Source organism: Roseivivax halotolerans, assembly GCF_900115815.1.
Classification (GTDB): Bacteria; Pseudomonadota; Alphaproteobacteria; order Rhodobacterales; family Rhodobacteraceae; genus Roseivivax; species Roseivivax halotolerans.
The window spans coordinates 54928-110399 of record NZ_FOXV01000001.1 but is presented as its reverse complement, the minus strand read 5'-3'; the positions used below and the strand labels follow the sequence as shown (position 1 = coordinate 110399).

57 protein-coding genes and 1 tRNA gene (2 of these 58 only partly in view) are annotated in these 55472 nt (G+C 64.5%); 23 read left to right on the top strand and 35 right to left on the bottom strand.

The window, feature by feature from the left end; all coding sequences use genetic code 11:
* Both BM171_RS00570 and BM171_RS00565 read right to left on the bottom strand, forming a co-directional pair.
* Positions 1–513 carry the 5' end (the start) of an aminotransferase family protein gene (locus BM171_RS00570; RefSeq protein ID WP_093008855.1) on the bottom strand. It extends 882 nt beyond the left edge of the window, so 513 of the gene's 1395 nt are visible here — the first part of the coding sequence; the start codon lies at positions 511–513; its stop codon lies beyond the left edge, outside the window.
* 75 nt (positions 514–588) lie between these two features.
* Complete coding sequence (locus tag BM171_RS00565; protein WP_093008854.1) at positions 589–1959, bottom strand: multicopper oxidase family protein; 1371 nt, start codon at positions 1957–1959, stop codon at positions 589–591.
* 108 nt (positions 1960–2067) lie between these two features.
* Between BM171_RS00565 and crcB the strand changes: the two genes are divergently transcribed.
* The 8 genes from crcB to BM171_RS00525 all read left to right on the top strand — a co-directional run bounded on the left by crcB (position 2068) and on the right by BM171_RS00525 (position 9528).
* Positions 2068–2445: a fluoride efflux transporter CrcB gene (crcB, locus tag BM171_RS00560; RefSeq protein WP_093008853.1), complete on the top strand. Its 378-nt coding sequence runs from the start codon at positions 2068–2070 to the stop codon at positions 2443–2445.
* The gene (locus BM171_RS00555; protein ID WP_093008852.1) at positions 2442–3485 is read left to right on the top strand and encodes an RluA family pseudouridine synthase; all 1044 of its coding nucleotides are present in this window, start codon (positions 2442–2444) and stop codon (positions 3483–3485) included. The genes crcB and BM171_RS00555 overlap by 4 nt, the downstream gene beginning before the upstream one ends.
* Positions 3482–4159, top strand: a complete 678-nt coding sequence (locus tag BM171_RS00550; RefSeq protein ID WP_093008851.1) for an HAD-IA family hydrolase — start codon at positions 3482–3484, stop codon at positions 4157–4159. Before BM171_RS00555 ends, BM171_RS00550 begins: the two co-directional genes overlap by 4 nt.
* Positions 4156–4875, top strand: coding sequence for an ATP12 family chaperone protein (locus tag BM171_RS00545; RefSeq protein ID WP_093009251.1), 720 nt, complete (start codon positions 4156–4158; stop codon positions 4873–4875). Before BM171_RS00550 ends, BM171_RS00545 begins: the two co-directional genes overlap by 4 nt.
* Before the next feature lie 190 nt (positions 4876–5065).
* Positions 5066–6079: an amino acid ABC transporter substrate-binding protein gene (locus BM171_RS00540; protein ID WP_093008850.1), complete on the top strand. Its 1014-nt coding sequence runs from the start codon at positions 5066–5068 to the stop codon at positions 6077–6079.
* Between the two features lie 133 nt (positions 6080–6212).
* Entirely contained in the window at positions 6213–7427 is a 1215-nt protein-coding gene (locus tag BM171_RS00535; protein WP_093008849.1) for an amino acid ABC transporter permease, read from the top strand.
* Position 7428: 1 nt separating this feature from the next.
* A complete protein-coding gene (locus BM171_RS00530; protein WP_093008848.1) occupies positions 7429–8721 on the top strand; it encodes an amino acid ABC transporter permease in 1293 nt (430 codons plus the stop codon).
* Positions 8722–8733: 12 nt separating this feature from the next.
* Positions 8734–9528, top strand: coding sequence for an amino acid ABC transporter ATP-binding protein (locus BM171_RS00525; RefSeq protein WP_093008847.1), 795 nt, complete (start codon positions 8734–8736; stop codon positions 9526–9528).
* A gap of 48 nt (positions 9529–9576) precedes the next feature.
* Here BM171_RS00525 and BM171_RS00520 read toward each other — a convergent pair whose 3' ends face one another.
* From BM171_RS00520 to ttcA, 7 genes are all read right to left on the bottom strand, one after another.
* The gene (locus tag BM171_RS00520; RefSeq protein ID WP_093008846.1) at positions 9577–10071 is read right to left on the bottom strand and encodes a SixA phosphatase family protein; all 495 of its coding nucleotides are present in this window, start codon (positions 10069–10071) and stop codon (positions 9577–9579) included.
* Positions 10072–10075: 4 nt separating this feature from the next.
* Positions 10076–10966, bottom strand: coding sequence for an acetylglutamate kinase (argB, locus tag BM171_RS00515; RefSeq protein ID WP_093008845.1), 891 nt, complete (start codon positions 10964–10966; stop codon positions 10076–10078).
* A 69-nt stretch (positions 10967–11035) separates the two neighbouring features.
* Positions 11036–11686, bottom strand: coding sequence for a ribosome biogenesis GTP-binding protein YihA/YsxC (yihA, locus tag BM171_RS00510; protein ID WP_093008844.1), 651 nt, complete (start codon positions 11684–11686; stop codon positions 11036–11038).
* Positions 11683–12429 carry an MOSC domain-containing protein gene (locus tag BM171_RS00505; protein ID WP_093008843.1) on the bottom strand — a complete coding sequence of 249 codons (747 nt, stop codon included), beginning with the start codon at positions 12427–12429 and terminating at the stop codon, positions 11683–11685. Before BM171_RS00505 ends, yihA begins: the two co-directional genes overlap by 4 nt.
* Positions 12426–14249 carry a membrane protein insertase YidC gene (gene yidC, locus BM171_RS00500; RefSeq protein WP_093008842.1) on the bottom strand — a complete coding sequence of 608 codons (1824 nt, stop codon included), beginning with the start codon at positions 14247–14249 and terminating at the stop codon, positions 12426–12428. Before yidC ends, BM171_RS00505 begins: the two co-directional genes overlap by 4 nt.
* A gap of 244 nt (positions 14250–14493) precedes the next feature.
* Positions 14494–15894, bottom strand: coding sequence for a GGDEF domain-containing phosphodiesterase (locus BM171_RS00495; RefSeq protein WP_093008841.1), 1401 nt, complete (start codon positions 15892–15894; stop codon positions 14494–14496).
* A gap of 68 nt (positions 15895–15962) precedes the next feature.
* A complete protein-coding gene (gene ttcA / locus BM171_RS00490; RefSeq protein ID WP_093008840.1) occupies positions 15963–16841 on the bottom strand; it encodes a tRNA 2-thiocytidine(32) synthetase TtcA in 879 nt (292 codons plus the stop codon).
* A gap of 110 nt (positions 16842–16951) precedes the next feature.
* On the opposite strand from ttcA, the gene BM171_RS00485 reads away from it, so the two are divergent.
* Positions 16952–17482, top strand: a complete 531-nt coding sequence (locus BM171_RS00485) for a superoxide dismutase family protein (RefSeq protein WP_245760143.1) — start codon at positions 16952–16954, stop codon at positions 17480–17482.
* Positions 17483–17542: 60 nt separating this feature from the next.
* Here the strand turns inward: BM171_RS00485 and BM171_RS00480 are convergent, their stop codons facing one another.
* The 4 genes from BM171_RS00480 to rpmH form a co-directional block, all read right to left on the bottom strand.
* On the bottom strand, positions 17543–17803 hold the full coding sequence (locus BM171_RS00480) for a hypothetical protein (protein ID WP_093008838.1): 261 nt from the start codon (positions 17801–17803) through the stop codon (positions 17543–17545).
* Between the two features lie 312 nt (positions 17804–18115).
* A complete protein-coding gene (yidD, locus tag BM171_RS00475) occupies positions 18116–18349 on the bottom strand; it encodes a membrane protein insertion efficiency factor YidD (protein WP_093008837.1) in 234 nt (77 codons plus the stop codon).
* On the bottom strand, positions 18346–18762 hold the full coding sequence (gene rnpA, locus BM171_RS00470) for a ribonuclease P protein component (protein ID WP_093009250.1): 417 nt from the start codon (positions 18760–18762) through the stop codon (positions 18346–18348). Before rnpA ends, yidD begins: the two co-directional genes overlap by 4 nt.
* Positions 18763–18787: 25 nt before the next feature.
* Positions 18788–18925 (bottom strand): 50S ribosomal protein L34, encoded by a 138-nt coding sequence (gene rpmH, locus BM171_RS00465; protein ID WP_093009249.1) that lies wholly within the window; start codon positions 18923–18925, stop codon positions 18788–18790.
* 326 nt (positions 18926–19251) lie between these two features.
* Here rpmH and BM171_RS00460 point away from each other — a divergent pair, with 326 nt between their 5' ends.
* From BM171_RS00460 to BM171_RS00445, 4 genes are all read left to right on the top strand, one after another.
* Positions 19252–19980: a TVP38/TMEM64 family protein gene (locus BM171_RS00460; RefSeq protein ID WP_093009248.1), complete on the top strand. Its 729-nt coding sequence runs from the start codon at positions 19252–19254 to the stop codon at positions 19978–19980.
* 1 nt (position 19981) lies between these two features.
* Entirely contained in the window at positions 19982–21400 is a 1419-nt protein-coding gene (locus tag BM171_RS00455) for a dihydrolipoyl dehydrogenase family protein (protein ID WP_093008836.1), read from the top strand.
* A gap of 24 nt (positions 21401–21424) precedes the next feature.
* Positions 21425–22804, top strand: a complete 1380-nt coding sequence (locus BM171_RS00450; RefSeq protein WP_093008835.1) for a sensor histidine kinase — start codon at positions 21425–21427, stop codon at positions 22802–22804.
* A 69-nt stretch (positions 22805–22873) separates the two neighbouring features.
* Positions 22874–22950, top strand: a tRNA-Arg gene (locus BM171_RS00445).
* Between the two features lie 229 nt (positions 22951–23179).
* Here BM171_RS00445 and BM171_RS00440 read toward each other — a convergent pair.
* Entirely contained in the window at positions 23180–24310 is a 1131-nt protein-coding gene (locus BM171_RS00440) for a hypothetical protein (protein WP_175497463.1), read from the bottom strand.
* 120 nt (positions 24311–24430) lie between these two features.
* Here BM171_RS00440 and BM171_RS18815 point away from each other — a divergent pair, with 120 nt between their 5' ends.
* On the top strand, positions 24431–24682 hold the full coding sequence (locus tag BM171_RS18815) for a hypothetical protein (protein ID WP_175497462.1): 252 nt from the start codon (positions 24431–24433) through the stop codon (positions 24680–24682).
* A 128-nt stretch (positions 24683–24810) separates the two neighbouring features.
* Here the strand turns inward: BM171_RS18815 and BM171_RS00435 are convergent, their stop codons facing one another.
* The 8 genes from BM171_RS00435 to BM171_RS00400 are packed head-to-tail and all read right to left on the bottom strand — an operon-like array spanning position 24811 to position 31980.
* The gene (locus tag BM171_RS00435; RefSeq protein ID WP_093008833.1) at positions 24811–25923 is read right to left on the bottom strand and encodes a protein-glutamate methylesterase/protein-glutamine glutaminase; all 1113 of its coding nucleotides are present in this window, start codon (positions 25921–25923) and stop codon (positions 24811–24813) included.
* Complete coding sequence (locus BM171_RS00430) at positions 25923–26789, bottom strand: CheR family methyltransferase (RefSeq protein ID WP_093008832.1); 867 nt, start codon at positions 26787–26789, stop codon at positions 25923–25925. Before BM171_RS00430 ends, BM171_RS00435 begins: the two co-directional genes overlap by 1 nt.
* On the bottom strand, positions 26786–27274 hold the full coding sequence (locus BM171_RS00425) for a chemotaxis protein CheW (RefSeq protein ID WP_093009247.1): 489 nt from the start codon (positions 27272–27274) through the stop codon (positions 26786–26788). The genes BM171_RS00430 and BM171_RS00425 overlap by 4 nt, the downstream gene beginning before the upstream one ends.
* A gap of 21 nt (positions 27275–27295) precedes the next feature.
* Complete coding sequence (locus BM171_RS00420; protein ID WP_093008831.1) at positions 27296–28927, bottom strand: methyl-accepting chemotaxis protein; 1632 nt, start codon at positions 28925–28927, stop codon at positions 27296–27298.
* Positions 28927–29463, bottom strand: a complete 537-nt coding sequence (locus BM171_RS00415) for a chemotaxis protein CheW (RefSeq protein WP_093008830.1) — start codon at positions 29461–29463, stop codon at positions 28927–28929. The genes BM171_RS00420 and BM171_RS00415 overlap by 1 nt, the downstream gene beginning before the upstream one ends.
* A complete protein-coding gene (locus BM171_RS00410) occupies positions 29460–31358 on the bottom strand; it encodes a chemotaxis protein CheA (protein ID WP_093008829.1) in 1899 nt (632 codons plus the stop codon). Before BM171_RS00410 ends, BM171_RS00415 begins: the two co-directional genes overlap by 4 nt.
* Complete coding sequence (locus BM171_RS00405; protein ID WP_093008828.1) at positions 31355–31723, bottom strand: response regulator; 369 nt, start codon at positions 31721–31723, stop codon at positions 31355–31357. Before BM171_RS00405 ends, BM171_RS00410 begins: the two co-directional genes overlap by 4 nt.
* Positions 31720–31980: a hypothetical protein gene (locus tag BM171_RS00400; protein ID WP_139218650.1), complete on the bottom strand. Its 261-nt coding sequence runs from the start codon at positions 31978–31980 to the stop codon at positions 31720–31722. Before BM171_RS00400 ends, BM171_RS00405 begins: the two co-directional genes overlap by 4 nt.
* Positions 31981–32274: 294 nt before the next feature.
* On the opposite strand from BM171_RS00400, the gene BM171_RS00395 reads away from it, so the two are divergent.
* The 7 genes from BM171_RS00395 (at position 32275) to BM171_RS00365 (ending at position 42523) form a co-directional block, all read left to right on the top strand.
* Positions 32275–32901 (top strand): hypothetical protein, encoded by a 627-nt coding sequence (locus tag BM171_RS00395; RefSeq protein ID WP_093008826.1) that lies wholly within the window; start codon positions 32275–32277, stop codon positions 32899–32901.
* A gap of 45 nt (positions 32902–32946) precedes the next feature.
* Positions 32947–33405: an NUDIX hydrolase gene (locus BM171_RS00390; protein ID WP_093008825.1), complete on the top strand. Its 459-nt coding sequence runs from the start codon at positions 32947–32949 to the stop codon at positions 33403–33405.
* 314 nt (positions 33406–33719) lie between these two features.
* Positions 33720–34445, top strand: a complete 726-nt coding sequence (locus BM171_RS00385) for a Crp/Fnr family transcriptional regulator (protein WP_093008824.1) — start codon at positions 33720–33722, stop codon at positions 34443–34445.
* 192 nt (positions 34446–34637) lie between these two features.
* Positions 34638–37832, top strand: a complete 3195-nt coding sequence (locus BM171_RS00380) for an Ig-like domain-containing protein (RefSeq protein ID WP_093008823.1) — start codon at positions 34638–34640, stop codon at positions 37830–37832.
* 31 nt (positions 37833–37863) lie between these two features.
* Positions 37864–39150, top strand: coding sequence for a TolC family protein (locus tag BM171_RS00375; RefSeq protein WP_093008822.1), 1287 nt, complete (start codon positions 37864–37866; stop codon positions 39148–39150).
* Positions 39147–41342 (top strand): ATP-binding cassette domain-containing protein, encoded by a 2196-nt coding sequence (locus BM171_RS00370; protein WP_245760142.1) that lies wholly within the window; start codon positions 39147–39149, stop codon positions 41340–41342. Before BM171_RS00375 ends, BM171_RS00370 begins: the two co-directional genes overlap by 4 nt.
* Positions 41342–42523 carry a beta-barrel domain-containing protein gene (locus BM171_RS00365; RefSeq protein ID WP_093008821.1) on the top strand — a complete coding sequence of 394 codons (1182 nt, stop codon included), beginning with the start codon at positions 41342–41344 and terminating at the stop codon, positions 42521–42523. The genes BM171_RS00370 and BM171_RS00365 overlap by 1 nt, the downstream gene beginning before the upstream one ends.
* A gap of 256 nt (positions 42524–42779) precedes the next feature.
* Here BM171_RS00365 and dtd read toward each other — a convergent pair whose 3' ends face one another.
* The 10 genes from dtd to BM171_RS00315 all read right to left on the bottom strand — a co-directional run bounded on the left by dtd (position 42780) and on the right by BM171_RS00315 (position 51690).
* Positions 42780–43235, bottom strand: a complete 456-nt coding sequence (dtd, locus tag BM171_RS00360) for a D-aminoacyl-tRNA deacylase (RefSeq protein ID WP_093008820.1) — start codon at positions 43233–43235, stop codon at positions 42780–42782.
* Positions 43232–44134: a carbohydrate kinase family protein gene (locus BM171_RS00355; protein ID WP_093008819.1), complete on the bottom strand. Its 903-nt coding sequence runs from the start codon at positions 44132–44134 to the stop codon at positions 43232–43234. Before BM171_RS00355 ends, dtd begins: the two co-directional genes overlap by 4 nt.
* A gap of 20 nt (positions 44135–44154) precedes the next feature.
* A complete protein-coding gene (locus tag BM171_RS00350) occupies positions 44155–45243 on the bottom strand; it encodes a TFIIB-type zinc finger domain-containing protein (protein ID WP_245760141.1) in 1089 nt (362 codons plus the stop codon).
* Between the two features lie 84 nt (positions 45244–45327).
* Positions 45328–46449, bottom strand: coding sequence for an SPFH domain-containing protein (locus BM171_RS00345; protein WP_093008817.1), 1122 nt, complete (start codon positions 46447–46449; stop codon positions 45328–45330).
* 26 nt (positions 46450–46475) lie between these two features.
* Positions 46476–47465, bottom strand: coding sequence for a DUF2927 domain-containing protein (locus BM171_RS00340; RefSeq protein WP_245760140.1), 990 nt, complete (start codon positions 47463–47465; stop codon positions 46476–46478).
* A 4-nt stretch (positions 47466–47469) separates the two neighbouring features.
* Positions 47470–48669 (bottom strand): toxic anion resistance protein, encoded by a 1200-nt coding sequence (locus BM171_RS00335; RefSeq protein ID WP_093008816.1) that lies wholly within the window; start codon positions 48667–48669, stop codon positions 47470–47472.
* Positions 48670–48691: 22 nt separating this feature from the next.
* Positions 48692–49588 (bottom strand): 5-bromo-4-chloroindolyl phosphate hydrolysis family protein, encoded by an 897-nt coding sequence (locus tag BM171_RS00330; RefSeq protein ID WP_093008815.1) that lies wholly within the window; start codon positions 49586–49588, stop codon positions 48692–48694.
* Between the two features lie 174 nt (positions 49589–49762).
* On the bottom strand, positions 49763–50593 hold the full coding sequence (locus tag BM171_RS00325; protein ID WP_093008814.1) for a hypothetical protein: 831 nt from the start codon (positions 50591–50593) through the stop codon (positions 49763–49765).
* Positions 50590–50796 carry a hypothetical protein gene (locus tag BM171_RS00320; RefSeq protein WP_093008813.1) on the bottom strand — a complete coding sequence of 69 codons (207 nt, stop codon included), beginning with the start codon at positions 50794–50796 and terminating at the stop codon, positions 50590–50592. Before BM171_RS00320 ends, BM171_RS00325 begins: the two co-directional genes overlap by 4 nt.
* A gap of 75 nt (positions 50797–50871) precedes the next feature.
* On the bottom strand, positions 50872–51690 hold the full coding sequence (locus tag BM171_RS00315; protein WP_093008812.1) for a pseudouridine synthase: 819 nt from the start codon (positions 51688–51690) through the stop codon (positions 50872–50874).
* A gap of 64 nt (positions 51691–51754) precedes the next feature.
* Here BM171_RS00315 and BM171_RS00310 point away from each other — a divergent pair, with 64 nt between their 5' ends.
* Together BM171_RS00310 and BM171_RS00305 are read left to right on the top strand one after the other, a co-directional pair.
* A complete protein-coding gene (locus BM171_RS00310) occupies positions 51755–52213 on the top strand; it encodes a nucleoside deaminase (protein WP_093008811.1) in 459 nt (152 codons plus the stop codon).
* Positions 52210–52797, top strand: a complete 588-nt coding sequence (locus tag BM171_RS00305; RefSeq protein ID WP_093008810.1) for a pseudouridine synthase — start codon at positions 52210–52212, stop codon at positions 52795–52797. Before BM171_RS00310 ends, BM171_RS00305 begins: the two co-directional genes overlap by 4 nt.
* Before the next feature lie 85 nt (positions 52798–52882).
* On the opposite strand, the gene hemF is transcribed toward BM171_RS00305, so the two are convergent.
* The 3 genes from hemF to BM171_RS00290 form a co-directional block, all read right to left on the bottom strand.
* Positions 52883–53776 (bottom strand): oxygen-dependent coproporphyrinogen oxidase, encoded by an 894-nt coding sequence (hemF, locus tag BM171_RS00300; protein WP_093008809.1) that lies wholly within the window; start codon positions 53774–53776, stop codon positions 52883–52885.
* Between the two features lie 67 nt (positions 53777–53843).
* A complete protein-coding gene (locus BM171_RS00295) occupies positions 53844–54644 on the bottom strand; it encodes an SDR family NAD(P)-dependent oxidoreductase (protein WP_093008808.1) in 801 nt (266 codons plus the stop codon).
* A gap of 43 nt (positions 54645–54687) precedes the next feature.
* Positions 54688–55472, bottom strand: partial view of a class I SAM-dependent methyltransferase gene (locus BM171_RS00290; protein ID WP_093008807.1) — the 3' portion only. It continues 205 nt past the right edge of the window; 785 of the gene's 990 nt are visible here — the last part of the coding sequence; its start codon lies beyond the right edge, outside the window; its stop codon occupies positions 54688–54690.

The window sequence follows — 55472 nt, the reverse complement described above, 5'->3', positions numbered from 1 at the left end:
GTTGCGCTCGTCCTGCCCGCCGGCCGAAAGACAGCCGATCGTGGTGCCGTGGTAGTCGCGGTCGCGGAAAAGGATCTTGTGCTTCTTGCCGCCATAGCGCTTGTGCGCGATCTGGCGGACCATCTTGAAGGCCTTCTCGTTCGCCTCGCTGCCTGAGTTGCAGTAATAGACCCGGCTCATGCCCGGCATCTTTTCGATGAGCTTCTCGGCGAACAATGCGCCCGGCACAGTGCCCGCCGCGCCTGCGAAGTAGTTCATCTTGCAGAGCTGATCGTAGACAGCGCGCGCGATTTCCTCGCGTCCATAGCCCACGTTCACTGTCCAGACCGCGCCAGAGACGGCGTCGAGATGTTCCTTGCCGTTCTGGTTCCAGACCCGCATCCCCTTGCCCTCGATGAGGATATTGGGGTCCGATGTCTCCCACGGCTTGTGCTGGCTCAGGTGATGCCAGACATGCGCCTTGTCGGCGGTGACGATGTGCGACAGGTCGTTCGCGCTCAGAGTGCCGTCCATGGGGAGCCTCCCGGCTGGCAGAATTTGATCAATTGATAAAACGTGGCCGAAGCCGCCGAGTCTTGCAAGACCTGCTCAGCCGGTCACGCGGATGAAGGTGCCCATCCCTGCCGCGTGATGCCCAAGCATGTGACAATGAAAGAGCCAGTCGCCGGGATTGTGCGCGGCGAAGGCAAGTTCCTTGGTCTCGCCTTGCGCCAAGAGGATGGTGTCGCGCAGCGGCCCAAGTGTGCTGTCCGGCAAAACTTCGGCGAAATGCATGCCATGAAGGTGCATCGCGTGCGGAAAGGCGGTGTCGTTGACGATGCCGAGCCGCACGCTTTGACCGCGCGGAACTTCGAGAAGGGGCAGCATGTCCCGGCCCACCTGACCGTTCAACGCCCAGAACAGACCCTTTTCGGCCAGTTGGCGCCCCGTGAGCACTTCACCAAGATGCATCGCCTCGGAGAGACCGCGCATCGCGCCGCCTTCCATCAGAACGCGCTGCGGAACCGCATTCGCAAGGTCGATGGGGAAGTCAGGGTTGGGCGGCAGCGCCGCGGGTGGCTCTCTGCGTGCGCGGGTGCCCGAGCCGATGCGGAAGCTCGCCTGCGCGTAGCCGCCCGTCCGGTCGAAGTGCAGAAGGAAGGCTTCGTCCTCGCCCGTGACATCGACGATGAGATCCATGCGCTGCGCCGGGGCGAGCGTGAGCGTGTCGAGAGCCGCCTCGGGTTCGGCGAGGGGCATCCCGTCGAGCGCCACGATCCAGCCTGCGAGCCCGTAAAGTCCGAGCTCGAAAATTCGCGCGTTCGAGGCGTTGATGAGGCGCAGGCGCAGCCGATCGTGCTGACGGACTTGGTACTCTGCCTGAGGCCGACCGTTTGTCAGGATGACGTTGCCGATCCGCCCGGCATGAGAGCGATCGTGCATATTGTCGAAATCGGGGATGATCTGGGCATCGTCCCCGAGCCGGATGTCGTCGATCACGAGCGTGATGTCCGCGTCGACCTCTGGGGGATCGGTCTCTTCGACGACGAGAGCGCCATACAGGCCGCGCTCGACCTGCTCCACGCTCTGCGCGTGCGAATGATACCAGTATGTCCCGGCATCCGGCAGCACGAAGTCGTAATCGAACCCCGTGCCCGGCAGGATCGGATCTTGGGTGACGCCGGGCACGCCATCCATCGCGTTGTCGATGCGGATGCCGTGCCAATGCACCGCGGTTGGCGTCTCGAGGCGGTTCTCCACGCGCCAGGCGAAGCGCTCGCCCTGTGCAAAGCGTAGCTCGGGGCCGGGAAAGCTGCCGTTGAAGGTCCAGAGAGCTGTATCGGAATACCCCTCGGGCGCGATCTGCACGCGGCTCGCACCCGCTTCGAGCACGGGCAGTGCGGCACGCACTCCTCGTGGCAGGGCGGGAATCGTCCCGGCTGCGCCGAGGGCCTGAAGGAAGAAGCGACGTGACAGCATGAGGGTAACTCCGATTGCCGCGTCAGCATACAGCCGGCCGGGGGCGGATGAAACGCGGCGCAGCCCTCGCGCCTTGACAAGTCCGAGAGAAGCGGCGAAGCGCGATCCATGACAGGCACGCTCATCCAGGTGGCACTCGGCGGCGCTCTGGGCGCGACGGCCCGGTACCTGACCGGGCTGGCTGCGGTCCGCGCGCTCGGTCCTGGCCTGCCCTGGGGCACGCTGATCGTGAATATCGCGGGCTCGTTCCTGATGGGCATCCTCGTCGTGATGCTGGCGCAATTCGGCAGCAACCGCTTCGCGCCCTTCCTGATGACCGGGCTTCTGGGCGGGTTCACCACGTTTTCGGCCTTCTCGCTCGACGCGGTATCACTCTATGAGCGGGGCGCGGTGGGCGCGGCGGCCTTGTATGTCTCGGCTTCGGTCGTGCTGTCCCTCGCGGCGATCGCCGCGGGCCTGATCCTGGCTAGGAGCATTGTGCAATGAGCGGCGTACAGACCATTGCGGTCGGACCTGGCGACGGCGACCAGAGGCTCGATCGCTGGCTCAAGCGGCTCTTCCCGCACCTCGCGCAGGGGCTGATCGAGAAGATGTGCCGCAAGGGCGAGCTGCGCGTCGACGGCGGCCGGGTGAAGGCCAACCATCGCCTCGAAGTCGGGGCGGAAGTCCGCATCCCGCCGATCCCGGAGCCCGGCGAGGTCAAGTCGCGCCCGAAGCCCACCGTTTCGGATGCCGACGCGGAGATGATCCGGGCCTGCGTGCTGTTCCGCGACGAGCATATCATCGCGCTCGACAAGCCGCCGGGGCTTCCGACACAGGGCGGCTCGAAGCAGACAAAGCACGTGGACGGTCTCGCCGAGGCACTGCGCTTCGGGCTCGATGAGAAGCCGCGCCTTGTCCACCGGCTCGACAAGGACACGTCGGGCGTTCTCCTGCTGGCGCGGACGCGGGAGGTCGCGAAGGATCTGACCGCCGCCTTCCGGTCGCGCGAGACGCGCAAGATCTACTGGGCCGCCGTCGCAGGCGTGCCGGCCCCGCGCATGGGCACGATCCAGATGGGCCTCGTGAAAGCCCCAGGCCACGGCAAGGGCGGCGAAGGCGAGAAGATGCTGCCCGTCCATCCCGACGAGGTGAAGACCACCGAAGGCGCGAAGAACGCGACGACCGATTACGCGGTCCTGTCCGAGCTTGGCAAACGCGCCGCCTGGGTGGCGCTTGTGCCGGTGACGGGACGCACGCATCAGTTGCGCGCGCATATGGCGGCGCTGGGCCATCCCATCGTCGGAGACGGCAAATACGGCGGCTCGGGGCAGGAAAACCTTGGCGATGGCTGGGGCGCGCAGCTTGGCGGAGAGATCAGCCGAAAGCTGCACCTTCACGCGCGGGCGCTGAGTATCACGCATCCGGTGACCGGTATCCGCCTGAACATCACGGCGCCCTTGCCCGAGCACATGGAAAAAACCTGGGATTACGTCGCCTGGGACGCGCGCGACGTGCCGACCGATCCTTTCGCGGAGGATGGATGAGCAGCGATCTGCGGCTCGTCGTCTTCGATGTCGATGGCACGCTCGTCGACAGCCAGGCCGATATCGTTGGCGCGATGGGCGATGCCTTCGCCGCCGTGGGCCGTTCCGCCCCGGCGCGCGCGGAGATCCTTGGCATTGTCGGTCTGTCCTTGCCCGAGGCCATCGCGCGTCTTTCGGGCGCGGATGGTGACAAGCTCGCCGCGATGGTGGCGGCCTACAAGGACAGCTACGCCGCGCGCCGCGCTGCGGCCGGATCGGCGGCGAGTTCGCCTCTCTATCCGGGTGTGTCCGAGGTGCTGGACGATATACACGCGGTCCCGCACTGGCTGATGGGGGTCGCCACCGGCAAGTCGCGCCGGGGTCTCGACGCACTCCTGACGAGCATGGGGCTCTCGGGGCGTTTCGTGACCGAGCAGGTCGCCGACGATCACCCGTCCAAGCCACATCCCGCGATGCTTTATGCGGCGCTGGCGGAGACGGGCCTCGACCCGGAGGACGCGGTCATGGTGGGCGATACCGAATACGATATGGAAATGGCCCGCGCCGCCGGGCTGGTTTTCATCGGCGTCACCTGGGGGTATCACCCGCGCGAACGCCTCGCGGGCGCTGACTATCTGATCGATGAGATCGGCACGCTGCACAGGCTATTGAACGAGATATGGAGCGAGCGATGAGCAGCGGATGGGCGATGCGGCGCTTCTGGAGCGCAGCCGAAGCCGAGGAGGTGGCGGGCGGCTACCGCGTGACCCTCGACGGCAAGCCGGTTCGCACGCCAGCAAAGGCGCAGCTTCTCTTGCCGACACGCGACTACGCCGCGGCGATTGCCGAGGAATGGCAGGCGCAGGATGAGACGATCGACCCGACTTCCATGCCGATGACGCGCAGCGCGAATGCCGCCATCGACAAGCTGTCGGTGCAGCATGCCGAGGTTGCGGACATGCTTGCCGATTACGGGGACAGCGACCTTCTGTGCTACCGCGCGGACGGCCCCGAAGAGCTGGTCTTGCGCCAGGCGGAAACCTGGGATCCCTATCTCGACTGGGCCGCGTCTCGCTATGACGCACGGCTCGAGCCGCGCACGGGGCTGATGCACAGGCCGCAAGACCCCGAGGCGCTGGAGCGGCTGAGGTCGGAGGTTCATGCGATGGACATTTTCGGTCTCGCCGCCTTTCACGATCTTGTCTCGCTGACTGGCTCGCTCGTTCTCGGGCTTGCGGCGACCGACAAGCCGGATGCCGAGGCGATCTGGTCAGCCTCGCGACTCGACGAGGATTGGCAGGCGGAGCTTTGGGGCGCGGATGAGGAGGCGACGGAGCTTGCAGAGCTCAAAAGACAGAGCTTTCTCGATGCGATCCGGGCCTGGCGTCTGTCCCGCCTGGGGCGCGCGTAAGGCCTGCACGCGCTTTAGGCACACACTTCCCCATGCCTGTTTTCAAGGCAGTTTGGGTTGACCTCACCGGAAGAATCCGACCAAAGTTTCACATGCTGAGCGCAATGCCGTTCAAGCTACCGGAAAAGTTCGGCCGATTCAGGTCGACTCAACCGCTTCAATCAGGGGCGGACAACAGGAAGAGGTAAGTATGAAAAAGACCGTATTTCTTGGCGCGTTGACCGTTGCCGGCCTTGCTGCCGGTGCCGCCAGCGCCCAGACGCTGAATGACGTGCAGGATCGCGGGACGCTGAACTGCGGCGTCACGACCGGCCTTGTCGGCTTCGCGGCACCCGACGCCAACGGCGAGTGGGACGGCTTCGACGTCGCCGTCTGCCGCGCTGTTGCCGCAGCCGTTCTGCAAGACCCGACCGCGGTCGAGTTCGTGCCGACCACCGGCAAGACACGCTTTACGGCGCTGTCCTCCGGCGAGATCGACATGCTCGCACGAAACACGACCTGGACCTTCACCCGCGACAACGACCTCAACTTCGAGTTCGTGGGCATCAACTATTATGACGGTCAGGGCTTCATGGTTCCGAAGGCGCTCGGCGTCTCCTCGGCGACCGAGCTTGCGGGGGCGACCGTCTGCATCCAGACGGGCACCACGACCGAGTTGAACCTCGCGGACTACTTCCGCCGGAACAACATGGAATACACGCCGGTTCCGATCGAGACCAACGCAGAGGCGCAGCAGCAGTACCTTGCCGGTGCCTGCGACGTCTACACCACCGACGCGTCCGGCCTCGCCGCGACCCGCGCTGCGTTCGAGAACCCGGGCGACCACGTCGTTCTGCCGGAAATCATCTCGAAAGAGCCGCTCGGTCCGCTCGTCCGCCACGGCGACAACGAGTGGGGCGATATCGTCCGCTGGACCCTCAACGCACTGATCGCGGCCGAGGAATACGGCATCACGTCGACCAACCTCGACGAGATGGCGCAGAACGGTGGCCCGGAAGTGAAGCGGATCCTCGGCACCGAGGGCAACCTCGGCGAGATGATCGGCCTTGACGCGGAATGGGCACGCCGTGCCATCGGCGCAGGCGGCAACTACGGTGAGCTCTTCGCCCGCCATATCGGCGAGTCGACCCCGATCGGCCTGTCGCGCGGTCTGAACGCGCAGTGGACCGATGGTGGCCTGCTCTACGCACCGCCGTTCCGCTAAGACACTCCAGCAAGGGGCGCGGCACTCCCGCGCCCCTTCGCTTTTCCGTATAGTCGGACCATAAACGATCGAGGCCCGTCAGCCCGGACAAACCGGGCGGCAAGAGGTCCTCGAAAACTCCAGGGATACCCAAATGTCGACACTCAGCGATCCGCCGCGTGAGTCGTTCAAGCCGTCGATGCTGCTGAACGATACGCGGTATCGAGGATATACGTTCCAGTTCATAGCGATCGTTCTGGTTGCCGCGCTCTTCGCCTATCTGGGCCTGAACCTGCAGCGCAACCTGGCGGCGGCGGGGCTCACTATCTCCTTCGATTTCCTGGGCGAGCCGGCGAATTACGACATCAACCAGACACTGATCGAATACAACAACCAGATGGACCATTGGCGGGCCTCGCTGGTCGGCGTTCTCAATACGCTCCTGGTCTCGTTCCTGGCCTGTATCACCGCCACGATCATCGGCGTCGTTGCAGGCGTCTTGCGCCTGTCCAACAACTGGCTCGTGCGGAAGCTGATGTCGGCCTATGTCGAAGCCTTCCGCAACGTCCCGGTCCTGATCTGGATCATCATCATCTTCACGATCATGACCGCCGTCCTGCCAGCGCCGCGCGCGTTCCGGGGCGAGGATGCCACCGCGTCGATGATCTTCGGCTCGGTCGCCTTCACCAATCGCGGCGTCTATATCCCGAAGCCGATCTTCGGGCCGGGCGGCTGGACGGTCATGTTGGTCTTCCTTGCGGGCGTCATCGGCGCGTTCGCCTATCGGCGCTATGCGACGAAGCTTCTTTATGCGACGGGCAAGCTGCTGCCGATGGGATGGCCGGCGCTGCTTATCGCTTTCGTGCCGGCGATCCTCGCTTATTACCTTCTGGGCCAGCCGATAAGCCTCGAATATCCCGAGCTCGGCGGCTTCAACTTCACCGGGGGGATCAACATCCTTGGCTCGCTGATCGCGCTGTGGTTTGCGCTGGCGATCTACACGGGCGCGTTCATCGCGGAAAACGTGCGCGCGGGCATCCTGTCGGTATCCAAGGGGCAGACGGAGGCCGCGGCCTCGCTCGGCCTGCGCCCGCGACGGATCATGAACCTCGTCGTGCTGCCGCAGGCGCTCAGGGTGATCGTGCCACCGCTGATCTCGCACTACCTCAACATCACGAAGAACTCCTCCCTCGCCATTGCCGTCGGCTACATGGATCTGACCGGCACGCTCGGGGGGATCACGCTCAACCAGACGGGCCGCGCGATCGAGTGCATCCTGCTGCTCATGGCGTTCTACCTCGCGATCAGCCTTTCGATCTCGGCGATCATGAACGTCTACAACAATGCAGTTTCGCTGAAGGAGCGCTGAGATGGCCGATATGCACGCCCATTCCGTCCGCTTCGTCCGCGAGACCATGCTGCCGCAGGCGGAACCGCCCACGACCGAGCGCGGCATCGTCAAATGGATGCGGGAGAACCTTTTCTCGACCATCCCCAACGGGATCCTCACGCTGGCTGCGCTTTGGTGCATCTGGTGGCTGATCTCTTCGGTTCTGCCCTGGTTCGCCAACGGCATCTGGGACGCGCCTTCGATCCGCGCGTGCCGGGAGATCCTCGAGGGGCAGGTCGGCGGCTGTTTCGCGGTGCTGACCGAGCGCTGGAACCAGCTTCTCTTCGGCTTCCAATACCCGTCGGAGCTGTATTGGCGCCCCTCGCTGGCCTTCCTGCTGCTGTTCATTGCGATTGCGCCGGTGCTCTTCCGCAAGCGCTTCCCGGCACAGATGCTGGTCTTCACGGCAATCTACCCGTTCCTCGCCTATTGGCTGACCTGGGGTGGCTCGATCCTGGTGCCGGTTTTCGCCGCGCTGGGCTTCGTCGCGGGCTACATGGTCTATTCCCGCCTCGTCGCGCAGAGCTTCGCGATGGGTTTCTTCGGTGGCATCCTCGCGGCTCTCGTCTTCTGGTGGGTGATCGGCATCGTACCGACCGAGGGGATCATCGCGCTCGAGCCGGTTGCGTCGCGGAACCTTGGCGGGTTCATGCTGAACCTCATTCTCGGAACGGTGTGCGTGTCGCTTTCCATTCCGTTCGGCATCGCGCTGGCCCTCGGGCGGCAATCGGACATGCCGGCGATCAAGTGGATCTGCATCATCTTCATCGAGTTCGTCCGGGGTGTGCCGCTCATCACGCTTCTCTTCGTGGCGAACGTGGTCCTGGCTTACTTCCTGCCGCCGGGCACCAATTTCGACCTGATCCTCCGGGTGATCATCATGATTACGATGTTCGCCTCGGCCTATATTGCCGAAGTGATCCGGGGCGGCCTCGCCGCGCTGCCGAAGGGCCAATATGAAGCCGGTGACAGCCTCGGGCTCGACTACGCGCAATCCATGCGGCTGATCATCCTGCCGCAGGCGCTGAAAATCTCGATCCCGGGCATCGTCAACGTCGCGGTGGGCCTCTTCAAGGACACCACCCTCGTCTCGATCATCTCGATGTTCGATCTCGTGGGCATGATCCGCGGGCCGATCCTCGCCTCCACCGAGTGGAACGGCGTCTACTGGGAGCTTCTGGGCTTTGCCGCGCTCCTGTTCTTCGTCGTCTGCTTCGGCATCTCGAAATATTCCCAGTGGCTCGAACAAGAGCTGTCCACGGACCGCCGGTAAGGGAGCATCCAAATGACAAATACAGCCCTAGAGACCCCCTCCGTCACGCCGGGTCAGATGCAGGTCTCTGACGAGGTCGCGATCTCGATCGAGAACATGAACAAGTGGTTCGGCTCGTTCCACGTTTTGCGGGATATCGACCTGACCGTCTATCGCGGCGAGCGGATCGTCATCGCGGGGCCGTCAGGCTCAGGCAAGTCGACGCTCATCCGCTGCATCAACGCGCTGGAAGAGCACCAGAAGGGCCGGATCGAGGTGGACGGCACCGTTCTGTCCTCGGACATCAAGAACATCGACGCGATCCGCTCCGAGGTCGGGATGGTGTTCCAGCACTTCAACCTCTTCCCGCATCTCACGATCCTCGAGAACTGCACGCTGGCCCCGATCTGGGTGCGAAAGACGCCCAAGAGGGAAGCCGAGGAAACCGCGATGCACTTCCTCGAGAAGGTGAAGATCCCCGAGCAGGCGGACAAGTATCCCGGCCAGCTCTCGGGCGGTCAGCAGCAGCGTGTCGCGATCGCCCGGTCGCTCTGCATGAAGCCGCGGATCATGCTTTTCGACGAGCCGACCTCGGCGCTCGATCCCGAGATGATCAAGGAAGTGCTCGACACGATGGTGGAGCTTGCCGAGGAAGGCATGACGATGCTCTGCGTGACGCACGAGATGGGTTTTGCCCGGCAGGTCGCGAACCGGGTGATCTTCATGGACCAGGGCCAGATCGTGGAGCAGAACGAGCCCGAAGAGTTCTTCAACAATCCGCAGAACGAGCGGACGAAGCTGTTCCTGAGCCAGATCCTCGGCCACTGACAAAAACGTCTTGCCAGAGTGACCGGGCGCCCTCGCGGGCGCCCGTTTCTATTCCATGCCTGGCAATTCTCGCGGGATCGCGAAATGCACGACCCGGCCCGTGCCGAGGGTCAGCTCCGACCAGGCATCGATATCGAACTCAGCGACCAGCGTCGCGCCGGTCGGATAATCGGCGAAGCGAGAATGGCTCGGTGCCTCCGCGACAAGATCGCCCGCGGTGATCCCGATACCGGGATTGTGCCCGATCAGCAGAACGGTTTGGGCGGTTTCCTCGCGCAGTTCCGCGACGATTTCGTCCGGCTCGGCAAGATAAAGCGCGCGGGTCGTCCTCACTTCGCAGTCGAGATCGAGCCGCCCGAACGTCTCAACCGTCCGCATCGACGAGGAAAGAAGCGCCGCATCCGGCGTCAGCCCGGTTTCCCGGAGCCAGGCTGCAAGCGCCGTGCAGGAGGCCCGGCCCCGCTTGTTGAGCGGGCGTTCGTAATCCTCGACCCCTTGATGCCAGTCGGACTTGGCGTGGCGCATGAGGATCAGACGACGCATGAGGTCACTCCGCCCCGTGTTTGGGAAGGTTCGCGTGCCGGATGAGCGAGCCCGCACCGTGTTCGGTGAAAAGCTCCAGCAGGCAGGCATTCGGCACCGTGCCGTCAAGGATGACGACGCCGCGCACACCGCGCTCCAGCGCATCGAGGCAGGTCTCGACCTTGGGGATCATGCCGCCTGCTATGGTGCCATCCTCGATCATCGCGCGCACCTCTTCGGGGGTGAGCGCCGTCACGATCTCGCCAGAGGCGCCCTTCACCCCCGGCACGTTGGTCAGAAGCAGAAGCCGGTCGGCCTTCAGCGCACCCGCGACCGCGCCCGCAGCGGTGTCGCCGTTGACGTTATAGGTCTCCGCCGGGTCCATGCCGGTCGCCACAGGCGCGATCACCGGAATGATGCCCGCGCCCATGAGGTCGCGCAGCACCTGAACGTTGGTCTCGATCGGCCGCCCGACCCAGCCGAGTTCGGGATCGTCGGCTTCGCAAACGATGAGATCATCGTCCTTGCCTGAGAGCCCGACCGCGCGGCCGCCTTCATCCATGATCGCCTGCACGATACGCTTGTTCACAAGACCCGTCAGGACCATCTCGACCACGTCAACGGTGGCCTGGTCGGTGACGCGCTTGCCGCGCAGGAATTTCGACTCGATGCCGAGCTTCTCGAGCATTTCGTTGATCATCGGTCCGCCGCCATGCACGACGACCGGGTTGATGCCGACCTGCCGCATCAGAACGATGTCGCGGGCGAATTCGGCCATAGCCGCGGTGTCGCCCATCGCGTTGCCGCCGAACTTCACCACGACCACAGCGCCCGAATAGCGCTGCATGTAGGGAAGCGCCTCTGAAAGGGTGCGGGCCGTGGCGTGCCAGTCTCTGTTCATGTCCTGCGTCTTCATCTGCGGTCCCGGAAAAGGGGTCTGCGTGGGTTATCGGGCCTTGCCTTCCGGCGTGCAAGAGCGCGAGGCTCAGGCGAGGCTTGCGACTATGGCGCGAAGCGTAGGGATGCCGTCGCCCTTTTCGGACGAGGTCAGGACGATCTCGGGATAGGCGGCGGGATGCTTGGCGAGCGCTTCGCGGACCTGCGTAAGGATACGCGCGCGGTCCTTCTCCTTGACCTTGTCGGTCTTGGTCAGCACCATCTGAAAGGTGACGGCGGACTTGTCGAGAAGCGTCAGGATTTCCTGGTCGACGGCCTTCACGCCGTGCCGCGCGTCGATCAGCACGAAGGCGCGGCGCAAGTTCGCGCGGCCCGACAGGTACTGCTTGAGAAGGCGCTGCCATTTCTCGACAACCGGCAGCGGCGCGTTGGCATAGCCGTAGCCCGGAAGATCCACGAGGTAGTGGCTTTCGCCCAGGGTGAAGAAGTTGATCTCTTGGGTGCGGCCCGGCGTGTTCGACGCGCGCGCCAGTCCTTTGCGCCCTGTCAGAGCGTTGATGAGGCTAGATTTGCCGACATTGGACCGCCCGGCGAAGCAGACCTCGGCCCGATCGCTCGGCGGCAGGCCGTCCATCGCGACGACGCCCTTGAGGAAGTCCGTGCCGCCCGCGAAGAGGCGGCGCGCATCTTCGGCGACCTGCGGGTCGGGCTCTTCGGCGGCGGGGAAGGGCAGGCTCATAGGATCACCATTGTATCGCCGGTGGCGATCCGCCCCGGTAGGGTGCAGCTCGCCTGTACCGAAAAGTCCATATGTCCCCAACTGCGGAGCGCGCCGAGCGTGTCGGCATCCCGGCGGCCGGTGTCAGGGTTCGCTTCGGTCGCGCGGCAGCGGCCCGTGCGCTCACCAATCTCGAAACGCGCCTCGCCAATGCGGATCTCGCGGCCGACAAGGTCGAATTCCTCCCAAGGCGCGAGCCCGTCCAACCAGATATTCCCGCGCCAGCGATGGGGCGAAAGTGTGCGTCCGACACGCTGCTCGACCGCGCGGTGCGAGGCGGCGTTGCAGATCGTCACGGCGAAATCTGGATTGTCGGTGAAGCCGCGCTCCGAGGCGCGGACGACCGCCTTCGGGGCTGGCCGGCCGTCAGCGACAAGCGGCGCAACCCACTCGAGAAGCGTCTCGGCATTGCGCGCCGGATCGAGGGTGATTGACCCGGCATCCGGGTGCGACAGGGATAGCTGTCCGTCGTCCTGCAATTCAGCCGTCACCGCCATCAGCGACGGAGAGCTTGCCCCGCGCAGGTAGTTGCGGCACATCGCCCAGTTGCCGCTTAGCGCCGCATCCTCGGCCGCCTCGTGCGCGATGGCCCAGAGTCTGTCGCCGGGCATGGTGCTGCCCGGCTCGAGGAACGTCTCCGTCACCTCTTCGCGGCCGACACCCTTGATCGGATGCCGCCAGAGCGAGGCGACGCGTGCGGTCATGTCTCGTCCGAGCTCTTCTTCTTGAAGCTCGACAGGATGTTGCCCAGGAGATCTGGCTTATACCCTTGGCTGCGCATGATCGCGTATTGCTGGGTAAAGGTGATCGTGTTGTTGGCGATCCAGTAGACCACGAGCCCGCTCGCAAAGCTGCCGAGCATGAACATGAAGACCCACGGCATCCAGGCAAAGATCATCGCCTGCGTCGGGTCGGTCGGGGCCGGGTTCAGCTTCTGCTGCAGCCACATCGACACGCCGAGAAGCAGCGGAAGGATACCGATGAAGATCAGCGCCATGATCGAACCTTCGGGCGGCGCGCCCCAGGGCAGAAGACCGTAGAAGTTGAAGATCGATGTCGGATCAGGGGCCGAAAGGTCTTGGAACGGGCCGAAGAAGGGCGCGTGGCGCAGTTCCAGCGTTACGAAGATCACCTTGTAGAGCGAGAAGAAGATCGGGATCTGGAGAAGGATCGGCAGACAGCCCGAAGCCGGATTCACCTTTTCCTTCTTGTAGAGCGACATCATCTCCTGCTGGAGCTTCTGGCGGTCGTCGCCGGCGCGTTCCTTGATTTTCTCCATCTCCGGCTGAAGCTCTTTCATCTTCGCCATGGAGACGTAGGATTTGTAGGCCAGCGGCAGCAGCAGCGCCTTGATGCCGAGCGTGAGCGCGATGATCGCGACGCCCATGTTTCCGATGATCGCGTTCAGCCAGTGCAACGCGGCGAAGATCGGCTTGGTGAGGAAGAAGAACCAGCCCCAGTCGATCGAGTCGACGAAGCGCTCAATGCCGCCGCTCTGGTATTCGCGGATCGTCTCCCATTCCTTCGCGCCAGCGAAGAGTTGGGTCGTGACCTCGGAGCTTGTACCGGCGGCGACTTCGACCGTCGGCAGCACGGCCTCGGTCTGGTAGATGTCGCGGCCCGCATCATATTTCGCGGCGGCGCGGAACCCGCTACCGGGCTCTGGGATGAGGGTCGCCATCCAATAGTGGTCGGTGAAGCCGATCCAGCCGTTATTGTTCACCTGGAAGCGTTCGGCCTGCGCGCCGCCCTCGGCCGGCAGGTCGGTCATGTCGCCCCAGCCGATCTCGGTCAGCTCGCCATCGGTCATGGCGATGCCGCCCTCATGCAGGATGAAGAAGTTCTTCGCATTCACCGGCTCGCCGTGGCGGGCGAGGATGCCATAAGGCGCGAGGCGCTGGCTGCCCTCGGTCGGGTTCTCGACTGACTGCGTCACGGTGAACATGTAGTCGGAATCGACCGCGATCTCGCGTCTGAAGATAAGGCCAGACGGGCTTTCCCATTCCAGAAGGATCGGGTCGTTCTCGGTCAGCGTCTCGCCTTCGGCGATCTGCCAGTCGGTGTTCGGGCCGGGCACGTCTGCTGCCGAAAGGCCCGAGCCGGGGGCCCAGCCGTACAGCGCGTAATAAGCCTCGCCGCCGCCAACGGGGTTGAAGAGATGCACGATTTCGGAGCCGGGCTCGATCGTCTCGGTGTAATCCTTGAGCTGCAGATCGTCGATCCGGCCCCCCCTGAGGGAGAGCGAGCCTGCGAGGCGCGGCGTGTCGATCGAGATGCGCGGTGCATCGTCGGCGGTCTCGTTCGCGGTTGCCGCATCGGAGGTGGTCGCAGTGCCTTCGCCGGGCGCGGCATCGGGAACGGAGGCCGTATCGGGTACGTCCTGCACCGTATCGGCAGTCTCCTGCGTTGCGGTCGCGTTCGGATCAATCGGCTCTTCCGGAGGTGGGAACAGCAGGAACCAAACGAGAATCACGGCGAAGCTGAGTGCCGTCGCGATGAGGAGGTTCTTGTTCTGATTGTCCATGTCGGACCGGTCCCACACTGTCATGTCAAGTGGTGTCGGGTTCAACAGCCCGGACCGCCGAAGGTCAAGTCGATTCAGGGTGAGCGGCGGGTCTGGCGCCATTGTGAAGACGCGCCGGGTCGGCGCGCCGGAGGTCTTCGCGGCCTCGTGCCATTGGTCTTGTTATCCTTGCCGGCGGTTTGCGTGCGCCGGGCGCCGGGCACGCGGCTCAACCATGGCACCGCGTTTTGCCGGCTTGGCCCGGTCACGCGCGGCGCGGTAGAGGCGGCGCCTTGATGATCTGTGCCTCAAAGGCGGGCAGCCATTCCGCGAACTTCTGCGCGGGCATGGGGCGGGCGATGCAAAAGCCTTGAACGTGATCGCATCCGAGCTGCGCCAGTAGAGCATGTTCCGCCGCGCGCTCCACCCCTTCGGCGACAGTTTCGAGGCCAAGCCGATCAGCGAGTGAGAGAAGGGCCGTGACCATGCGCCGCTGCGCGGGATCACGGTCGACTTGAGCCACGACGCTTCGGTCGAGCTTGATGCGTTGGATCGGAAGCGCACGCAGAGTGGTCAGGGGCGCGGCACCCATCCCGAAATCGTCGAGGTCGATGCCGCAGCCGATCCCGGCGAGTTGCCGAACGGTTCCGGTCACAGCGTTGTCGCGCATATATGCCACGACGGTTTCGAGTATCTCGATCGCGAGCCGGTCGGCAGAAATCCCGTGCCGGTCGAGCTCCCATTTCAAGTAGGTCACGAGCGTGGGGTCGGTCAGCTCTGCCGCGCCGAGATTGATCGAAACGCGGGGTACGATGAGACCAGCGGCATCCCTGGCGGCCAGCGCCTCGAGCGTGCCGGTGATCATGGTCCGCGCGAGGTGCTCGATCCGACCGGAGCGCTGTAGCGTCTCTAGAAACTGCGATGGGGGGAGCACGCCGCGTTCGGGATGCTGCCATCGAGCAAGAGCTTCCGCCCCGCTGACCCGTCCGCTCGAGGTGCAGATCTGCGGCTGGAACCACGGTACGATTTCACCGGCCTCGAGCGCGGTTGCCAACTGGCGCGCCAGATCGCGGCGCGCCTCGATGTCGCGCGCGATGCCGGGGGTCCAGACGGCGACGGCCTGATTGCCGCGGACAAGCGCCCGGTCGAGCGCATCCTCCGCCCGGGCGAGGCAATCGGCAGCGGGTGGCCTGCTGCCGGGTGCCGACGCGATCCCGAGACGTGCGGACAGACGAAACTTTTGCCCGGAGAGTGTCAGCGGCTCATCCAGCGCAGCCTCGACGCGGCGGCCGAACAGCTTTGCCTGATCGGGGGGCAAGGCCAGTGCGATGGCGAAGCGGGCATCCCCGATCAGTGCTACAACGTCGTGCGGACGGAGCATGTCGGTGAGCCGGTCGCGGCAGATCGTCCGCGCATCGCGCAAGACGGATTGGCCAAGTTCGGTCGCGACCTCGGCCAGCCCGCGTATTTCCAGGATGACACAGGTGGGCACGAGACCCGCGCCGCCAGGCCGCGACCAGAGCAGGTCCGCCCGAGAAAGAAACGCGTCCACACCGACGATACGTTTTGCCTCCAGGCCCGTGCCCCCACGCGCGTCTTCAGCGGCCGGCGGGCGAAAGAGCGCGCGCCATGCCACACGTATCCGTCGCGCGATCTGTTCCCACATGAAAGCCGGCCCTTAGATGTTTCCAATTTGTTCCGGGCGACACTAGGCGCGATTCGTTGAAGACCCGATTAACGCAGCTCGGGGATCTCCGGCACCGCCTCCTGCTCCTCGGGCGCGCCGATGCTGAGACCGGCGAAATCAAAGAGCTTGGGATCCAGAAGATGAGACGGGCGCGCGTTCATCAGCGCGCGGAACATGACCTGCCTGCGTCCGGGGCTGTTGCGCTCCCATCCGTCGAGGATCTGCTTCACTTGCTGGCGCTGCAAGCCGTCCTGGCTGCCGCAGAGATCACACGGGATGATCGGATACTTCATCGCGTGGGCGAACTTCTCGCAATCGGCTTCCGCGACATGAGCGAGCGGGCGGAAGAGGAAGAGATCGCCTTCCTCGTTCACGAGCTTCGGCGGCATCGTTGCAAGCCGTCCGCCGTGAAAGAGATTCATGAAAAACGTCTCGAGGATGTCGTCGCGGTGATGGCCGAGAACGACGGCGGTGCAGCCTTCCTCGCGTGCAATGCGGTAAAGGTTGCCGCGGCGCAGGCGCGAGCAGAGCGCGCAATAGGTTCGGCCCGCCGGCACCTTCTCCTTCACGATGGAATAGGTGTCCTGGTATTCGATCCGGTGCGGCACGCCCATGCGTTCAAGAAATTCGGGCAAAACCGTCGCGGGAAATCCGGGCTGTCCCTGGTCGAGATTGCAGGCCAGAAGCTCGACCGGCAGAAGTCCGCGCCATTTCAACTCATGCAGGACCGCGAGCAGCGTGTAACTGTCCTTTCCGCCCGACAGGCAGACGAGCCATTTCTGCTTTTCTGCGGCCGGCTCGACCATGCCGTAGTGTTCCACCGCCTCGCGCACGCCTTGCACGATGCGTTTGCGGAGCTTCTTGAACTCCGTCGATTTCGGCGCGCCCTCGAAGAGCGGATGGATGTCATCGGCATTGTCGAACATGTCGCCTCTCATGCCAAAAGGCGCACGCGAAGGGAAGCGAAGAGCGAAATGGGAACACAGGCTGCGCCACGTTGTTGGGTCCGAGATATCTTAATGAGGAGATGAGATTCATGTTTACCAGATCCCTTATCTGCGCCGCTGCGCTCGCCGCTGGCATGGCGCATGCGCAAAGCGATGCTTCGGGCGAGATGAGCCCGGCTGCGATGGCAACGCTCGTCAATGCCGATGGCGCGGAGGTCGGTGAGGTGCAGATCTTCGAGGCGACCGAAGGTCTTCTGCTCCGCGTCTCCGCCTCGGACATGGAGCCCGGCTATCACGGCTTCCATTTGCACGAGACCGGAGCCTGCGAGGGTGATTTCACCTCTGCTGGCGACCACTACAACCCGGACGGGTCCGAGCACGGGCTGCTCGCCGGCGATTCGGCGCATGCCGGTGATCTGCCGAACATCTTCGCCTCGGATGCAGGCGAGGTGCGCGCGGATATCCATGCGGCGCATCTGACGATGGACGGCGATACTGCACCGATCATGGATGACGACGGCTCTGCCTTCATCATTCACGAGAACGCCGACAGCTATCAGGCCGAGGCCGGTGCAGGCGGCCGCGTGGCGTGCGGCATCGTCGAGATGGCAGGATCCTGAAGCCTGTCTGTCCTGCACGGATCAATGCCCCGGCTGTGCGCCGGGGCGTTTTTTATCGGTCTACCATCTGTGCCAAAGCCTGGTTTGGATATGGTGCCTGACGGCGTCGGGGCGCGGCGCTCCGTCCCCAAGTCCCAGATCGGCGCGCAGGTAGGCGGGCAGGTCGTGTTCAGCGATAGGCCGCGCTTTGCGCCGCTTCAACCCGAACGCCTTGGCCGCGGTCCTCAAGAGAACGCGCCGCAACCCATGCCGAGCGATGATGCGGTCGATTTCAGTCTCCGTCCGGGTATCGGCCGGGGTCAGGTAATGAATGTTGGTCATGGCGCTCCCGCCAAAAGCGGGCTCCCTTGAAACGGCGCGCGGGCAAGACGGATGTCTGAAGTCGAGTCGCGGCGAGATTTATCTGTGATTAAAAATCGAAGCTTGGCGGGCGCGGGTGGCCTGCCAGGCGCGTGGTTTACCCTTGGCGGATGCCGGTAAACGATCGCGCGAAGGACACTCCGGTGCAGGAGAGGTCAAAAGCATAAAACATATGGCCCCTCCTTCGTTGCTGTGGGGTGAACCTCAGCACGACATACACTGCCGCGACAGCTTTACCTAGAGGAAAATTCGGGAACGTGGGCTTGCGGTGCTTTATCGCCTGCGGCGCGGCGGCACGTTATCGATTCCGCTGCCGCCCCAGGGATGGCAGCGCACGATGCGCCGGAGAGCGAGCCAGCCGCCTTTCACCGCGCCATGGGTTTCGAGCGCTTCGAGCGCATAGGTCGAACATGTCGGGTCAAAGCGGCAGGAGCGTCCGAGCCAGGGCGACAGGAAAAGGCGATACCCGTGGACGGGCAGGGCAACGATGCGGGCGAGGGGGCTCATTCGGCCCGCCCGTGCAACTGGTGCAGGGCATAGGCGAGATCGGATTTGAGCGCATCATAGGGTCGCTCGGCGGTGACGTCGCGTTTGCCGATCAGGACATAATCCCATCCCGGACGGCCCAATTCGGCCACGACCTCGCGCGCGGCGGCCCGAAGGCGCCGCTTGGCGCGGTTGCGGGCAACCGCGTTGCCGACTTTCTTGGAGCAGGTGAAGCCAAGGCGGATCACGGGCTCGCCGGGCGCACGGATCCTGCCCTGCACCAGCATGCTCTTGGTGCCTTGCTTGTCAGCCCGAGCGGCACGCAGGAAATCAGCCCGGCGCTTGATCGTGGTGATCGTCGGGGCGTCCGCGCATGACAAAGCCGCCGAAGGCGTTGTCCCGTCCTGAGGGTCGGGGGCCTTCGGCGGCGTCATCATAAGTCTCCGAAGCAGGGTGCGCTTACGCGCTCAGCTGCTTCCGGCCGCGTGCGCGGCGTGCGTTCAGGATCTTGCGGCCGGCCTTGGTTGCCATGCGCGCGCGGAACCCGTGGCGGCGCTTGCGCACCAGGTTCGAGGGTTGAAACGTGCGTTTCGACATGTGTCTGTCTCCGTCGTCTCGGGCCCGGCGGCGCGACGCCTCGGGGCCGATGAATCTCTTGAAGCCCGCGCTATAGGCAAGATGCGCGATCAAGTCAAACGCCGCCTTGACCCGGCGACGCGATTTCTTGCGCGGCTCGTCTTGCATGTCAGACGCGGTTGGCCCGTGCAACAAAACCGCGCCGATTGTTACAGAAACCATCGCGACGGCAGGGGTTTTGCAGCCTTGCGATCAATGCGACGTGAAGGCGCTGTCGCCCGGCACCTCGCGGCCGCATGTACCTTGGCAGGCAACATGCACGAGGGGGCCTCGAAATGGAGACCGACATGACTGAACGCGACAAGGGATCGAGTGCGCTCGTCCGCAAATTGCCATTGATCGCGATCGTTCTGGTCGCGGCGGTCGGGGCCTTCACGCTGCGCGACTACCTGACATTCGACACTCTACGAGAGAATCGCGAGGCGCTCCTGGCGTTTCGCGACGAGAATTATGTCGCGACGGTTTTGGCCTTCATGGCGGCCTATATCCTGATCGTCGCCTTCTCACTGCCCGGTGCGACCATCGCGACGCTGACGGGCGGCTTTCTGTTCGCGACCTTTCCCGGTGCGCTCTTCAACGTGACGGCGGCCACCATCGGCGCGACCGCGATCTTTTCCGCCGCGAAATGGGGCTTCGGCGAGAAGATGGCCGAGAAGATGAACGCCTCGGACGGACTCGTGCGCCGCATCAAGACCGGCATCGACGAGACGCAATGGGAGATGCTCTTCCTGATCCGCCTCGTTCCCGCCGTGCCGTTTTTCGTGGCGAACGTCGTGCCGGCCTTTGTCGGTGTCTCCCTCTGGCGCTTCGCGGTGACGACCTTCCTCGGCATCATTCCGGGCGCGGTGGTCTACACTTCGGTCGGTGCCGGGCTTGGCCAGGTCTTCGAGCGGGGCGAGACGCCGGATCTCGGGATCATTTTCGAGCCGCACATCCTGCTGCCGATCCTCGGGCTCTGCGCGCTGGCCGCGCTGCCCATCGTGCTGAAAGCCGTGCGCGGCAAGAAGGAGCTGTAAGATGAACTCAATCAAGACAGATCTTCTGGTGATCGGCGCAGGCTCCGGCGGTCTTTCCGTCGCGGCGGGTGCGGCGCAAATGGGCGCGGATGTCACGCTGCTGGAGCGGCACAAGATGGGCGGCGATTGCCTGAACTACGGCTGCGTTCCCTCGAAAGCGATCATCAAGGCGGGCAAGATCGCCCACGAGATGCGTCACGCGGCGACCTACGGCATCGGTTCTGCCGAGCCGGAGATCGACTACGCGGCGGTCAAGGACCATGTGCACGGCGTCATCGCGAATATCGCGCCCCATGACAGCCAGGAGCGGTTCGAGGGGTTCGGCGTGCGCGTCATCCGCGAAAACGGCCGTTTTGTCTCCGAGGATACGGTCGAGGCAGGGGACACCCGGATCACCGCGCGGCGGATCGTCATCGCAACCGGCTCGAGCCCTTTCGTGCCGCCCATTCCGGGCCTCGAGGAGGTGCCCTACCTGACGAACGAATCTCTTTGGGATCTGCGTGAGAAGCCCGCGCATCTCATCGTGATCGGCGGCGGACCGATCGGCATGGAGATGGCGCAAGCGCATCGGCGTCTCGGCTCCGAGGTGACGGTGCTTGAGGGCGAGAAAGCGCTCGGCAAGGATGATTCCGAACTCGCCGCCATCGCGCTCGAGCGGCTGCGCGGCGAAGGGCTCGTGATCGAGGAGAACACCAAGGCCGCCAAGGTGCGCGGCGCCGCAGGCGCGATCGAGGTCGAGGCCGAGGATGGCCGCGTCTTCAAGGGCTCGCACCTTCTGGTCGCGGTCGGGCGGCGGGCCAATACGGACGGGCTCGACCTGGAGACAGCCGGGATCAAGACCACCAGGACCGGTGTGAAAGTCGACGACCGGCTCCGCACGACGAACAAGCGGGTCTACGCGATCGGCGATGCCGCCGGCGGGCTGCAATTCACCCATGTCGCGGGTTACCACGCGGGCGTTGTCGTCCAATCCGCGCTTTTCGGCCTGCCGGCAAAGGCGAAGACAGCGCATCTGCCTTGGGTGACCTATATCGAGCCCGAGCTCGCGCAGGTCGGCCTCACCGAAGCTCAGGCGCGCAAACGGCACGGACCGAAGCTCGACGTCGTGCGCTTCGACTACGACGGAAATGATCGCGCGCAGGCCGAACGGCTGACCGACGGGTTCGTCAAGGTGATGGTGTCGGGTGGCAAGCCTGTCGGCGCGTCGATCGTGGGTCACCAGGCGGGCGAGCATATCAATTTCTGGGCCTTTGCCATCGCCAATGGCGTGAAGATGAAAGCGGTCACCAACATGGTTTCGCCGTATCCGACATATGGAGAGCTTAACAAAAGGGTGGCCGGAGCCTACTTTTCCCCCAAGTTGTTCGACTCGTCGGCAGTCAAGCGTGTGGTCCGTCTGGTGCAGCGCTACCTGCCCTGATCTTTCGAGGGCCCGCCAAACTTCATGCTGCGAACGCTATCCGGTCGATTTCTGATACTCACGGTGCTGTTCGTGATGCTGGCGGAAGTGTTTATCTTCTTCCCGTCCATTGCCCGTTTCCGCCAGGATTACCTCTTCGATCGGCTCGAGCGGGCGCAGATCGCCTCGCTCGCGCTTCTGGCCGACGACATGATCGATCGCGATCTCGAGGAAGAGCTGTTGCTGAACGCGGGTGTCTTCAACATCGTCCTGAGGCGCGATGCGGCGCGGCAGCTCGTCCTGTCCTCGCCGATGCCGGGCGAGATCGAGAAGACCTACGATCTGCGCGAAGCTGGCCCGCCGATGCTGATCATGGATGCGGTGAAGCGACTCCTCGACCCCGAGCCCGCGCTCGTGCGTGTCATAGGCAGTCCTTCGCGCGAGGCGGGGCTTCTCATCGAAGTGACGATGGACACGACCGAGCTCCGCGCCGAGATGATAGAATATGGTGTGCGCATCCTGTTTCTGTCGTTGGTGATCTCCGTCATCACGGCGGGCCTGTTGTTCATCGCGGTGCGCCAGCTCTTGGTGAAGACGATCAAATCGGTTGTGCGGAACATGCAGGCCTATGCGGCCTCGCCGGAAGATACCCGCCGGATCATCCAGCCGACATCGCGCGTGACGGAGGTGCGGGAGGCCCAAGAGGCGCTGCAATCGCTTCAAACGCAGCTCACGCAATCCTTGCGGCAGAAAGAGCGTCTGGCACAGCTCGGCGGCGCGGTGGCACGGGTCAGCCACGATTTGCGCAACATCCTGACGTCGGCGCAACTTTTCACGGACCGGATCGAAGCGTCGGAGGACCCGACAGTCAAACGCATGGCACCCAAGCTCGTGAATTCGATCCAGCGCGCGGTGAGCCTTTGCGAGAGCACGCTCGCCTTCGGCCGTGCCGAGGAACCCTCCCCGACGATGACCCGCTTCAACCTCGCCGAACTCGTCGAGGATGTGTTCGAGGCCGAACGGCTTGCCATCGGTGACGACGATGTCTCGCTGTCGGCGGATGTTCCGGCCAGTTTCTCCATTCGGGGCGATCCCGAGCAGGTGCATCGCATGATCTCGAATCTGGTTCGGAACGCCCGGCAGGCCATCGCCGGGAGCGGCCAGCCGGGAGAGATCGCGGTTTCTGCCCGGTCGGGCGAGGCCGACTGGGTCATCGAGGTCTGCGACACCGGCCCGGGTTTGCCGCCCAAGGCGAAGGAATTCCTGTTTCAGGCGTTTCAGGGCAGCGCGCGCAAGGGCGGCGTAGGCTTGGGCCTCGCCATCGTGTCCGAGCTGGTAAAGGGGCATGGCGGCACGCTGGAACTGGTGCGGTCGGACACAGACGGCACACTCTTCCGCATTTGCCTGCCGATGGGCGACTACTGAGCTGCGGTAGAAATTTCCCTCAAGCGGCTCTTGCAATCGCTGGGCACGCCGGATAGATCGCCCGGACACGGACCGATAGCTCAGCTGGATAGAGTACCTGACTACGAATCAGGGGGTCGGGGGTTCGAATCCTCCTCGGTCCGCCACTTTCCCCCTCGATGTCATGTAACGGACCATTTCTGGCGGTCTCGGTCTTGCGGACGAGTTCGCTTCAGACGTGGTTGCCTTGCTTTGCAGGGCGATTTGCCTGGTTTTTGCCGCAGATGCTTCATGACGCGCTCTGATCTGGTTCGCGCGCGCTCCTCCAAAGCTGAAGAAACACGTTTCAGAACGCATATCCGGCCGAGACGCGAAGATGACCGCCAGCGGAAGATCCTACGCGAAGAAGACATCCTCGAGCACAGCATCCTCGGACGGTTTCGTCGAATCTTCGATGAGGCTCAGCGATTGACCGATGACGTGATCATGCAAGTCGCGCTCTGACGCCATGGTATAGAGTGATCTGATCTCGTCGACGGCCCCCAAGTCTTCCGGTGCAATCGCGAATCGCGGTGGGGTCGGCGGAAGGTTTAGACGGATGATTTCATTCGAAACGAAGTCTGTCAGAAGCTTGACCGCCTCGTCGATTTCAGAGGTGCCGCTGGATTGGGCGATCTGCATTGCACGGTGAAGAGCGTCGCTCAAATTGTCTGAGTGACGCGTGATGACGCAAACTGCCTCAACGCTGTCGGCATCGGCCGGTATTTCGCCCGGCGTGTTGAACAGCTCAGCGGCGAGCTGCTGGAGGTGCATTTTTTCTGCGATCATTCGCGTGCGCTGGCCGATCGCGGTCGTGGCATCGCGCAATTGTCGGGCAATCTCCATCATGGCGAAGCCATCTTCTCCCGCGCGCCCGGCGACCAGTGTCGCGTTGACACCCAAAAGATGCATCTGCTCCTGGATTTCCGCCAGCTCTTCCGTCTTTTTGCTTGCTTCCGCATAGCGCGCGGCAACGGCCGCCATACCGCTGCCAAGGTGGGTCCGGTCAGTCTCCAGGCCCTCGAGCCCTGAAACGAAGTCGCGTGCCAAGCCGGATATATCGACGAGAGCTTTCATCTTCTCGGAAGCTGCAAGATCACGCAGTTGCGCGAAACAGGCTGAGCGATAATCCGAGATGTCAGAGAAGGCAGACAGCGTAGATGCTATCTCGCTCCGCACCGTTTCGGCCGCCGAAGCCAGTTGCAGGGCAGCAAGATCGCCAAGGCGGCACTCGAGCTGCTTCTCTGAAGCGTCGGCGATCTCGACAATTGCGGCCACATGCTCGATGCGTTGCCGGAACGTGTCTCCGGCTTGCAACCGCGGGATCGCCGCCTCAAGCGCTCGATCGGTCGCACCGACCGCGCCACGCGTGCCTGCCGCGAGCTCCGCGATGACGCGTTCCTCGGAAACGCGCCGGACCAGCGCGCTCATCCGGTCTGCTTGCTCGGTCAGTGCAAGAGCGCGACGATGCATTTCCTGAAGCTTCAAGCTTGTCGCCTTCAGGACCTCTTCGTTCTTCAGGAGCGTGGTCCGAAGCTCTGCAAATATCGTTTCCGCGTGGGACAACAGATGCCGCGCCGTGTCTGAAAATCGTGAGAGAGTTTCCGCATGGTCGACCACGCTGACGCTCACGACCCGAGATTGGATCGCCAAGATGCTCGCCATGCGAAGGTCTCCGGCCTGATCGGACAACAGCCTTTGGAGGTCCATGGCTTGTTGTCCAAGCTCGCACCCTGTCTGTGCAAGGTAGTCGAACCTGCCGGCGACACGGTTGACGTGCATACGCGCCGTTTCCGTATCCGCCAGAAGACGTTCCTGTCCTGCCGGCCCGGTGGCAGCCTCGATCGTCTCGACCGTTGACGCCACACCGACTATTTCGGCCTGCGCCGCGAAAAGACAGGCCGATGCATCCTCGAACACTGTCTCGATCACGGCGAGAAGGGCCCGCAACCGGGTGGAGGACAGGTATCGTCGCGCATCCTCAAGGCTCATGCCGCGCCTTTCTCGAAACTGAGCCGCCGAAGCTCGACGGCCAAGCGATTAAGCGGCACGATCTGTTCGGCGGCGCCGAGCTTGTGAGCTTCCCCCGGCATGCCCCAGACGACCGAACTCGCTTCATCCTGGATCAAGGTCCGCGCGCCGACGCCGCGCATCTCGGAGAGACCGCGCGCGCCGTCGTCCCCCATGCCGGTCATGAGGCACCCGATCGCCGCGCCGCCCGATGCAGAAGCGACCGACCGGAAAAGGACATCGACTGAGGGCCTGTGGCGTGAGACCTGCGGACCTTCGCGGATCTCGATCCGGTACCCCCGTCCTTGGCGCTGCACCAGAAGGTGCCTGTTCCCCGGCGCGACGAGGACTGTCCCGACTTCGGCGCGGTCGCCGTCCCGCGCCTCGCGCACCTGGACCGAACACAGGCCGTCGAGGCGGGCGGCAAAGGCGGTCGTGAATTTCTCGGGCATATGCTGCACGATCACCACCGGGGGCATATCCGGGGCCAGTCCGGGCAGGAGACGCGCCAGCGCCTCGGTCCCTCCAGTTGACGCGCCGATGGCGATCATCCTCTGCATATTGGCGGGTGCCCTGTGTCCTGGCAGCAGCGGTGGCAGCATCGCGTCCGCCGTCAGCTTGGGGCCGGCCGAAAAAGGCCCGGCCGTCTTGCCACCGCGACCGGCATTCCGCCCCGGGCCCGTCCGGCTGCGGATCTGGGCGGCGGCGCGCACGACGTCGCAGAGCAGGACCTGCGCCTCCTCGCGGGCCGCACGGGTCGACAGGTCCGGTTTCCCGATGACGTCGCAGGCTCCGATCTCCAGCGCTTTCAGTGAGGCACGCGAGCCGGATTCAGTGTGGCTCGAGCAAATGACGACCGGGAGCGGATGCTGTGCCATGATCTTTCGCAGGAAGGTGAGCCCGTCCATACGCGGCAGCTCGAGGTCGAGGAGCAGGACATCGGGCAATTCGGCGCGCATCTTCGATGCGGCGTCGAACGGATCGGTGGCCGTGCCCACGACAACAATGCCGGGATCACCGCCCAGAAGATCCGAGAGCGCGCGCCGGACGGATGCGCTGTCGTCGACGATGAAGACGCGGATCGGCGCCATCAGAGAGCGTCCTCCTTCCTGAAAATTCCAGGTGCGACCTGCACCAGATTCAGATGGCCGACTGTCATGGACTCCGAATGGCCGACGATAAGATAGCCGCCGGTCTTCAAATGGCGGCTGCATTCCGCCGTTACGCGCGCCTGAACCTCCGGCTCGAAATAGATGAGAACGTTGCGCAGCATGACGACGTCGAGATCGTGCTCCACCGGGTAGGGCCGATCCATCAGGTTCATCGTCTCGAACCGGACATGGGCGCGTACTTCCGGTACGATCCGGCCAAGCGTCTCGCCCCGTGGCCCCTTTCCCGACATGAGATAATCGCGTGCGAGTTCCGGTGGAACGGGAGCGAGTTCGGCATCGGTGTAGATCGCCCTCCGGGCTATCGCGATCACCCGGCCGGAAATGTCCGTCCCGTATATTGCCCAGGATAGTCGCGGCTCCTTCCGGGCCGCATCGGCCAAGAGTATGGCGGCGGACCATGCTTCGGCTCCGGTGGAGGCCGCGGCGCTCCAGAGACGGAAGCGGACGGGCGTGCGCGATTTCGCGAGCTTTTCGGGCACGATCCGCTGTACGAGGTATCGATAATGCGCCGCCTCGCGAAAGAAATCGGTCTTATTCGTCGTGAGCGCGTCGATAATCTCGGGCATCTCCCGCGCCAGTCCGCCTTGGTCGAGCAGGAACTCGAGATACTCGTCCAGCGAGCGGTAGCCCCCTTCGGTCATGCGCCTGCGGAACCGCGACTCGATCATCAGCGCCTTGGACGCGGGCAGCTTTATCCCGGTCCGGGTCTCCATGATGGAGCGGAAGCGCTCGATCAGCCCGGACGCCCGCGTTGATGTGGCTCTTTCGGGCAGAAGATCCCTCATGTCGCGGACATCACAGGGGTTTCACCCTGCTTGAGGCTCGCTTCGAAAAGCCCCATCAGGCGAAGGACGGAGATGAAGGCGCCGTTGCGCCGGCCGATGCCCGAGACCATTGCCTCGTCCCAACCGAGCAGACCTGCCTCGGGCAGCGGCGCACTTTCTGCATGATCAAGCTCCGTCACCTCGAACACGCGATCCAGCCGCAGCCCGACGATGTGCGAGGCTTCCTCCGCGTCGGGGCGCAGCACGACAATCCGCGTATCAGGATCGTCAGCACGCGGCGGCATGCCCATCAGCAGCCGCAGATCCACCACCGGAACCGAGACACCGCGCCGGTCGATCAGGCCAAGCAGATGCGCCGGCGCATTCGGAAGTGGTGCAACTGGCTGCGCGTCAAGTATTTCCACGACAGGCGCCACTGGCAGCGCAAAAAGCGCATCCGCAAGGCCGAAAGTCAGCACCACGCCGGTTCTCTCGGAAGCTGCCATGCTCACTTCGGCATCCACCGCTCAGGCGACCTTGCCGCGGCGGACGAAATCGGCGTCGAGGTCGTCTTCAAGCGTGGACAGGTCGAAGGCGAAGCCGCCGCCCTTTCCCTTTCGCGCCTTCGCTGCGGGCGCTGCGACCGGCATAGGCTGGGCGGCGGCCTCGCCGGACACCCGGAAAAAGGCGATGGCCGCGCGGAGCTGTTCAGCCTGCGAGGCGAGTTCTTCGGCTGTAGAGGACAGCTCCTCAGAGGCGGACGTGTTTTCCTGGGTGACCTTGTCGAGCTGTTGTATCGCCATGTTGACCTGGTCGGCGCCGGTGGCGAGTTCCTGGCTGGCGCCGGAGATATCGCTCACAAGCTTCGCCGTCCGTTCGATGTTGGGCACGAGATCGCCGAGCATCTTGCCCGCCTGCTCCGCGGCGCGCACTGTATCGCCCGAGAGCGCTCCAATCTCGCCGGCCGCCGTCTGGCTGCGTTCGGCGAGCTTGCGGACTTCGGAAGCGACCACCGCGAAGCCGCGTCCGTGTTCGCCGGCTCGCGCGGCCTCGACCGCGGCATTCAGCGCGAGAAGATCGGTCTGCCGGGCGATCTCCTGAACGACCATGATGCGCTCGGCGATGGTCTTCATTGCGACGACCGCGTCAGACACTGCCGTGCCGGAGGCCTCGGCATCGGCTGCGGATTTGCGGGCCATCTCCTCGGTCTGCGCGGCGTTTTCCGCCGTCTGCCGGATGTTCGAGGCCATTTGCTCCATGGAGCTGGACGCCTCCTCGGTAGAGCTCGCCTGTTCGGTCGCGCCCTGGCTCAGCTGTTCCGACGTGGAGGCCATCTCGCTCGCCCCGGCAGAGACGTTGCCCGCGTTGGAGCCAACCTCGGCCACGATCCCGCGCAGTCTCTCGACCATCTCGTTCAACGCGCCGACCAGATCGCTGACCTCGTCGTTGCCGCGGAGGTCGGCAGTTTCGCGCAGATCTCCTGCACCGACCTGGCGCGCGAGCCTGACCCCGTTCGCGAGCCACCTCGAAATGCTGAGCGTGATCCAGGTGGCCGCGACGATGCCGATGAGGGCGGCGATGCCCATCAGGGCGATGATGGTGTTGCGGGCTTCGATATAGGTCTCGGCAGCGCCGTCACCGGCTTCGGTCATCAATACCCGATTGTTCTCGATAACCGCTTCCAGTTTTTCCTCCAATTGCAGCCAGAGCGCACGGCCATCCTCTTCGGCGAGTCTGACGGCCTCGGCCTGATTGTCCACGATAGAGAGCTTCATCGCCTGGTCGGCCGTCTCCCGGAACGCGGTGAGCAGCTCAAGATACGCTTCGAGCACCTGGCGGCCCTCTTCTGTCGCGATCGTCTTCAACTTCTCGAAGTTCGCGTCATGAGCGACGCGCCGGTCAGCGATGGACTGCTCGATCTCCCTTTTCGCCGCCGTGGCGTCCGCAAGGATGTGGTTCCGAAGGTCACGCTGGTTACGCACAAGGTCGCTTGCGAGGTTCCCTGCCAGCCGCACACGTTCCGCATCGGTCGACACGATGGCGTTCAGGCGGCCACTCAACGTGCTGAGGTCCGACAGCGCGATCAGCGTTATCAGGGCTGAGCCGCCGATGAGGACAATGAAGACCGAGGTCAGTTTCAACTTGATCGTGAAGCGCATCAGGCTCTCTCCGGTTCTTGGATCTTGGTGGCGCGCCTGGCGCCAGTGAGTGTTGTCCGGCCGTCGAAACCGTCCAGGAAATCTTCGAAGATCGTGGCAAGATCGGGCAGCGTGACGAGATCGCCCTTCCAGCGCCCGACAGCGCTGACGAAGCGCTGAGGCCAGCGTGCGCCGACTGTCGGCACCTGCTCGCATTTCTCGGGGTCGAGACGGGTCACCTCGTGCACGGCATCGGCGAGGATCCCGACGACGCAGGACTGGCCCGACACCGGGATGTCCATGACCATGATCCGAGCGTGTTCGCCGGCAGGCTCGCGCGGCATCCCGAGAGGCACGCGCAGGTCCGAGAGCGGCACGACCGTCCCACGTACGTTTATGAGACCCGCGACGAACTCCGCCGCACCGGGAACGCGCATCATCGCGACCGGCTCAAGCACCTCGCGCAGCTGGGAAGCGGGTACGGCGCAGATCTCTCCGCCGAGCCGGAAGGTGACCAGATCGACGTTGCCGTCGGTGTCTTCGGGATGAATCGTCATGCGGCCTCCTGCGCGCGTTCTGCAAGGCAGCGCCCGCGATGAACGAGCTGGGGAATGTCGAGGATCAGCGCCACGCCGCCGTCGCCGAGGATCGTGGCGCCTGAGAACAGCTTGAGCCCCGAATGCAGTGGCGAGAGCTGTTTGATGACGGTCTGGTTCGACCCGATGATCCGGTCGACGACCAGCCCGACCCGGCCGTCGGCACTGGACACCACGATGACCTTCTGGAACGGGGCGGGCTCACCCGGACTCTCGAGCAGGTCGCGCAGACGCAGGAAGGGCACCAGCGTGTCTCGGATGTCGAGGAAGGCATTGCGGCTGGTTGGATGCCCGTGTTCCGCCGGCAGTTCGACGATCTCCAGCACTGCCGCAAGCGGCAGGACAAACCGTTCACCCGCCAAGTCGACGAGCAGCCCGTCGATGATCGCGAGCGTCAAGGGCAGGCGCAGGCTGACAGAGGTGCCATAGCCAGGTTCGCTGGACACCTCCACGGTGCCGCGCAGTTCGTCGATGGTCCGCCGCACGACATCCATGCCCACCCCACGACCTGAAAGATCCGTGACTTCGGCGGCCGTCGAGAAGCCTGGCTCGAAGATCAGGCCGAAGATCTCTTCGTCGGACAAAGTGGCGCTGCTGGCTATGAGCCCGCGTTCAACGGCGCGCATCCGGATCGCTTCGCGATCAAGCCCCCGACCGTCATCCGACAGAGAGATCAGCACCTCGGCCCCGGCGTAGCGCGCCTCGAGGCGGATCGTCCCAGTCGCGGGCTTTCCGGCAGCGCTGCGGAGCGATGGATCCTCCAAGCCGTGATCGGCGGCGTTTCGAATGATGTGCATGAGCGGCTCTGCCAGCCGCTCGACGACGGTCTTGTCGAGTTCGGTCTTTTCTCCTTCGATCACGAAGTCGAAATGCCGCCCCAATTTCCCTGCCAGATCGTGCGCGAGGCGCCGGAATCGGCCGGTAATCGCAGAGATGGGCGTCATGCGTACGGACATCGTGGTCTCGCGCATGCCGGATGTGAGGCGGCTGATGTCCTCGACGATCGAGGAGAGACCGCTCTCGCCTATGCGCGCCGCGGCTTCGCGCAGCCTCGCCTCTGCGATCACCAGTTCGCCCACCCTGTCCATCATTTCGTCGAGCCGTTCCGCAGGAACGCGCATGAGCGCGCCGCCGCGTCCGTTTGCTGGACTGCGTGTGGAGTCAGGCTTCGGATCCTCGAGATCGCGCGCAGTCGCCTCCTCGATGGGCGGCGCCAACGTGAGTTCGAGCCCGTCCTCGTGGAACAGAAAGGCCGTCAGGATCTCGTCACGGCCGATGTCCCGATCGATCCACGCCTCCCATGAGATATAGAGACGTTCCGGGTCGATCTTCGAAAGCGGCGGGACATCCCCTAAAAGCGCGCGGATATCGCGGAAGCCGAGACTGCGGAGGTCGTCGATGATCGCTTCTGGCCGTCCGCCGAGCGCGAGCGTATCCGGTGCAAGTTTGAAGGTTAGGTGCCAGAGGCGGCTGTCCTGCGGCGTTTGCGGGGTGCCCTCCAGATAGACCGCAAGTTGGTTGAGTATGGCATCGCCGCCATCGGCACCGGGCTTCGACAGCAGATTGGCAATGTGATCCTTCGCGGCCAAGCTGATCGCGATCAACTGCTCGTTCACCTTCGCGCGGCCCTCACGGACAGCCTCGAACGCCGTTTCGAACCCGTGCAAGAAATTGGCAACGTCGTGCCGCCCGAACATGGCGCCGGAGCCTTTGAGCGTATGTAGATCGCGGAAGACTGCATCGATCAGGTCGGCGTCGCCCGGCGTTGCTTCCAACCGCAGCAATCGCTCTTCTAGTGTCTCGACCAGAGTTTCCGCCTCGTTGCGAAAGATGGCATTCGGCTCTTCGTCAGTCATGCGCCGAGCACCCGGTTGATCACTGCAAGCAGCTTTGCCTGGTCGAAGGGCTTGATCATCCAGCCGATGGCGCCGGCAGCCCGCGCCTTCTGCTTTATGGCGTCTTCGCTTTCCGTCGACAGGAATATGATCGGGACGCCGAGGTTCTGCGGCGTCGTCCGGAACGCGCGGCAAAAGCCGATTCCGTCCAGCCGCGGCATGTTCTGGTCGGTGACCACTGCATCAGGACGAAGTCGACCGCAGACGTCGAGCGCTTCCTGCCCGTCGGCGGCCGTCACAACCACGAAACCGGCCCCCTTCAGCGTGTTTGCCATCATTTGCCTGACGGATGGAGAATCGTCCACGACGAGAACCGTGCGCGTCATGGTGCGGCCTCCGGGACGGTTTTGGCAGGCAGTTGAGGAGGCCATCCAATGCAAAGGCGCGTTGCCTGCTGCTTCACATCGTCGGCAAGCAGAATCCGCTCGGGTATGGCATGGCCGGAGCGCACAGCAGAAATCAGCAATTGAAGGCCAGCTGCGTCTATGCCGTCTGGCTCCGGCCAATTGATCGGGGTGCCGGAAAGCCGCTCATGGGCCTGCCCGATTCCACCCACGTTCAGGCTTGCGGTATGTGGCTGCATGGCGCCCTTCCTGTATTCGTTCAATACGTGCCGAAGGTTCGCTACCATGCGACTTGCTAACGAAGGGCTAAGCGGCCTCCTCTCAGGGGTGTCTCTCTCGACAAGAACCGGCTCATTTTGAATCAAGAGGGCCGGGGTCGCGCCGGCAGGCACGCGAGGTGGTCAGCGGTTCCACGGTCGCTTCGCCATTCGAGCCTCGGTCATGGTCCCAAGTCGGCTACGCCGAGGATGAGATCTGTCTCGGACGTCTGACGCAGCTTACTTCCGGGGCGGCTTTTTGAGTGGAGGTGCCAGGTGACCCTGCAGAATCGAGTGACGCCGTGGGGCGAGATCGTTGCCGCTCCTGCGCGCGGTCGGCTGATGGGGAATCGCGGCAGGTTGCACGGGCCGGACAAGCGTCTCGGCAAAGCGCGCTGGCGCGGGAAGGCGTGGATCTCATGTGTTCTCGACTTCAAGGAGCGGCATCGCGAGGTCATGGCCAAGCAGAGCTATACCGAGCTTTTCTTTTCCGATGAGGCCGTGGCGATCGCGGCAGGGCATCGTCCTTGCGCGGAATGCCGCCGCGTTGCGTTTCTTCGCTTCCGCGCCGCAATGGCGCGGGCCTTCCCTGAGCTTGGCCCTGCGCCGCGCGCCGCCGACATGGACATGCTCCTGCATGCGGCACGGACGAGCGACGCGCCGCGGGCCCGGGTCCGGCCATTCGATCTGCCGAGGGGCGCGTTCTGCGAAGGACCAGGAGGCGAAGCGCTGTTGATCTGGGACGGTTCGGCGTGGCGCTGGAGCTTTGGCGGCTATACGCCGTTCAGTCTCGATCCAGCCCGCGAGCGCGACGTGCTGACCCCAGCGCCTTTTCTCGCGGCGCTCAACCACGGATGCGGCCTCGATTTACAGCCGGATTTGTCAGGAAAAGTTGACGATTAGCCTTCAGATCACTAGCTTTGAAGCTGTGGAAGGCACGGTGAAAAGATGCCCTGTATCGGTGAGCAGATCGCGGCACTCCCCTTGAAGTTCAAGAAAGATGGCAGTGTCGAAGTCCTGATGGTGACCTCCCGCGACTCCGGTCGCTGGGTCATGCCGAAGGGCTGGGAGATGGACGGCAAAAAGCCCTGGCGTGCGGCGGAGATCGAAGCGCTCGAAGAGGCTGGCGTTCTGGGTCATATCGGCAACGACGCAATCGGGATGTATCGATATGCCAAGGTGATGGACGACGGCAGCATCGTGCCCTGCCACGTACGGGTCTACCCGATGATCGTCGAACGTCTGAAGCGTCGCTGGAAAGAGCGTGACGAGCGTAAGCGCCGCTGGTTCACACCGAAACAGGCCGCAAAGCGGGTGGCCGAGGCGGATCTTGCCGCGCTGCTGATGTCTCTCTCCACGAAGCCGCGAAAGCAGCCGATCGTGCGGGATTTGCTCAAAGCGTCCTGATCTGGAACGCAACAAGGGCCGCACCGGCGGGATGCGACCCTTGCGCTTCGAAGGCACCAGCTGCCGTGGCCCCTCAGCCTGACAACTGGCTGACTACCTTCGATTCCTGGCCGGAGCCCTACACTCCGGCTGTATTCTGAACGCCCAAACAACGTGCGTGTCCGAGGCAGGTTCCCCTCGTTCCCGCCGGTCCGGCGCGGCATGTCTCGGACCGCGGATTGCCCTGCCTATCATGCCTTCTGGAACAATCGCGCAAGCGGCGCATTAAACTGTGACATACGCATTCACGAAAATTCGAAATGACCGGGGGCCGAATGGCAACCAGATGCGCGAACTGCCCGATCCGGAAGCTGCCGCTGTTCAAGCCGATGAGCGAACGGGAAGTCGCGTTCATGGAGCGGTTCAAGATCGGGGAGATGTCCGTTCAATCGGGCACGCCGCTATTGTCCGAGGGCTCGACATCGCCGCAACTCTTCACCGCGTTGTCGGGGTTCGGACTGCGCTACAAGCTCTTGCCGAACGGCAAGAAGCAGGTTCTGTCCTTCGTTTTGCCCGGTGATCTCATCGGGTTGCAGGCGGGTGTCATGGGGCAGATGACCCATTCAGTCGAGGCCACGACGCATATGACGCTCTGCGTTTTCAACCGCTCGGAGCTCTGGACGTTGTTCCGAAACCATGCCGAGCGGGCGTTCGATGTGACCTGGATCGCCGCGTCGGAAGAGCGGTTTCTTGGCGAAGCTCTTGCAACTATTGGACAAAAATCCGCAACGGAAAGCGTTGCTTGGGCCTTCGCACGTCTCTACCGCCGCCTCGAGGCGATCAACATGCGAAATGGGATCACCGTGCCGATGCCCTACACTCAGCAGAACCTGGCGGATGCGCTGGGACTGTCTCTGGTGCATACCAACAAGACGCTCGCCCGGCTTCGCGAGCAGCAACTCGCCACCTGGAGCGAAGGACGCTTGTCCATCCCGGATATCGAAGCGCTCGAGGAAATCGGCTTGGTCGAAGAGAAGCCGAGCCTGCGGCCGCTGCTCTGAAAGCGGCTCGCATTGACGTTTCGTGATCGTCCGGAGTGTGGGGTCACAGTCACAGATCCGGCCCGGCTCAACCGTAGGTTAAAAGAATTGGGCAACATTGTGTAGCCACACCTGCAAAGCCGATGTATACATCCTGCAATAATAGCAAAGGCGCCGAAGAGCGTCGGAGCAGAGGCAAGAGCGGTGATAATTATGCAAGCGATTGATTTCGCTGTACGCACCCCTGCGGGTGACGTGCAGTTCGACGCAGCGACGGTCAATGGTGATCTCTTCGCTATCGAGGCCCAGCCGGGCCACTCGATCTCCCTGAATCTCGAGCCTTCCTCGCTGCGCGGATATACGCGCGAAGGCGGCGATCTTCTCATTACGCTTTCGGACGGGCGGGTGATCCTGATCGAGGATTATTTCGAGGTTGAAGGCGCGCGACTGTTTCTCAGCGCGAATGGCAGGATTTCCGAGGTCGTGCTGACCGATGCGGGCGATGGCGTGTTGCTTGCCACTTACGGGGTCGAGGAAACCTTCGGTAAGTGGAGCCCGCATGACGAGCTGATCTTCCTCGACGATGACGGCCTGACGGCTTCTGATACCGGATACGCGGCGCTGGGCGACGCCGAGGACGGCGAAGTTTCCATGCTGGCGACCGGCCTTCTTGGTACGACGCTTGCCAGTGGAACCGGTGCCGCGGCGGCTGCGGCGGGTGGCGCGGCGCTTATCGGCGCCGGGGTGATCGGAGGCGGCGATGACGGCGGCTCCGGCGGTGGCGGTGACAACGGCCCGACCCGGATCGAACCCGCGATCGACGATGCCGGCACCTCCGCGACGATCTACGGCGATGCCGAGCAGACGATCACTGTCTCCGGTGTGGCCGAGCCCGGCTCCACCATTGCGGTCACGGTCGGCGAGACGACGCTCGAGACCGTTTCCAACGAGGGGGGCACCTGGTCGGTCGCGTTCGAAGGCGACGATTTCCCCGCGGATGGCAACTACACGGTCACGGCGGTCGTGACCGAAGCGGATGGCGCGGTTACCGATCTGACTGGCGCGACCTACGATATCGATGTGACCCCACCCGAGGTGGACATCCAGAACGGCACCAGCAGTCCGATCAACGCCGAAGTGCATGAGGGCGGTGTCACTTTGTCCGGCAATGTCGAAGAAGGCTCCACCGTTGTCGTGACGATCAATGGAACCGACTACGACGCGACCGTTGCGGACGGCACCTGGTCGGCGACCTTCGACGAGACGGTCTTCCCGGAAGGTGAGTACAGCCAGGAGGTTACGGTCACGGCGACCGATGCCGCAGGTAATTCCAGTTCGGTGACAGGCACGGTCGTGATCGACACGGTCACCTCTGTCACGGCCGACACGGACTCTGTGGGCGGCGATGGCACGGTCAATGGCAGCGAAGCGGCAGGTGGCGTGAACCTGACCGGCACGGCAGAGCCGGGCTCGAGCGTCGATGTGACGCTCGGCGGGGTTACTCTCCCCGCAACGGTGGACGGTGATGGCAACTGGACAGTCACGTACCCCGCGTCCGACCTGCCGCAGGGCGAGACGGTGCTGGATATGACGGCAGTCTCGACCGATCAGGCGGGCAACACGGCCACGGCAACCGGCAGCGTCGCCGTCGACACTCTGGTCTCCAACTTCGCATTCACCTCGCAGGCGGGCGGCGCGGATTCGACGATCAACGCCGAAGAGGCCGCGCAGGGCCTGACCGTGACAGGAACGACCGAGCCCGGCGCGACCGTGACCGTCACATTCGCAGGCGTCACGCGCGCAGCGAACGTGGCCGCGGATGGAAGCTGGTCGGTCGACTATGCCGCCGGCGAAATTCCGTCCGGCACCGGTGCTTACCAGATCAGCGCAAGCTCGACCGATCGGGCCGGCAATACCGACACCATTACCCAGGACGTGAGGATCGACACCGATGCCGGCTCGCTGACCATCAGTGCGGCGCCGGTGGAGGGAGACGACGTTGTCAACGCGGCAGAAGCCTCCGATGGCGTGACCCTGACCGGCACGTCCGAGCCGGGGCAGAGCGTGACCGTCACGATGGCTGGCGTGTCCATGAACGTCATCACCGGACCCAACGGGGTCTGGACTGCGAACTACGCTCCCGGCCAGATCGCGGCCGGAACCTATACTGCCGAGATCACCGCGACGATCACCGACAGTGCTGGCAACACCCTGACGCGCACCGACAGCGTCCGCGTCGACACCGAAGTGCAGAACTTCGGCGTCTCCGCCGCTCCGGTCGAGGGCGACGGCGTCGTCAACGCGGCCGAAATGGCGGATGGCGTGGTGCTTAGCGGAACGACCGAACCGGGCAGCACCGTCACCGTGACCATTGGCGGTGTCACGCGCACCGCGAACGTGGATGGCAACGGTAATTGGTCCGCGAATTTCGGGCCCGGCACCGTCGCATCTGGCACTTACGGCGCATCGGCCACGATCGTCGCGACCGATATGGCAGGAAATACCAGCGAAACGAGCACGCAATTCCAGGTGGATACCGAGGTCGAGACGCTCGGCTTCTCGCCGTCGCCAGTGGCGGGCGATGACGTGGTCAACGCCGCTGAAGCGGCCCAGGGCCTCACGCTGACGGGCCAGGTCGAGCCGGGCTCAACGGTCCTTGTCACACTCAACGGCGTCACCCATGCCGCAAGCGTCGATGCCGGCGGCAACTGGAACGTCGATTTCGCGGCGGCAGAGCTGCCGTCAGGCGAGCTCTCGCAAGATGTGACCATCGCGGCCACTGACGCGGCGGGCAACACTCGCAGCGAGACACGCGCGCTGGCTTTCGACACCGAGGCCTCCGATGCGCCGGAGGTCACCGATTACACCCGCAATCATTCCGGTCTCACGGGCGTCTCGCTCGAGAGCACGGATGATGCGATCTATATCGGCCATCTCGATGACGCGGGCGGCGTCGAAGAAGTCGGCTATGACTCCTTCGACGTGCCGAACCGGGGCGAAACCTCGTATTTCTTCAACGAGACGGTGCCGGACGGCTCTCACCTCGTGGTCACGGTCACAGATGAGGCGGGGAACACAGCGGGCACCTTCCACGTCGTCGATGATCCTGCGACCAACCAAGTCGGGATGACCGATGCGCTGGCGGGGCAGCTCGGCGCGTTCGAGATCGAGACGATCGACCTGCAATTCGCAGAGGATACCCAGCTCACCCTCACCGAAGCGCAGATTACCGCACTCGCGCAAGGGACCGACGAGCTGACGATCACCGGCGGCGTCGACGATACCGTGACGATCACGGGCGCGCAGGCGGCGGGACAGGTCACAGAGAACGGCGAGACCTTCAACGTCTATTCGCTGGGCGATGCGGTCGTGAAGATCGAGGACGACATCACCAACGTCGTCATCTGACGCCAGTCATCGGCGAAGAAAGAGGTCGGACGTGAAACGACGGACAGGGCAGCGCGCGGCAGTCTTGCTGGTGGCGACAGCCACTCTGGCGGGCTGTGCGGGCCTGCCGGTTCCCGAGGTCGCGACCCGCTTTGCCGCAGCACCGGGAACGGAAGCGCCAGGCGCGACGCCGGCCGATGTCGGGATTGTCGAGGCACTCTCGGCCCGGTCCGGCGGCTTCGTTCCAGGCTCGAGCTACGACCGGATCGCGGCGGCCGCGCTGTCGTCGGGCGCGCAGGTGGAAACGGCGGAACTCGAAGCCGCCCGTCTGCGGGAGACCGCGGCCGGGCGGAACTGGCTGCCGACGATCGGGCCGACCGTGTCGTTGACTTCGCTCGGAGATGTGGCCGCCGACCTCGTCGTCAATCAGGTGCTCTTCGACAATGGCCGCAAACGGGCCAAGCGTGATCTCGCCCGCGCCGAGGTGGATGCCGCCGCGGTGCGCCTTGTCGAGAGCGCGGATGAGCGGGTGGCCCGCGCGATAGGACTTCACCTTGATGCCGAGGAAGGCCGCGAGGCTGCCGCCCATTTCGAACGCGCGCACAAGGACATGGCCCATTTCGAGTGGATCATGGCTGAGCGTGTGGCAGGCGGCGTCTCCAACCCTTCGGATCTGACCGTCTTGCGGCAGAAGCTCGCTCGGATCGCCGCGGACCGGGACCGCGCCCGCGACAGCGCCGTCGAGGCGAAAGCCCAGTTCGAACGCCTTGCTCCCGGCGCGGCCACCGACGGGATTGGCACATTGAGCGGTACGAACGCATCGGCGCCGCCCGTCGCGGTGCTCGCGGCACGAGCGGACAAGGCCCGCGTCGCCGCCGAGGCAGAGATCGCGCGGTCGGGTTTTCTGCCTGGCCTTTCGGCAGAACTCAGCGCGCGCAGCGGGCAGGGCGGTCTCTCGGCCGCGATTCCGAACGGGCTCGGGCTCGGCACTGGCGCGTCCCTGAAAGCCGGCAAGGCCGATATCGCCGCCGCCGAAGAGCGCATCGTCGCCGCGCAGGAGGATCACGGTCTCGAAGTCGCGCGGCTCACGAGCGAGATCGAAGCGACCCGCCGTCAGCTCAGTGAAGCCGAGGGGCTGGCGCAGCAGGCCAAGGGCAATCTCGATCTTTTCCAGCGCCAATATGAAGGCGGGCAACGCCGGGTGATGGAGGTCGTCGGTGTCTACGAGACCTGGTCCGACGCGATGTCCCAGGCGATCACGCTGAAATACGCGCTGGCGCGGGCCGAGCTGCGTCTCGCCGCGCTTCAAGGAGGTCTCGCCGCCGGGGATCGTGTGTGACGGCCGCGCCGGTCATAGCCCTGACGCGCGCCAAGACGGCGGCCGCCGAGACCAAAGGACCGACACGCGAGCGGGTCACGCGCGGCTCGGGCCGTGCAGAGACGCGCGCCGGCCTGATCCGCCTTTACGCGCGTCAGCGCGGCGTGGAGGCCGCCGAGGCGGACATCGTCGAGGCGCTTCGCGAGGCTGATGGTGGCGTGGACTTTTACGGCCCCGACACGCTTGCCGCCGGGATGCGCGCCGCCGGTCTCTCGCCCGCGCAGGTCACGGGCGATCTGACTGAGCGGTCAGAGCCCGCGATCGCGCTGATGACTTCCGGTCAGGCCGTGCTCGTTCTCAAGGTCACGCCCGACACCGTCACGCTTTACGAGGCAGAGGCTCGCGATCACCGGGTCGAGATCCACGTCGCTGAATTCGAGCCGCATTTCGCGGGCGTCATGCTCACGGGCGCGGTGCCGCTTGCCAAGCTCGCAGAGACACTTGGAGCTGCGCCGCGTCCCGGCCATTGGTTCTGGTCGGAGTTCGCGCGGTTCAAGCGTCCCCTCGCCGAGGTCGCCGTCGGCTCCTTCGTTGCGAACATGCTGGCGGTCGCGGTCGCGCTCTTCTCGCTGCAGGTCTATGACCGGGTGATCCCGCATCAATCCGAGGCAACGCTCTGGGTGCTCGCCGCCGGGGCCGGGCTCGCGCTGATGCTCGAAGGCGGCCTGAAGGCCGCGCGGGCTCAGCTTCTCGACGGGGCGGGTCGGCAGATCGAGCTTGGCGTGCAATCGACCCTTATGAGCCGCCTCTTGGGGCTCCGCTCCGAGATCGCGGCGAAAAGCCCCTCGCAGCTCTTCTCGGCCATGCGCGAATTCGGATCGGTGCGCGAGTTCTTCACCGCCTCCACCGTTGGCGCGCTGGCGGACATTCCGTTCATCCTGCTGTTCCTCGCGCTCGTTGCATCCATCGCTGGGCAGGTCGTCTGGGTCCTGGTCGCGGGCGGCATCCTGATGGTGGTGCCGGGCGTGTTTCTGCAGCGGCGGATGATGCGCCTGACCGAAGAGATGCAGGGCGCGGGCGTGCGCCAGTCTCGGCTCTTGCAAGAGGTCGTGCGCGACCTCGACACGATCAAGGGCGCGCGGGCCGAGACCCGGTTTGCCCGCGCCTGGGAAGAGCTTGTCGCGCTGCAATCTCTGAAAAGCTCCGAGCAACGACGGCTCGCCGCGAACCTCACGGTCTGGGCGCAGGCAATCCAGCAGGGCACCTACGTGATCGCCGTGATCGCGGGCACGTATCTTGTCTTCGCGGGCGAGTTCACCGTCGGCGCGATCATCGCGACGGGCATACTGACCTCGCGGACGCTGGCCCCGCTGACGCAGCTGTCGGGCATCCTTGCGCGCTGGTCGAACGTGAAGACGGCGCTGACGATGCTGGATGGTATCGCCGAAGCCGAGCAGGACCGCCGCCCCGCGCGCCGTTACCTGCGCCGCCCGCGCCTCGCAGGGCGCTATGACCTCAAGGGCGTGAGTTATCGATACGGGGAGGCTGCGCCCGCGCTGGATCTCTCGGGCTTTACCGTCAATGCGGGTCAAACCCTTGCGGTTCTCGGCGCGAATGGTTCGGGCAAGTCGACCTTCCTGCGCGTTTTGTCGGGTCTCTATGCGCCCGCCGAAGGACGGTTGATGCTCGACGGGGTGGAGATGGCCCAGATCGATCCGGCCGACCTAAGACGGGGCATCGGGTATCTTGGCCAGGATGTGCGGCTTTTCGAGGGAAGCTTGCGCGACAACCTTTCGCTCGACCGGATGGAGGCGGATGACGCGCGGCTTTACGCGGCGCTCGATTTCGCGGGGCTGGGGCAATTCGTGAAGGCCCATCCCGCCGGGCTCGACCTGCCCATCGGCGATGGCGGCAGCGGGCTTTCGGTGGGGCAACGGCAAAGCGTCGGGTGGGCTCGGCTCTGGCTTCAGGATCCCGATATCTGCCTGCTCGACGAGCCAACCGCCGCGCTCGACCAGACGCTGGAAGCGACGCTGATCTCGCGGCTGGGCGAATGGCTCTCGTGCCGGACCGCGATCATCGCGACGCACCGCGTGCCGATCCTGTCTCTGGCGCAGCGCGTCACGATCCTCGCGCATGGCCGGGTCGCGGTGGATGGCCCGCGTGCGGAGGTGATGGCCCACCTCACCCGCACCGCTAAAGGAGAGGGCTGATGGCGCTTGCCTCGACCGATTTGCGCGGTGAGCTCGGGACGCGTCTGCGCGGTCCGTCTTTGACGATCTGGCTGTCGGCGGCGGCGGTGCTGATCTTCCTGATCTGGGCCTCGCTCGCCTGGATCGACGAGATCGTGCGGGCCGAGGGGGAGCTTGCCTCCTCCTCGCGGCCCCAGATCATCCAGAACCTCGAAGGCGGCATCCTGTCCGAGCTTCTGGTGAAGGAGGGCGATGCGGTTGCCCGCGGCGACGTGCTCGCGCGGCTGCACGCCGCTGAGTACGAAGCCTCCGTTGCCGACCTTGCCGAACAGATCACCGCCCTCGAGATGCGGCGTCTGCGGCTCGAAGCGGAGATCGACGGCGCAAGCGACCTGGCCTTGCCCGAAAGACTGGTCGCGGCGAGCCCGGACATGGCCGAGGCCGAGCGTCAGCTTCTGTCCGCGCGCCAAACTGATTACCTGGGCCGAACGGATGGCGCGCGCCGCGTTCTCGACGAAGCCGCGGCGGAGCGAAAGCTCATGGAAGACCTCTATGCCAAGGGTGTCGTCGCGCTGATCGAGGTGACGCGCGCTCGCAAGGCCCATGCGGATGCCCGTATCCGCTACGAGGAGATCGTCACCCAAACCGAGCTTGCGCGCGCCGAGGCGCATTCCGAGACGCTGCGCGAGCTTGCGACCTTGCGCCAGGGCTTTGCCGCCGCGCGCGACCAGCTCGACCGGACCGAACTGACGAGCCCTATGGACGGTGTGGTGAACAAGCTGTCGATCACGACCATCGGCGGGGTCGTTCGCCCCGGCGAGGAGATCCTGCAGATCATCCCGCGGGAAGAGGCGCTTTTCGTCGAGGCCCGTGTCGCGCCCGAGAATATCGCTAATATCCGGCCCGGTCAGGCCGCGACGATCAAGCTGTCGGCGTATGATTACACGATCTGGGGCGCGCTCCAGGGCGAGGTGCGGGTCGTCTCTGCCGATACGTTCCGCGACGAGCGCGACCCGAAAGCGGCGCCGCACTACAAGGTGACCGTCGCCATTGATCGCTCGGCCTTGTCCGAGCGTCAGGGCCGGATCGCGCTACGGCCCGGTATGCTGGCTCAGGTGGAATTGATGACCGGCGCAAAAACCGTGCTGACCTACCTTCTGAAGCCTTTGTACAAGACGAAAGATGCGCTGCGCGAACCGTAGCGGCGAATTTTTCCCACCGACTTGTCCACAACCCGATCTTGTAGCTTTCGCGGATAACGAGCTAGCGCAACCATATTGGGCTGCGCTTATTTAGGGTTCAAACGCAACGGAGCACTACATCTTGAGTGTCAGACACATCTGACACTGAATCATGTCAGATGTGTAAAACTCCGCGAACTGCCGTAAGGGCAACGTCTGGATGGCGACTGCGATTTATGCACAAACGCGATTGTTTCGATTCAAAAACGCAATGTCGCTATTGCGTTTTCCCATCGTCAGTGTCCAGCCAGATCGTCATCGGGCCGTCATTCACGAGGTGCACGGCCATATCGGCACCGAACCGGCCGGTTGCGGTTGGCACGCCTTCGCCCTGCAATGTCGCCGCGAACCGCTCGTAAAGCCGTTGTCCCTCGTCTGGCGGGGCGGCTTGGGAGAAGCCGGGGCGATTGCCGCGTTTCGTGTCCGCCGACAAGGTGAACTGACTGACCACGAGCGCAGCGCCCTCGACATCCGAAATCGCGCGGTTGGTCTTCCCATTCTCGTCCTGGAAGAGACGCAACTTCGCAACCTTTCGGGCGAGCGTATCGGCGATCTCGTCCGTGTCGCCTTTCATCCCGCAGACCAGGATAAGAAGGCCCCCGCCAATCTCCCCGATCACCGCGCCGTCGATCTCGACTCGAGCTTTCGTTACCCGCTGAAGCAGAGCTCTCACAGCTCGCTCTCCCAGGGCGGGTTGGCACCGGCGCGGCTGACCGTGATCGCGGCGGCCTTCGTTCCAAGCGCCACGGCCGGTGTCAGCAGTTCAAGCGATGCATCGCGCAATGCCGCGCGGGTCAGAAGTCCATCTTTATGGAGCCCCGCCAGGAAGCCTGCATTGAACGTATCGCCCGCGCCGACCGTGTCGACGACCTGCGCGGGTTCGGCGCCGATGCGGCGCGTGCCTTCGGGTGTGATCGCATCGACGCCCTCCGCGCCGCGCGTGATGAGAACGACAGCCACGCCCATCGCGAAGAGTGCCTCGGGATCGGTGCCGAGCCAGTCCATGTCTTCATCGGAAAGCTTCACGACGTCCGCACCTGCCAGCATCGCATCGAGGCGCGCGCGATACCGGGCCTCGTCCTGGACGAAACCGGCCCGGATATTCGGGTCGAGCATCACCAGCTTGTCGCCCGCGGCCCGTGCCGCGAGGGCGGCATAGGTCTCCGCGCCAGGCTCTGCGATGAGGCTGATACCGCCGAAGAGAAGCGCATCGATGTCGGAGGACAGCTCCGGAATATGGGATGTGTCCAGCATCCGTCCGGCAGTGTTCTCGTCGTAGAAGGCGTATTTCGCCTGACCGTCGGTCAATGTCACAAAAGCCAGCGTCGTCGGCCGGTCCGAGCGCGCAAGCCGCCCGGTCTCAACGCGGCTGTTCTCCAGCTCGCGTACGAGGATCTCTCCGAAAAGGTCTGTCGAGAGGCCCGTGAATAGAGCGACCGGCGCGCCAAGCCGGCCAAGCGCGATGGCGCTGTTGAAGATCGCCCCGCCAGCGAAAGGGGCGAAGGCCGGGGAGCCGTCCTGCGCCTCACGCGGCAACATGTCGATCAGCGCTTCTCCGCAACACAGGATCATCGGGCGTAGCCTCCTCGCACTCAGCCGTAGACGGCCGCGACATATCCGAAGGCGGCGGCCACGACCAGACCGGCGATGACCGCAAACGCGATCTTCCAGGCCGAGTAGGGCCGTTCCCCCTGGACCCGGCCTGTCTGTCCGTTCACGACAAACCGATAGGTCTTGCCCCGGAACTTGTAGGCCGCCATCCAGACCGGCAGCAGGATGTGCTTGAATGTCACCGCGCTGACCTCGGTCTCGACATTGTGGACGCGCTGACGATCACCGCCGATGTCGAATTTGACGTCCCGGTGGATCTGCCGGTCCATGATTGCGCGTGCCTCGCCGAAGCCCTGATCGAGATCGACAGTGTAGGCCTCCGCCCGAAATCCCGCGATGAATTCCGGCCTGTACGGCTCGAGCGCCGACAGATCCCACGGCGGAAGCGCCTCGGTGTAGCTTTTCGGCAAGGACGTGGAAGCCAGAACCAGCACATCGTCGAAGAACCGTGCGACCCGGCCCGATGCGGGCCGCCAGCGCACCTTCTGCACGCGCTGGGTCGTCATCTTGCCGTCGCGCATGACGCGGCGGGTCTCGTAATAGACCGTTCCGCGCTCGCCGCGGTAGCGCGACTTGGTGTCCGCGTCGAAGGTCCAGTAGGGCACGTAGATGCCCTGCATCCGCCGTCCCTTGCGGGCATATTCCTGCACGCCGTTCGGTGCGAACCAGAGCCGTCCGAGCCAGGCGATCATCGCATCGCGCGCCGCATCCTCGGAGAGCTGGAAGGGCAGTAGGGCGCGCGGCTTGATATGCCGGTTCTCGCCGGTGCCCTTGACCACGGGCGTCGCGCAGAACGGGCATTCGGCGGAATGCGCCTCGGGGTCGAACTCCACCTCCGCTCCGCAATTGGGGCAGGAGGAGACGCGCGTAACCTCCATGTCCTGGATCGGAAGGAGATTGCGGAGCGCCTGGTCGAAGTCGATCTCGCTGATGCCGCCCGCCCACGGACCGCCATCCTCGATCGGCTCCGCGTTGCCGCAATGGCCGCAAACAAGCTGCCCCGCACCCGGATCGAAACGCAGGTCCGAGCCGCATTGGTCGCAGGGAAAGCGATGATCCTCGATGGTCACGGCAGTCAGTCCTCGGCAGAGCGTGGCCGCACCTTCGCCAAGGCAGTCGCGCGATGCAATGTCAAAGGCGGCGTGATCTGGCGTTTAAGGCGCCGGGGGCGGCGGCGGCATGACGGTGAAGAGCTGCGCCAGCTCGGTCACGTCCTCCGCGCGCATCCAGCCGTCCTGACCTGCGGTCCAGACATAGGTCTGGCGCGTGAGGCTTCCCTCGCTCGCCATCCGGCCGAGCCGCGCACGGCTGAACGGGCCTTGCGTTTCGCCGTTCTCGGCGATGTGCCAGACCTTTTCGGCAGGAGGTGGCGGGGGCGCCGCGGGGCCGCCTGCGCCTTGCACCGGAGCGGGTGCGGTGCCCCAAGGGCCACGCCGGCCTGCGACGGCTTCGGCCATCTGCATGCCGAGGCCCGCGCCCATCCCCATTCCCATCGCGCCGCCCGCGCTGCCGCCTTCGGCCAACGCTTCGGCGGCCCGCCACTTCATGTGCTCGTCTAGATTGCCCGCGATACCCCGAGAGGTGCGCGCGTCGAGCGCCTTCTCGACCGCAGGCGGCAGCGAGATGTTCTCGATGTAAAGCTCGGGCATGACGAGCCCGTAAGTCGCGAGCGTTTTCGACACCTCGGCGGCAACGAGCTTGCCGAGATCGGCAGTGTTGGCCGCCATGTCGAGCACGGGAATGCCCGAGGATGCGAGCGTGCGGCTGACTTCCTGCACGATGATGTTGCGGATCTGGTAAGAGATCTCGTCACGCGTGAACTCGCCATCCGTGCCGACGATCTCGGTCAGGAAGAGGCCCGGATCGGTAACCTTGATCGCGTAGGTGCCGAAGGCGCGCAGACGCACCGGCCCGAACTCCGGATCGCGCAGCATCACCGGGTTCTTCGTGCCCCATTTTAGATCGGTGAAGCGGTTGGTGGAGACGAAATAGATCTCGGATTTGAAGGGGGAGCGGAAGCCGTGATCCCAATGCTGGAGCGAGGTCATGATCGGCATGTTGTTCGTCTCGAGCATGTAGAGCCCGGGCGTGAAAACATCCGCCAACTGACCTTCATGCACGAAAACGGCCGCTTGGCCCTCGCGCACGGTCAGCTTCGCCCCGTACTTGATCTCGTGCCCCTCGCGCTCGAAGCGGGTGACCATCGTATCGCGCGTATCGTCGGTCCAGTGGATGACGTCGATGAATTGTCCGGCGAGGAAATCGAAGATGGGCATGGGTTACTCCAAGGCGGTCGTAGGCATCAATTTGCTCCGGCGCTCGCGATCCGGTCGCCTGCAAGCTCGGTGGCGAGGCGGCGGATGATCGGGCGGGCGATGTCGGGGGACATGCCAGGCTCTAGGGCCGGATCGTAAAGGATCTTGAGCAACATCTCGTCATGCCGCGTCAGGAGCGCGAATTCATCGTCGTCGTTGAAGATCGACGGGCGCGCATACGGGCTGTCATTGGCAAGTCCGAGGCCCTGGGCAACCTCTTCGTGGATGCAGGATTTCATCAGCAGGTTCGGGTGCTCGGCCCGGATGATGGCGATGGCCTTGCCATAGGCATATCCGCCTGGCTCGTCCGAGAATGCGACGACGAGGCAGTGGATCGCGCGCGGCAGATTGTTGACGACCGAAAGCGACGCCGGGTCGATGTCTGGCACCAGTGCCTTGACCCGGGGCGCAATGGCGGCGCGGTCATCTTCGGAAATGAAGAGAACATGGAAATTGGCGCGGTTTTCGTTCATCGAAATCGGGTGGTCGGTCACACGGGCGAGGCGCGTGACGTAGCGCGACAGCTCGGCCTCGTTGCGTGCGCGCTGTTCTTCCGGCACCGACGCGCCGAACTCCGCATCGACCCGGATCGGCTGACGCCACTTCTTGATCGGACCGAGCTCTCCTCCGGAGCTTTGAAGACCCGCGCCGCGGCGATATTCCTCGGCCAGCGCGATCTGCTCGAAATTGCGGGCGAGCTGGGTGTCGGTCACGGGCGTGTCCACGCCGCCGCCATCCGTCCTCAGAAGGCCCTGACCCACGAGGTCCATTTCGATGCGCGCGTAGTAGCTTGCAAGCTCCAGGCTCCGTGCAGAGGGTTCTGCCGGCGGGACGGGAGCGGGTTCCGGCACGGGCCGGTCAGGCCGGGCCTGCGGCGGCGTGCCGGGCGGGGTGGGCTGGGCGTCGTTCATCGCGCAGCCCGAAAGCGCGAGCGCAGCGCCCGCAATCCAGCCCAGATATCCCGCCCCGCGCCGCACCTTTTCAGCCAGCCGGAACCGAGGTCGCGGCGGTCTCGCCGGTGCCGGTCTTGTGCGCCTTGGCCGAGGCCAGAGTGTCGCGCAACTCGGCTTCCATCTTCTTGAGATCCTCTTCGGCGGCGGCACGCTTGGCCTTGCCCTCGTCAGCGATCTGCAGGCTTTCCTGAATCGTTCCGATCAGGTCGGCATTGGCCTTCTTGACCGCCTCGATGTCGAAGACGCCGCGCTCCATCTCCTCGCGGATCATCTTGTTGGACTCGCGCAGGTTCTGCGCGTTCGAGGTCAGCAGCTCGTTCGTGAGATCATTGGCTTCGCGCACGGCCGCCGCTGCCTCTGTGGAGCGCTGAATCGTCACCGCCTGGGCAAGCTGTGTCTCCCAGAGGGGGACCGTGTTCACGAGCGTCGAGTTGATCTTGGTCACGAGGCTCTTGTCGTTTTCCTGCACCAGCCGGATCGAGGGCAGGGACTGCATCGTTACCTGGCGCGTCAGTTTCAGATCGTGGACCCGGCGCTCGAGATCGTCGCGCGCGGCGCGCAGATCGCGCAGCTCCTGCGCCTTCATCACCTGATCGTCCTCGGGCGCGGCGTTTACCTCGGCTTCCTTGGCGGGGATGTCGGTGCCGTCGAGTTCGGCGAGCTTGGCTTCGCCAGCAGCGATATAGAGCGCGAGCTCATCGTAGAATTGCAGCGTCTTGTCGTAGAGCAGATCGAGCGACTTGATGTCCTTCAGAAGCGTGTGCTCGTGCTTGAGAAGGTCGTCGGTGATCCGGTCGATCTGGCCCTGCACCTCTTCGTACCGCGCGGTGAACTTTGCGAAGGGCGCGGCGCGGCCCAGAAGCTTTTCCCACCAGGCCCGCTTGCGGCGCACATCGAGTTCGGAGACCGAGAAGCCGCGGATCGTGGTGACGATGCCGCGCAGGCTGTCGCCCGCGGGGCCCACATCCTTGTTGCGGACGCCCTGGAGCATCGACTGGCTTATTTCCTGCAGCTCGCCCTGCGCGGCGGAGCCGAAGGAGACGATGGAATTCGTGTCGCTCAAATCGATCTCGTCCATGCGGGCACGGATCTCTTCGGCAACGGGGGCATCCGCCTTGTCGAGCGCGACAAGGTCATCCGCTTTTCTGGGCATCGGCAAAGTCGCCTCGCTCACTTCCTGCACTTCGGCTTCGGTCTCTATCGCCTTGTTACGCACCTGTTCGGACATGTCATTAATCCCTCTTTGAAATTTAATCCGCCTGGCGATCGAGCACCACACCTTCCCGGCTGAGCCGGTCTCTCAGCACGTCGATCTCTATTTGCAAATCGCTGTTGGCATCGATCAGGAGTGTTTCGGTCTTCTTGCCGAACGAACTCTCCAAGTCGTCCAAAAGTGCCAGAAAATCGGACTTCGCCCTGGCATCGCGGCTGCGCGAGTAGATGTCGGCGAAGCGCATGGCCGCATCGCGCGCGCCCATGAGGTAGACGCCGAGATACTTGCGCGCTGCGGTCAGATCGCGCGGATCGTCCTCAACGGTGCGGATCAGCTTCCGAGCGGTGGTCTGGAAGCCCTCCACGCGCGCCTCTACCCCGCGGTCACCCGCTCGGCGGGCAGCTTCGGCCATCGCGGCGAGATATTCCTCCGCTTCGTCGACGACGCGGGCGACGCGGTCCTGCTGGAAGGCGTCCACATGTTCGAGCCCCTTGGCCCGCATCGGATCGCCGCCGAACGCTGCGATATGCAGGCCGCCGCCCGCGATCGCAAAGAGCGCCCCTTCGATCAGCCCGCCGCCATGCGTCAGGGCAGCAAGACCCGTTCCGATCGCCGCAAGCATTGCCGCGAGGTATTTGCGCGGCAGCGCCGGGCGGCGTGCGATCTTGCGGGCGTGATACTCGGCCTCGGCCTTCAGGCCCTCGCGCAGCACGACTGCGCCTGCCGCCCAGATGCCCGCCCCTGCCAGGCCCGTCACAAGTCCGGTCGCGCCCGCGCCAAGCGAGGCGAAGGCCAGCGCCACCGGCGGCAGGAACATCATGTTGGCCCGTGCGCCGACCGGATTGACCCGCGCGGCCTCGTAGGCGGGCGGGGCGGCCTTGCCGCCGTCTGGCCTGCCCTCAGGGCTGTAGCGTCCGCCAAAGCGTTCGGCCATTCGATCAAAGCCCCCCGAGCCAGCCGAAGGCGACGCCGACCTGAAGGATCAGCAAAACGACGAATGCGGTTTTCTGAAAGCCAGAGCTTGCCATGCGCGCCCCCTTTGCCTTGGACACGCACCAGAACTTAGAGATTCGACATGACACTTACTAGACGGAATGCCGCAACTTGTTCAGGCAGCGCGGTTTTGCTCCATCCGGTCGAGCAGCAGATCGGCGTCCAGAGCGTATGCATCCGATTGCCGCTCGGCTCGCCATTTGCGCGCACGCGTTTCGAAACCGTCCGAGAGCGCGGCGATTCGCGTCATGTAGCGGTGAGCGGCGCCTGGTGCATCCGTCTTCCAGCCTGTCTCGAGCGCATCGACTTCGCCTTCGGCAAGATCGATGAATTTCTCGAGAGGTTTCTTGAGGGCAAAAAACTCCTGCGGGCGGAGGGCATGGACGCGGATCATACGCAGGATCGCGCTGCGGATCGCTTCCGTCCGAAGGGCAAGATCGTGCTCTCCAAGGGCCGCGACCCTGCCGACAAGCGCGGTCATGCGCGCATCCGCCATTTCGAGCGTCGCTTGCGCCGCGCGCTCGGCCAGGTAATCGGGATTGTCGAAGCCCTTGTCCCGCCACGGATCGAGACCGAAGGCTGCGAGGCTGAGAAGAAAGGCGATCGTCCCGATGAGTGCGGGCGGCGTCCAGGTCGAGAATTGATGCGCGGCGAGCAGAAGCGCGATCACCCCGATCAGCGCCTCGCCGATCAGCTTGCGCGGCACGCGTGGCCGTCGCGCGACGGAAGCGGCTTTATACTTGGCTTCCTGCCGCCGCCCCCTGGCGATGAGCCGAGCGGCGAGCGCCAGAAGCCCAACATAGACGACGGCCGCGATCGCGGCCCGCGTCGAGCCCAGAAATAGCCAGAAGAGTAGCGGGCAGGCGGCGAGGATGAGAACCATCGCCTCCCCCTGTCCCTTGGAGCTGGCCGAGTGCGACGAGAAACGGTCGGAGATATCGCTCATCGCAGCACCTGGATGACGAAAAGGCCGAAAAGCAGAAGATAAAGCGCCGTCAGCGCCACGCGACGCATCCAGTGCCCGTCAGATTGACGGGCGAGCATCGCGCGCAAGGTTTGCGCCGTGTCCGAAGCAACCATCGGGGCGTTGCGTAGCACGACGTAGCAAGACAGGGCGAAAATCGCGATGGCGAGGACGGTGATCAACATACCCTCGGGTTTCCTGCCGAAAGCAGGCGAAAACGCGGCGCAGGGCGGGAAATCTCGCGACGTTACAAGTCGTAGTTAACGACCTTTGGGGCGAGTGCGCCGGTTCCGTGTCGCGCGGGGCTTGCCGGGGCCCTGTTTCGTCTTCGGATCGCCGTGGCCGGGCGTTTCGTCCAGTCCAAGCTGATCGCGCATGATGCGGGGGCGGACTTCTTGGACTTCCCCCGGTTTCATCTGGCCGAGCTGAAACGGCCCGTAGGAAATCCGGATCAACCGGTTCACTTTCAGGCCAAGATCTTCCATCGCGCGGCGGATTTCGCGGTTTTTGCCCTCTCGAAGACCGACCGTCACCCAGGCATTGGCCCCTTGCTGGCGATCGAGCGTGACGATCATGGGCTGGAACCTGGTGCCTTCGACCTCGAGCCCGTCGCGCAAGGGCTGGAAGGTCGCATCGGTCGGCTTGCCATTCAGGCGCACCCGGTAGCGCCGGAGCCAGCCGGTCGATGGCAATTCCAGCTGGCGCTTGATCGCGCCGTCATTGGTCAGCAGAAGCAGGCCCTCGGAATTGAGGTCGAGCCGTCCCACGCTCATCACGCGCGGCAGATCGTCGGGCAATTCGTCGAAGATCGTCGTGCGGCCTTGCTCATCCTTGGTGGTCGTCACGAGGCCCGAGGGCTTGTGGTAGAGCCAGAGACGCGGCGCCTCTGCGGCACGCAGCGGTTTGCCGTCCACCTCGATCCGGTCCTTGGCCGTGACGTTCAAGGCGGCGCGCTCGATCACCTTGCCGTTTACCGCGACGCGGCCTTCGGCGATCATACGTTCGGCCTCGCGGCGCGAGGCGATGCCGGTGCGCGAAAGCACCTTGGCGATGCGGTCTCCGGGGGGTGTCTCGGTCATGACGCGGCCTTAGCGCGGCCAGCACGCCCTGTCCATCGCCCGCATGCCGCGCTAGGACAGAGCCATGAGTTTCCGCAGCCACATGAATATCGCGCTCGAGGAAGCCCGCGCCGCAATGGCGCGGGGCGAAGTGCCTGTCGGCGCGGCTCTGATCGGCCCGGATGGCGCGGTGATCGCGCAGGATGGCAACCGGACCCGCGAGCTTGGCGATGCCACGGCGCATGCGGAACTGCTGGTCTTGCGCGCGGGCGCTCGGACCCTGGAATCGGAACGGCTGACGGGATGCGATCTCTACGTCACGCTCGAGCCTTGTGCGATGTGCGCCGGCGCCATTGCCCATATGCGGATCGCGCGCCTTTATTACGGCGCGGCGGACCCGAAATCGGGCGGCACCGCGCATGGGGCACGGGTCTTCTCGCATCCGCAATGTCACCATCGACCCGAGATCTATGACGGGATCGGGGCGGCGGAGGCGGAAATGCTCCTCCGCGCTTTCTTCGAAGAGAGGCGCGCCGATCCATGAGCCCGCAACCCCGCAGAGCCACGCGGCCCCGCCCCGCGCGTCCTCGCGTCGTGCTGTTCAACAAGCCTTACAACTGTCTCTCCCAGTTCACCGACAAAGGCAGCGAGGGTAGCCCCCGCGCCACGCTGTCCGATTTCATTGATCTGCCGGGCGTCTATCCCGCCGGGCGCCTCGACAAGGACAGCGAGGGGCTGCTGGTTCTGACCGATGACGGTGCGTTGCAGGCGCGGATCGCGAGCCCGAAATTCAAGCGGGAAAAGAGCTACCTCGTGCAGGTCGAGGGCACGCCCGGTGCCGAGGCGCTGGAGGCCCTGCGTGTAGGCGTTGCGCTGAAGGACGGGCCTACGCGGCCCGCCGCCGCGCGCGAGATCGGCGCGCCCGATCTCTGGCCGCGCGATCCGCCGGTGCGCTTTCGCAAGTCGGTGCCCGATGCCTGGCTCGAGATCACCATCACCGAAGGGAGAAATCGTCAGGTCCGGCGCATGTGCGCGGCGGTCGGCCTTCCGTGCTTGAGGCTGGTGCGCTGGCGCATCGGGGACTGGACACTGGACGGGCTCGCGCCCGGGGAGTGGCGGGAGGTCTGAGAAAGGGCGCGGGCAGGCCCGCGCCCTGCGAGAGGCGCTGCCTCTCGCGCTCTCCGCGGTATTTTTGCCAATCCAAAGAGGGGGATCAGATCCACTTGGCCAGAGGCGGCAAGGACATCAGGACCGCATTGGCATCGTGCCCCGTCTCGAGGCCGAACTTCGTGCCGCGGTCATAGACGAGATTGTATTCGGCATAGAGCCCGCGATGGACGAGCTGCGTTTCCCGGTCGGCCTCGGTGAACTCCTGAGCCCGGCGCTTTTCCACGAGCGGGAGATAGGCGGGCAGGAAGGCGCGGCCGATATCCTGCGTTAGCGCGAAATCCGCCTCCCAGTCGCCGGTGCAGTGATCGTCCATGAAGATGCCGCCGACGCCGCGGGCGCGGTTGCGGTGGGGGATGTAGAAATACTCATCGGCCCAGTCCTTCAGGCGCGGATAATGCTCGGCCCCGTGCGGATCGAGATGCGCCTTCTGCTGGGCGTGAAAATGCGCGGTGTCGTCGTCGTACTCAATGCAGGGATTGAGATCCGAGCCGCCCCCGAACCACCAGGCATGCGGTGTCCAGAACATGCGGGTGTTCATGTGAACGGCCGGGGCATGCGGGTTCTGCATATGCGCGACCAGGCTGATGCCCGAGGCCCAGAAGCGCGGATCTTCGGTCATGCCGGGGATGCCCTTGCGCGCGGCCATGGCCGCCTGCGCCCGCTCGCCGAGGGTGCCGTAGACTTCGGAGACGTTGACGCCGACCTTTTCGAAGACACGGCCGCCGCGCATGACGCTCATCAGACCGCCGCCCGCGTCGGAGCCGTCATCGGAGCGGCGCTTGGTTTCGGTGACTTCGAACGTGCCGGGGATCGCTTCGGCGTAAGGCCCCGCATCGTGGCTGGCCTCGAGCGCCTCGAAGGCGGCGACGATCTCGTCGCGGAGGGTGCGGAACCACTCTGCCGCGCGGGCGCGCTCGGATGTCAGCTCTTCGGTCATTGCGTCCCCTCTGCGTTGTGCTGGCCACGTGATGCCAAGCGCGAGGCCGGGGAGCAAGACAGAACGGTCAGTGCGCGGGGGCGTTCACCGGATCGAGCAGGGTGCGACCGCCATCGACCGTCATGATCTGACCGGTTAGGAACTTGGCGGAATCCGAGCAGAGGAACTGCACCGCTTCGGACAGCTCCTCGGGCGCGGCGATGCGGCCGAGCGGCGTGTGCTCCTCGATGTCGCTGCGGTAGTCGCGATGATCCTTCAGGGTCGATTTGAGGCTTGAGGACATCACAGAGCCGAAGGCCAGCGCGTTCACGCGGATCCGTTCGGGGGCATAGGCAACCGCCATCGATCGGGTCATCTGGTCGAGCGCCGCACAAGCCAACGAATACCCCATGAGCTGCGGATGGGTGCGCCGTGCGGCAATGGATGACAGGTTCACGATCGCACCGATTTGGCCGTCTTCCTGGTTCTCGCCCTGCTTGATCATGCGACGGGCCACGAGTTGCGACAGGCGCATCGCGGTCATCAGGTTCTGCTGGAGCATCATCTCGACGCTGTCGTCATCCATCGAGAACGGATCGGTCTCGATCACCTGGCGCGAGCCGTTGACGAGGATATCGACCCGGTCGAACGCATCGAGCGTTGCCGACAGAAGGTTGGCCAGCGTCAGTTTCTCGCGCAGATCGCCCGCGAAATAGCGCATGTTGTCGGTCTCGTCGCGCTCGCCGCATTCCTTGGCAAGCCGTGCCTCGTCCATGTCGGCGAACATCACGTTCGCACCCTTGGACGCGAAATGCCGCGCGATGGCGAGGCCGATGCCGTTCGCGGCGCCGGTCACGATGGCCGTCTTGCCTTCGATCGAAAAGCTCATTCTCTGGCCTCTTCGGAATAGGTGGAGGTGGCCCTAGCCTGATTCAGCGCCGCGGGCGAGTCGGACGTTGCGCAACGAAAATCTTGAAGCGGGGATCCGCGCCCAGCGTGTCGACATCGGCGAAGGCGTCTTCGAGCGTCGCCTCGTAGGGCAATTGCCGGTTCGCGACGAGGTATAGCCGGCCCGTCGGGGCGAGATTGCGCGCGGCATTGGCGATGAAGGCCTGGCCCAGGGCCGGATCGGCGGCGCGGCCCTTATGGAAGGGCGGGTTCATCACGATCACATCGAGCGCGCTCGGTGCGGTCCAGGTGGTGGCGTCGTTCCAGTGAAACTGTGCCACCGGCGAGGTGACATTGCCTTGCGCGCAGGAAATGGCGGTATGGTCCGCCTCCACGAGATGAAGCTCGGTGATGCCATCGCGGCGGGCGAGTTCGGCCGAGAGATAGCCCCAGCCCGCGCCGAAATCCGCCGCGCGGCCCGAGAGCGATGTCGGCAGGTGCTGCGTCAGAAGCCGCGAGGCGGGATCCGCGCCATCGGCAGAGAAGACGCCCGGTGCCGTCAGAAAACCATCCTTGGTGCGCGTCGGTGCCGGTGCGACCCAGTCGGTCAGGTCGCTTCCGGGTGCGATCTGGAAACACTTGCCATGCGCCTTCGCGATGGCATCCGAAACACTGCCGCGCTTGCGGAGCGCCTTCAGCATCGCATCAACGCCATCGGTCTTTTGCCCATCGACGATCACTGGCCCATCCGTTGCCGCTACGGCTTCGGCAATCAGCGCCTCGCCTTCGGCGCGGGCGCGCGGCAGGAAAACGATGGCGGCGGCGAAGC

What these genes read in the sequence shown, in the direction of transcription:
- BM171_RS00320 (WP_093008813.1), bottom strand. Translation starts at nt 50,796, where the DNA reads ATGTTGATCACCGTCCTCGCCATCGCGATTTTCGCCCTGTCTTGCTAC.
- BM171_RS00330 (WP_093008815.1), bottom strand. Translation starts at nt 49,588, where the DNA reads ATGGCCGAACGCTTTGGCGGACGCTACAGCCCTGAGGGCAGGCCAGAC.
- BM171_RS00385 (WP_093008824.1), top strand. Translation starts at nt 33,720, where the DNA reads ATGGCAACCAGATGCGCGAACTGCCCGATCCGGAAGCTGCCGCTGTTC.
- BM171_RS00345 (WP_093008817.1), bottom strand. Translation starts at nt 46,449, where the DNA reads ATGCCCATCTTCGATTTCCTCGCCGGACAATTCATCGACGTCATCCAC.
- BM171_RS00295 (WP_093008808.1), bottom strand. Translation starts at nt 54,644, where the DNA reads ATGAGCTTTTCGATCGAAGGCAAGACGGCCATCGTGACCGGCGCCGCG.
- BM171_RS00405 (WP_093008828.1), bottom strand. Translation starts at nt 31,723, where the DNA reads ATGACGCGCACGGTTCTCGTCGTGGACGATTCTCCATCCGTCAGGCAA.
- yidD (WP_093008837.1), bottom strand. Translation starts at nt 18,349, where the DNA reads ATGAGCCCCCTCGCCCGCATCGTTGCCCTGCCCGTCCACGGGTATCGC.
- rpmH (WP_093009249.1), bottom strand. Translation starts at nt 18,925, where the DNA reads ATGTCGAAACGCACGTTTCAACCCTCGAACCTGGTGCGCAAGCGCCGC.
- BM171_RS00530 (WP_093008848.1), top strand. Translation starts at nt 7,429, where the DNA reads ATGGCCGATATGCACGCCCATTCCGTCCGCTTCGTCCGCGAGACCATG.
- BM171_RS00480 (WP_093008838.1), bottom strand. Translation starts at nt 17,803, where the DNA reads ATGACCAACATTCATTACCTGACCCCGGCCGATACCCGGACGGAGACT.
- BM171_RS18815 (WP_175497462.1), top strand. Translation starts at nt 24,431, where the DNA reads ATGGTCGACCACGCTGACGCTCACGACCCGAGATTGGATCGCCAAGAT.
- hemF (WP_093008809.1), bottom strand. Translation starts at nt 53,776, where the DNA reads ATGACCGAAGAGCTGACATCCGAGCGCGCCCGCGCGGCAGAGTGGTTC.
- BM171_RS00335 (WP_093008816.1), bottom strand. Translation starts at nt 48,669, where the DNA reads ATGTCCGAACAGGTGCGTAACAAGGCGATAGAGACCGAAGCCGAAGTG.
- BM171_RS00505 (WP_093008843.1), bottom strand. Translation starts at nt 12,429, where the DNA reads ATGACCGCACGCGTCGCCTCGCTCTGGCGGCATCCGATCAAGGGTGTC.
- BM171_RS00315 (WP_093008812.1), bottom strand. Translation starts at nt 51,690, where the DNA reads ATGACCGAGACACCCCCCGGAGACCGCATCGCCAAGGTGCTTTCGCGC.
- BM171_RS00355 (WP_093008819.1), bottom strand. Translation starts at nt 44,134, where the DNA reads ATGATCCTGTGTTGCGGAGAAGCGCTGATCGACATGTTGCCGCGTGAG.
- BM171_RS00430 (WP_093008832.1), bottom strand. Translation starts at nt 26,789, where the DNA reads ATGAGGGATCTTCTGCCCGAAAGAGCCACATCAACGCGGGCGTCCGGG.
- BM171_RS00325 (WP_093008814.1), bottom strand. Translation starts at nt 50,593, where the DNA reads ATGAGCGATATCTCCGACCGTTTCTCGTCGCACTCGGCCAGCTCCAAG.
- BM171_RS00450 (WP_093008835.1), top strand. Translation starts at nt 21,425, where the DNA reads ATGCTGCGAACGCTATCCGGTCGATTTCTGATACTCACGGTGCTGTTC.
- BM171_RS00550 (WP_093008851.1), top strand. Translation starts at nt 3,482, where the DNA reads ATGAGCAGCGATCTGCGGCTCGTCGTCTTCGATGTCGATGGCACGCTC.
- BM171_RS00525 (WP_093008847.1), top strand. Translation starts at nt 8,734, where the DNA reads ATGACAAATACAGCCCTAGAGACCCCCTCCGTCACGCCGGGTCAGATG.
- BM171_RS00420 (WP_093008831.1), bottom strand. Translation starts at nt 28,927, where the DNA reads ATGCGCTTCACGATCAAGTTGAAACTGACCTCGGTCTTCATTGTCCTC.
- argB (WP_093008845.1), bottom strand. Translation starts at nt 10,966, where the DNA reads ATGAAGACGCAGGACATGAACAGAGACTGGCACGCCACGGCCCGCACC.
- rnpA (WP_093009250.1), bottom strand. Translation starts at nt 18,762, where the DNA reads ATGACGCCGCCGAAGGCCCCCGACCCTCAGGACGGGACAACGCCTTCG.
- BM171_RS00520 (WP_093008846.1), bottom strand. Translation starts at nt 10,071, where the DNA reads ATGCGTCGTCTGATCCTCATGCGCCACGCCAAGTCCGACTGGCATCAA.
- BM171_RS00535 (WP_093008849.1), top strand. Translation starts at nt 6,213, where the DNA reads ATGTCGACACTCAGCGATCCGCCGCGTGAGTCGTTCAAGCCGTCGATG.
- BM171_RS00460 (WP_093009248.1), top strand. Translation starts at nt 19,252, where the DNA reads ATGACTGAACGCGACAAGGGATCGAGTGCGCTCGTCCGCAAATTGCCA.
- BM171_RS00565 (WP_093008854.1), bottom strand. Translation starts at nt 1,959, where the DNA reads ATGCTGTCACGTCGCTTCTTCCTTCAGGCCCTCGGCGCAGCCGGGACG.
- BM171_RS00390 (WP_093008825.1), top strand. Translation starts at nt 32,947, where the DNA reads ATGCCCTGTATCGGTGAGCAGATCGCGGCACTCCCCTTGAAGTTCAAG.
- BM171_RS00555 (WP_093008852.1), top strand. Translation starts at nt 2,442, where the DNA reads ATGAGCGGCGTACAGACCATTGCGGTCGGACCTGGCGACGGCGACCAG.
- BM171_RS00415 (WP_093008830.1), bottom strand. Translation starts at nt 29,463, where the DNA reads ATGACGATTCATCCCGAAGACACCGACGGCAACGTCGATCTGGTCACC.
- BM171_RS00400 (WP_139218650.1), bottom strand. Translation starts at nt 31,980, where the DNA reads ATGCAGCCACATACCGCAAGCCTGAACGTGGGTGGAATCGGGCAGGCC.
- BM171_RS00485 (WP_245760143.1), top strand. Translation starts at nt 16,952, where the DNA reads ATGTTTACCAGATCCCTTATCTGCGCCGCTGCGCTCGCCGCTGGCATG.
- BM171_RS00380 (WP_093008823.1), top strand. Translation starts at nt 34,638, where the DNA reads ATGCAAGCGATTGATTTCGCTGTACGCACCCCTGCGGGTGACGTGCAG.
- BM171_RS00435 (WP_093008833.1), bottom strand. Translation starts at nt 25,923, where the DNA reads ATGGCGCCGATCCGCGTCTTCATCGTCGACGACAGCGCATCCGTCCGG.
- ttcA (WP_093008840.1), bottom strand. Translation starts at nt 16,841, where the DNA reads ATGTTCGACAATGCCGATGACATCCATCCGCTCTTCGAGGGCGCGCCG.
- yihA (WP_093008844.1), bottom strand. Translation starts at nt 11,686, where the DNA reads ATGAGCCTGCCCTTCCCCGCCGCCGAAGAGCCCGACCCGCAGGTCGCC.
- BM171_RS00410 (WP_093008829.1), bottom strand. Translation starts at nt 31,358, where the DNA reads ATGACTGACGAAGAGCCGAATGCCATCTTTCGCAACGAGGCGGAAACT.
- BM171_RS00455 (WP_093008836.1), top strand. Translation starts at nt 19,982, where the DNA reads ATGAACTCAATCAAGACAGATCTTCTGGTGATCGGCGCAGGCTCCGGC.
- BM171_RS00310 (WP_093008811.1), top strand. Translation starts at nt 51,755, where the DNA reads ATGAGTTTCCGCAGCCACATGAATATCGCGCTCGAGGAAGCCCGCGCC.
- BM171_RS00425 (WP_093009247.1), bottom strand. Translation starts at nt 27,274, where the DNA reads ATGGCAGCTTCCGAGAGAACCGGCGTGGTGCTGACTTTCGGCCTTGCG.
- yidC (WP_093008842.1), bottom strand. Translation starts at nt 14,249, where the DNA reads ATGGACAATCAGAACAAGAACCTCCTCATCGCGACGGCACTCAGCTTC.
- BM171_RS00545 (WP_093009251.1), top strand. Translation starts at nt 4,156, where the DNA reads ATGAGCAGCGGATGGGCGATGCGGCGCTTCTGGAGCGCAGCCGAAGCC.
- BM171_RS00365 (WP_093008821.1), top strand. Translation starts at nt 41,342, where the DNA reads ATGGCGCTTGCCTCGACCGATTTGCGCGGTGAGCTCGGGACGCGTCTG.
- crcB (WP_093008853.1), top strand. Translation starts at nt 2,068, where the DNA reads ATGACAGGCACGCTCATCCAGGTGGCACTCGGCGGCGCTCTGGGCGCG.
- BM171_RS00305 (WP_093008810.1), top strand. Translation starts at nt 52,210, where the DNA reads ATGAGCCCGCAACCCCGCAGAGCCACGCGGCCCCGCCCCGCGCGTCCT.
- BM171_RS00495 (WP_093008841.1), bottom strand. Translation starts at nt 15,894, where the DNA reads ATGTGGGAACAGATCGCGCGACGGATACGTGTGGCATGGCGCGCGCTC.
- BM171_RS00540 (WP_093008850.1), top strand. Translation starts at nt 5,066, where the DNA reads ATGAAAAAGACCGTATTTCTTGGCGCGTTGACCGTTGCCGGCCTTGCT.